This window comes from Halomonas sp. B23F22_20 (genome assembly GCF_043496985.1).
Classification (GTDB): Bacteria; Pseudomonadota; Gammaproteobacteria; order Pseudomonadales; family Halomonadaceae; genus Halomonas.
The window spans coordinates 1-56530 of the sequence record NZ_JBIEKH010000006.1 but is presented as its reverse complement, the minus strand read 5'-3'; the positions used below and the strand labels follow the sequence as shown (position 1 = coordinate 56530).

General features: G+C 67.5%; 46 protein-coding genes, 3 tRNA genes and 2 rRNA genes (1 of these 51 cut by a window edge). 21 read left to right on the top strand and 30 right to left on the bottom strand.

From position 1 onward, the window contains the following. Positions 1-267, top strand: partial view of a Fe(3+) ABC transporter substrate-binding protein gene (locus ACGTN6_RS06125; RefSeq protein WP_394590442.1) — the end only. The gene continues 762 nt to the left of window position 1, outside the view; only the last 267 of its 1029 coding nucleotides appear in the window; the start codon falls outside the window, past its left edge; its stop codon occupies positions 265-267. A 74-nt stretch (positions 268-341) separates the two neighbouring features. Here ACGTN6_RS06125 and ACGTN6_RS06120 read toward each other — a convergent pair whose 3' ends face one another. The 3 genes from ACGTN6_RS06120 to ACGTN6_RS06110 are packed head-to-tail and all read right to left on the bottom strand — an operon-like array spanning position 342 to position 3878. Continuing rightward, positions 342-1055 carry a sulfite exporter TauE/SafE family protein gene (locus tag ACGTN6_RS06120; RefSeq protein ID WP_394590441.1) on the bottom strand — a complete coding sequence of 238 codons (714 nt, stop codon included), beginning with the start codon at positions 1053-1055 and terminating at the stop codon, positions 342-344. Further along, positions 1048-2496, bottom strand: a complete 1449-nt coding sequence (locus ACGTN6_RS06115; RefSeq protein ID WP_394590439.1) for an amidohydrolase family protein — start codon at positions 2494-2496, stop codon at positions 1048-1050. Before ACGTN6_RS06115 ends, ACGTN6_RS06120 begins: the two co-directional genes overlap by 8 nt. A 2-nt stretch (positions 2497-2498) precedes the next feature. Then, on the bottom strand, positions 2499-3878 hold the full coding sequence (locus ACGTN6_RS06110; RefSeq protein WP_394590437.1) for a uracil-xanthine permease family protein: 1380 nt from the start codon (positions 3876-3878) through the stop codon (positions 2499-2501). Between the two features lie 127 nt (positions 3879-4005). On the opposite strand from ACGTN6_RS06110, the gene ACGTN6_RS06105 reads away from it, so the two are divergent. Beyond that, positions 4006-4917, top strand: coding sequence for a LysR family transcriptional regulator (locus ACGTN6_RS06105; protein WP_394590435.1), 912 nt, complete (start codon positions 4006-4008; stop codon positions 4915-4917). A gap of 76 nt (positions 4918-4993) precedes the next feature. On the opposite strand, the gene ACGTN6_RS06100 is transcribed toward ACGTN6_RS06105, so the two are convergent. Both ACGTN6_RS06100 and ACGTN6_RS06095 read right to left on the bottom strand, forming a co-directional pair. Further along, positions 4994-5506: a hypothetical protein gene (locus ACGTN6_RS06100; protein ID WP_394590434.1), complete on the bottom strand. Its 513-nt coding sequence runs from the start codon at positions 5504-5506 to the stop codon at positions 4994-4996. An 88-nt stretch (positions 5507-5594) separates the two neighbouring features. Beyond that, the gene (locus ACGTN6_RS06095; protein ID WP_394590432.1) at positions 5595-6296 is read right to left on the bottom strand and encodes an ArsR/SmtB family transcription factor; all 702 of its coding nucleotides are present in this window, start codon (positions 6294-6296) and stop codon (positions 5595-5597) included. On the opposite strand from ACGTN6_RS06095, the gene ACGTN6_RS06090 reads away from it, so the two are divergent. Continuing rightward, the gene (locus tag ACGTN6_RS06090) at positions 6277-7539 is read left to right on the top strand and encodes a cytochrome P450 (RefSeq protein WP_394590431.1); all 1263 of its coding nucleotides are present in this window, start codon (positions 6277-6279) and stop codon (positions 7537-7539) included. The two genes, ACGTN6_RS06095 and ACGTN6_RS06090, sit on opposite strands and share 20 nt — an antisense overlap. Continuing rightward, positions 7536-7880, top strand: a complete 345-nt coding sequence (locus ACGTN6_RS06085) for an antibiotic biosynthesis monooxygenase family protein (RefSeq protein ID WP_394590429.1) — start codon at positions 7536-7538, stop codon at positions 7878-7880. The genes ACGTN6_RS06090 and ACGTN6_RS06085 overlap by 4 nt, the downstream gene beginning before the upstream one ends. A gap of 29 nt (positions 7881-7909) precedes the next feature. Here the strand turns inward: ACGTN6_RS06085 and polA are convergent, their stop codons facing one another. Further along, entirely contained in the window at positions 7910-10675 is a 2766-nt protein-coding gene (polA, locus tag ACGTN6_RS06080) for a DNA polymerase I (RefSeq protein WP_394590427.1), read from the bottom strand. A 185-nt stretch (positions 10676-10860) separates the two neighbouring features. Here polA and ACGTN6_RS06075 point away from each other — a divergent pair, with 185 nt between their 5' ends. The 4 genes from ACGTN6_RS06075 (at position 10861) to ACGTN6_RS06060 (ending at position 16660) form a co-directional block, all read left to right on the top strand. Continuing rightward, positions 10861-11154, top strand: a complete 294-nt coding sequence (locus tag ACGTN6_RS06075) for a DUF2782 domain-containing protein (protein WP_394590425.1) — start codon at positions 10861-10863, stop codon at positions 11152-11154. 100 nt (positions 11155-11254) lie between these two features. Continuing rightward, a complete protein-coding gene (locus ACGTN6_RS06070; protein WP_394590424.1) occupies positions 11255-12214 on the top strand; it encodes a homoserine kinase in 960 nt (319 codons plus the stop codon). Next, complete coding sequence (gene speA, locus ACGTN6_RS06065; protein ID WP_394590422.1) at positions 12211-14133, top strand: biosynthetic arginine decarboxylase; 1923 nt, start codon at positions 12211-12213, stop codon at positions 14131-14133. Before ACGTN6_RS06070 ends, speA begins: the two co-directional genes overlap by 4 nt. 184 nt (positions 14134-14317) lie before the next feature. After that, the gene (locus ACGTN6_RS06060) at positions 14318-16660 is read left to right on the top strand and encodes a glucose/quinate/shikimate family membrane-bound PQQ-dependent dehydrogenase (RefSeq protein WP_394590421.1); all 2343 of its coding nucleotides are present in this window, start codon (positions 14318-14320) and stop codon (positions 16658-16660) included. 97 nt (positions 16661-16757) lie between these two features. On the opposite strand, the gene ACGTN6_RS06055 is transcribed toward ACGTN6_RS06060, so the two are convergent. The 6 genes from ACGTN6_RS06055 to lhpI form a co-directional block, all read right to left on the bottom strand. Beyond that, complete coding sequence (locus ACGTN6_RS06055) at positions 16758-17423, bottom strand: fumarylacetoacetate hydrolase family protein (protein WP_394590419.1); 666 nt, start codon at positions 17421-17423, stop codon at positions 16758-16760. A 124-nt stretch (positions 17424-17547) separates the two neighbouring features. Beyond that, positions 17548-18546: an ectoine hydroxylase gene (thpD, locus tag ACGTN6_RS06050; protein WP_394590416.1), complete on the bottom strand. Its 999-nt coding sequence runs from the start codon at positions 18544-18546 to the stop codon at positions 17548-17550. A 301-nt stretch (positions 18547-18847) separates the two neighbouring features. Then, positions 18848-22513, bottom strand: coding sequence for a bifunctional proline dehydrogenase/L-glutamate gamma-semialdehyde dehydrogenase PutA (putA, locus tag ACGTN6_RS06045; protein WP_394590414.1), 3666 nt, complete (start codon positions 22511-22513; stop codon positions 18848-18850). Positions 22514-22665: 152 nt separating this feature from the next. Further along, a complete protein-coding gene (locus tag ACGTN6_RS06040) occupies positions 22666-23949 on the bottom strand; it encodes an FAD-dependent oxidoreductase (RefSeq protein ID WP_394590413.1) in 1284 nt (427 codons plus the stop codon). Further along, a complete protein-coding gene (gene nhaC / locus ACGTN6_RS06035) occupies positions 23946-25394 on the bottom strand; it encodes a Na+/H+ antiporter NhaC (RefSeq protein ID WP_394590412.1) in 1449 nt (482 codons plus the stop codon). Before nhaC ends, ACGTN6_RS06040 begins: the two co-directional genes overlap by 4 nt. A 78-nt stretch (positions 25395-25472) precedes the next feature. Then, positions 25473-26429 carry a bifunctional Delta(1)-pyrroline-2-carboxylate/Delta(1)-piperideine-2-carboxylate reductase gene (lhpI, locus tag ACGTN6_RS06030; RefSeq protein WP_394590410.1) on the bottom strand — a complete coding sequence of 319 codons (957 nt, stop codon included), beginning with the start codon at positions 26427-26429 and terminating at the stop codon, positions 25473-25475. 119 nt (positions 26430-26548) lie between these two features. On the opposite strand from lhpI, the gene ACGTN6_RS06025 reads away from it, so the two are divergent. After that, positions 26549-27358, top strand: a complete 810-nt coding sequence (locus ACGTN6_RS06025; protein ID WP_394590408.1) for a helix-turn-helix transcriptional regulator — start codon at positions 26549-26551, stop codon at positions 27356-27358. 814 nt (positions 27359-28172) lie between these two features. On the opposite strand, the gene ACGTN6_RS06020 is transcribed toward ACGTN6_RS06025, so the two are convergent. The 8 genes from ACGTN6_RS06020 to ACGTN6_RS05985 all read right to left on the bottom strand — a co-directional run bounded on the left by ACGTN6_RS06020 (position 28173) and on the right by ACGTN6_RS05985 (position 34669). Beyond that, positions 28173-29345 carry a hypothetical protein gene (locus tag ACGTN6_RS06020; protein ID WP_394590407.1) on the bottom strand — a complete coding sequence of 391 codons (1173 nt, stop codon included), beginning with the start codon at positions 29343-29345 and terminating at the stop codon, positions 28173-28175. Between the two features lie 661 nt (positions 29346-30006). Continuing rightward, a tRNA-Thr gene (locus ACGTN6_RS06015) sits at positions 30007-30082 on the bottom strand. A gap of 96 nt (positions 30083-30178) precedes the next feature. Further along, positions 30179-30253, bottom strand: a tRNA-Gln gene (locus tag ACGTN6_RS06010). A 3-nt stretch (positions 30254-30256) separates the two neighbouring features. Next, a tRNA-Phe gene (locus ACGTN6_RS06005) sits at positions 30257-30332 on the bottom strand. 93 nt (positions 30333-30425) lie between these two features. Next, the gene (locus ACGTN6_RS06000; protein WP_183388741.1) at positions 30426-30698 is read right to left on the bottom strand and encodes an oxidative damage protection protein; all 273 of its coding nucleotides are present in this window, start codon (positions 30696-30698) and stop codon (positions 30426-30428) included. A 26-nt stretch (positions 30699-30724) separates the two neighbouring features. Next, positions 30725-31816, bottom strand: coding sequence for an A/G-specific adenine glycosylase (mutY, locus tag ACGTN6_RS05995; RefSeq protein ID WP_394590405.1), 1092 nt, complete (start codon positions 31814-31816; stop codon positions 30725-30727). A gap of 64 nt (positions 31817-31880) precedes the next feature. After that, positions 31881-34220: an AsmA family protein gene (locus tag ACGTN6_RS05990; RefSeq protein WP_394590403.1), complete on the bottom strand. Its 2340-nt coding sequence runs from the start codon at positions 34218-34220 to the stop codon at positions 31881-31883. Further along, the gene (locus tag ACGTN6_RS05985; RefSeq protein ID WP_394590402.1) at positions 34217-34669 is read right to left on the bottom strand and encodes an acetyl-CoA sensor PanZ family protein; all 453 of its coding nucleotides are present in this window, start codon (positions 34667-34669) and stop codon (positions 34217-34219) included. Before ACGTN6_RS05985 ends, ACGTN6_RS05990 begins: the two co-directional genes overlap by 4 nt. Before the next feature lie 172 nt (positions 34670-34841). Between ACGTN6_RS05985 and hisB the strand changes: the two genes are divergently transcribed. The 4 genes from hisB to hisF all read left to right on the top strand — a co-directional run bounded on the left by hisB (position 34842) and on the right by hisF (position 37778). Then, complete coding sequence (hisB, locus tag ACGTN6_RS05980) at positions 34842-35435, top strand: imidazoleglycerol-phosphate dehydratase HisB (protein ID WP_394590401.1); 594 nt, start codon at positions 34842-34844, stop codon at positions 35433-35435. Positions 35436-35463: 28 nt separating this feature from the next. Then, positions 35464-36105: an imidazole glycerol phosphate synthase subunit HisH gene (gene hisH, locus ACGTN6_RS05975; RefSeq protein WP_394590400.1), complete on the top strand. Its 642-nt coding sequence runs from the start codon at positions 35464-35466 to the stop codon at positions 36103-36105. 144 nt (positions 36106-36249) lie between these two features. Then, entirely contained in the window at positions 36250-37002 is a 753-nt protein-coding gene (gene hisA / locus ACGTN6_RS05970; RefSeq protein ID WP_394590399.1) for a 1-(5-phosphoribosyl)-5-[(5-phosphoribosylamino)methylideneamino]imidazole-4-carboxamide isomerase, read from the top strand. A 2-nt stretch (positions 37003-37004) separates the two neighbouring features. After that, positions 37005-37778 (top strand): imidazole glycerol phosphate synthase subunit HisF, encoded by a 774-nt coding sequence (gene hisF, locus ACGTN6_RS05965; RefSeq protein ID WP_394590398.1) that lies wholly within the window; start codon positions 37005-37007, stop codon positions 37776-37778. 225 nt (positions 37779-38003) lie between these two features. Here the strand turns inward: hisF and ACGTN6_RS05960 are convergent, their stop codons facing one another. Continuing rightward, positions 38004-38585, bottom strand: a complete 582-nt coding sequence (locus tag ACGTN6_RS05960; RefSeq protein ID WP_394590395.1) for a YjaG family protein — start codon at positions 38583-38585, stop codon at positions 38004-38006. A gap of 159 nt (positions 38586-38744) precedes the next feature. Further along, positions 38745-39038, bottom strand: coding sequence for an MGMT family protein (locus ACGTN6_RS05955; protein WP_394590394.1), 294 nt, complete (start codon positions 39036-39038; stop codon positions 38745-38747). Between the two features lie 48 nt (positions 39039-39086). Between ACGTN6_RS05955 and ACGTN6_RS05950 the strand changes: the two genes are divergently transcribed. Next, positions 39087-39773, top strand: coding sequence for a type 1 glutamine amidotransferase (locus ACGTN6_RS05950; RefSeq protein ID WP_394590393.1), 687 nt, complete (start codon positions 39087-39089; stop codon positions 39771-39773). 15 nt (positions 39774-39788) lie between these two features. Here the strand turns inward: ACGTN6_RS05950 and mnmH are convergent, their stop codons facing one another. From mnmH to ACGTN6_RS05925, 5 genes are all read right to left on the bottom strand, one after another. Continuing rightward, positions 39789-40913, bottom strand: coding sequence for a tRNA 2-selenouridine(34) synthase MnmH (mnmH, locus tag ACGTN6_RS05945; protein WP_394590392.1), 1125 nt, complete (start codon positions 40911-40913; stop codon positions 39789-39791). Beyond that, complete coding sequence (gene selD / locus ACGTN6_RS05940; RefSeq protein ID WP_394590391.1) at positions 40910-41950, bottom strand: selenide, water dikinase SelD; 1041 nt, start codon at positions 41948-41950, stop codon at positions 40910-40912. The genes mnmH and selD overlap by 4 nt, the downstream gene beginning before the upstream one ends. A gap of 88 nt (positions 41951-42038) precedes the next feature. After that, positions 42039-43421: a DNA repair protein RadA gene (radA, locus tag ACGTN6_RS05935; protein ID WP_394590389.1), complete on the bottom strand. Its 1383-nt coding sequence runs from the start codon at positions 43419-43421 to the stop codon at positions 42039-42041. A 97-nt stretch (positions 43422-43518) separates the two neighbouring features. Continuing rightward, entirely contained in the window at positions 43519-43968 is a 450-nt protein-coding gene (locus ACGTN6_RS05930) for a copper resistance protein NlpE N-terminal domain-containing protein (RefSeq protein WP_394590387.1), read from the bottom strand. Between the two features lie 108 nt (positions 43969-44076). Beyond that, the gene (locus tag ACGTN6_RS05925; RefSeq protein ID WP_394590386.1) at positions 44077-44973 is read right to left on the bottom strand and encodes an AEC family transporter; all 897 of its coding nucleotides are present in this window, start codon (positions 44971-44973) and stop codon (positions 44077-44079) included. 117 nt (positions 44974-45090) lie between these two features. Between ACGTN6_RS05925 and hisC the strand changes: the two genes are divergently transcribed. The 6 genes from hisC to ACGTN6_RS05895 all read left to right on the top strand — a co-directional run bounded on the left by hisC (position 45091) and on the right by ACGTN6_RS05895 (position 53267). Further along, positions 45091-46146 carry a histidinol-phosphate transaminase gene (hisC, locus tag ACGTN6_RS05920; RefSeq protein ID WP_394590385.1) on the top strand — a complete coding sequence of 352 codons (1056 nt, stop codon included), beginning with the start codon at positions 45091-45093 and terminating at the stop codon, positions 46144-46146. Between the two features lie 58 nt (positions 46147-46204). Further along, the gene (gene gloA2, locus ACGTN6_RS05915) at positions 46205-46612 is read left to right on the top strand and encodes an SMU1112c/YaeR family gloxylase I-like metalloprotein (protein ID WP_394590383.1); all 408 of its coding nucleotides are present in this window, start codon (positions 46205-46207) and stop codon (positions 46610-46612) included. Continuing rightward, a complete protein-coding gene (locus ACGTN6_RS05910) occupies positions 46609-48408 on the top strand; it encodes a sensor histidine kinase (protein ID WP_394590381.1) in 1800 nt (599 codons plus the stop codon). Before gloA2 ends, ACGTN6_RS05910 begins: the two co-directional genes overlap by 4 nt. Next, positions 48398-49780 carry a sigma-54-dependent transcriptional regulator gene (locus ACGTN6_RS05905; RefSeq protein WP_394590380.1) on the top strand — a complete coding sequence of 461 codons (1383 nt, stop codon included), beginning with the start codon at positions 48398-48400 and terminating at the stop codon, positions 49778-49780. Before ACGTN6_RS05910 ends, ACGTN6_RS05905 begins: the two co-directional genes overlap by 11 nt. Positions 49781-49974: 194 nt before the next feature. Continuing rightward, positions 49975-51000, top strand: a complete 1026-nt coding sequence (locus ACGTN6_RS05900) for a TAXI family TRAP transporter solute-binding subunit (protein ID WP_394590378.1) — start codon at positions 49975-49977, stop codon at positions 50998-51000. A gap of 119 nt (positions 51001-51119) precedes the next feature. Further along, positions 51120-53267 carry a TRAP transporter permease gene (locus tag ACGTN6_RS05895; protein ID WP_394590377.1) on the top strand — a complete coding sequence of 716 codons (2148 nt, stop codon included), beginning with the start codon at positions 51120-51122 and terminating at the stop codon, positions 53265-53267. A gap of 158 nt (positions 53268-53425) precedes the next feature. On the opposite strand, the gene soxR is transcribed toward ACGTN6_RS05895, so the two are convergent. Further along, complete coding sequence (soxR, locus tag ACGTN6_RS05890) at positions 53426-53881, bottom strand: redox-sensitive transcriptional activator SoxR (RefSeq protein WP_394590376.1); 456 nt, start codon at positions 53879-53881, stop codon at positions 53426-53428. A 202-nt stretch (positions 53882-54083) separates the two neighbouring features. On the opposite strand from soxR, the gene ACGTN6_RS05885 reads away from it, so the two are divergent. Then, positions 54084-55214 carry an arylamine N-acetyltransferase family protein gene (locus ACGTN6_RS05885; protein WP_394590375.1) on the top strand — a complete coding sequence of 377 codons (1131 nt, stop codon included), beginning with the start codon at positions 54084-54086 and terminating at the stop codon, positions 55212-55214. Between the two features lie 339 nt (positions 55215-55553). Here the strand turns inward: ACGTN6_RS05885 and rrf are convergent. Both rrf and ACGTN6_RS05875 read right to left on the bottom strand, forming a co-directional pair. Then, positions 55554-55668, bottom strand: a 5S ribosomal RNA gene (gene rrf, locus ACGTN6_RS05880). A 90-nt stretch (positions 55669-55758) separates the two neighbouring features. Beyond that, positions 55759-56530 (bottom strand): 23S ribosomal RNA (locus ACGTN6_RS05875); the annotation flags it as partial.

Below are 56530 nucleotides of genomic sequence, written 5' to 3'. Positions count from 1 at the left end.
GCTCACGTCAATATCGGCGGGGCCGGCGTCGTCCAGAACGCACCGCACCATGACAATGCCGTGCGCTTCCTGGAGTTCCTCGCCTCCGACGAAGCCCAGGCGATCTTCGCCTCCGGTAACCACGAGTTCCCGGTGGTCGACGGCGTGGACATCGACGAGGTGCTGGCCTCCTGGGGCGACTTCAAGCGCGACGAGCTGAACGTCAGCGTGCTCGGCGAGAACAACCCGGAAGCCATCAAGATCTTCGACCGGGTCGGCTGGCGGTAAGACGTCACCGGACGCCGACAGCAAGGGGCCCGCGGCAATGCCGCGGGCCCCTTGCGTTGGAAACCGGATACTCATCAATGGGGGATCATCAGCGCCACCCCTGACACCAGCGCGAACAGCAGCACCCCCTGGCGCAGTCGCCGGGCATCGAGGCGCTGGTGCATGACCCGGCTGGCCACGCTACCGACCAGCAGCGGCGGCAGCAGATAGAGCGCCCAGCGCAACTGCTCCGCGCCGACCTTGCCGGCCGAGGCCAGGATCACCAGCGACACCAGTTCGCCGATCAGGAAGCAGCAGGCAATGGTCGAACGCAGCTCCGGCCCGGGGCGATGCTGGTAGAGCAGCGCCAGCGGCGGGCCGCCGACGCCGGTAGCGGTCTCGGTCACCCCGGTGATCAGCCCCACCGAGACGCAGGCACCCGGCTTGGGCCGGAACACCGGCGCGAACAGCGCGGCCAGCACGGCCAGCACCGTCGAGGCGCCGATCAGCTGATTGAGCCCATTGGTGCTCATCACCACCAGGATCCACAGCCCCAGAAAGGTCCCCGGCAGGCGGCCCACGCCAATCCAGGCGCTGCCCCGCCAATCGATGGCCTCGCGCTCGCGCAGCGCCACGTAGAGGTTGAGCGGCAGCATCAGCACCAGCAGCGCCACCGGCAGCAGGTCCGGCCGCAGCAGCCCCATCACCGGGGCGACGATCAGCGCGAAGCCGATGCCGATCGCGCCCTGCATGAAGGCGGCGACGGCCGTGGCCGCGGCGAGAACGACATAGACGGCGGGATCACTCATGGGTCCCCCGCGCCTCAGCGCCCGACCGCGTCGCCATGACTCGCTCGCGATGGGCCGCCGAGGTCGGGTGCACCCGCTGGATCGGCGCGTTGGCCACCGCGGCACCGGCCGTCTCGCGCACTTCGGCGAGCAGCGCGCGCGCATCCCAGTCCACCGGCCAGCCCTGCCACAGCCGCAGCCGGCCGTTGGTGAACACCGCCTCGATCTGGTCGCGGTTGGCGTAGCGCACCAGCTCCCAGGGCCGATCCCAGGACGGCGTCATCTCGGGCACCTCGAGGTCCACCAGCAGGAAGTCGGCGGCCAGCCCCGGGGCGATCGCCCCAGTGACGCCGGCAAGCCCCGCCGCATCGGCGCCCGCGCGGGTGGCGTGGTCGAGCCACAGCCAGCCGCCGCCGCAGGAGGAGTCGCCGCTGGCCAGCCCGAAGGCCAGGCGCTGGCTGGTCTCGGCGGCGTCGAGCAGGCGGAAAGCATCGCTGCGCGTACCGTCGCTGCCCAGCCCGAATCGGATGCCTTGGGCGGCCATGTGCAGCGCCGGCGCCACGGCGTTGCCCTTCCAGGCGCTGGCCACCGGGTTGAAGGCCACCGCAGTGCCGGTATCGCGCAGCAGGTTGAGCTCCCCCGGTGTCACTAGGGTGGCGTGGGCGACCAGGGTCTGCGGCCCCAGGGCGCCGGCGGCATGGAGATGCTCCAGCGGGCGCTGGCGGCGCGCCACCAGCGAGCGCTCCACGGCCTGCAGGTGCTCGTTGACGTGGGTCTGGAAGATGGCCCCACCCTCGGCGCACAGCGCCGCGGCGTCGTGCAGCATGGCGTCGCTGGCCACCTCGGGGATCGACACCGCCAGCGAGGGATGCACCAAGCCATGGCCCGCCCAGCGCGCCAGGTGGCGCTCGGCGTCGCGGCGGATCGCCGTGCCGTCCCGCGAGCTCCCACCCAGGTCGTTGCAGATGTAGCCCAGCACGCAGCGCAGTCCGCTCTCCTCGGCAGCGTCGGCGATGCCGTCGAGCTCCGAGGCGGCACGTGTGCCGGCATCCACCGCGGTGGTGAAGCCGCCGCGCAGCGCCTCCAGGGCGGCGAGCCGGGCGGAGAGCCGCACCAGCCGCTCGTCCAGGCTGCCTTCCAGCGGCACCCAGATGCGCTTGAAGATCTCGGAAGGCTCGCCGAAAACCAGCGACTTGCCGAGCGACTGGGTCAAGTGATGATGAGTGTCGACGAAGCCGGGCATCAGCAGCTTGCCGGGCAGCTCGATGGGCGCGAGCTCGGGGTGACGGGCCAGCAGTTCCCGGCGCTCACCGATCTCGGCGAAGCGGCCATCGGCCACCAGCACCGCCTGGTCGCGCACGCAGCCCTCCTCCAGTAGCACCTCCTCGGGCAGCAGCAGCAGCGTCTCGGCGGCGAAGTCGGCTGGGGCCAGCGGGTCGTTGGAATATGGGGTCGGCGACATGGTTACTTTCCTTTGATTTCTTGACGGGGCAGCCCCGCGCCCGCGGGAGCATCGCGCCGGCGGCCGAGGTGATGGAACAGCAGGTTGACCAGCACGGCGGTCAGGGTGCCCATGGCCAGGCCGTTGCCGAGCAGGATCTGCAGGTGTTGGGGGAAAGCGCTGTAGAAGCCGGGCACCAGAATCGGCAGCAGTCCCATGGCCAGCGCCGAGGCCAGGGTGAACATGTTGCCGTGCTCGTCGAAGTCGACCCGGCGCAGGATGTTGATGCCCATCACGCCGATGATGGCGAAGACGATCACCGCGGTACCCGCCACCACGGCGGTAGGCAGCAGCGACGCCAGCCGGCCGAGCGGCGCAAACAGGCCGAGCAGCACCAGAATCAGCCCGGCGGCGACGGTGACGTAGCGCGAACGCACCCCGGTGGCACGCACGATGCCGATGTTCTCGCCGCTGGTGATGATCAGCGAAGTGCCAAAGCAACCGCCGAGCAACGAGCCCAGGGCATCGGCGCGGATATTGCGCGGCACCAGGGCGCGGGCATCGCCGCGCTTCTCGACGATCTCGGCGGTGGCCAGGGTCTGGCCGGTAGCCTCGGTCATCGAGACCACGCTGAAGATGATCAGCGGCAGCGAGGCGAAGAGGTCGAACTTGGGCCAGCCGAAGGGAAACAGCGACGGCAGGGCCACCACCGGGCCGGACAGCACGCCGTCGAACTCCATGACGCCGCATACCGCGGCCAGGGTGGCGCCGATCAGCAGCCCCAGCATCACCGCGATGCGCTGCAGCACGCCGCTGAACAGCCGGGCGCACAGCACGATGGCGGTCATGGTCGCGAGCGCCAGGGCGATGCTGGTCAGGTTGGCGAACTCCGGCGAGCCCTCGCGGCCGGTGATCAGTCCACCGAAGATGCGCACCAGGTTGATCGCCACCAGCAGCAGCATGGTGCCGATGACGATCGGCGGGAAGAACCGCAGCACCTTGGTGAAGAACGGCAGCGCCAGGAAGTAGAACACCCCGGTGAGGATCACCGCACCGGTGGCCGTCTGCAGGTCGGTGGCCTGGGCGATGGTCAGGAAGATCACCAGCGGCGCCCCGCCCGGCACCTGCACGAAGGGCAGGCGCGCACCGATGCCGAAGGGACCGAAGGACTGCAGCAGCGTGCCCAGCCCGCAGACCAGGAAGGTGGCGCTCATCAGCGCGACCATGACCTCGTCGCCGAAGCCCATCGCCTGGCCGACCAGGAAGACGGCGGTGATCGGCGCGGCGGCCATCACCAGCACGTGCTGGACGCCGAACAGCAGCATCTGGGGCAGCGGCAGCCGCCGGTCGACCGGCTCGGTACGGGACTCGCGCGAGCCGGTCGGCTCGGGAGAAATGCTCATGGGGGACATCCTCGGTTGTTGTTGTGGACGTGTCCCCAAGCTAGCGCCAGCCAACTGTACTGGTCCATAATAATGTTTCGCTCATATCGTTGCCAAAAAGGCAACGATCGACGCCAAGGGAGAGACCATGCAGCTGCTGCTGACCGGGTTGCGCTACTTCGAGGAGGTCGCCCGCCAGGGCTCGCTGCGAAAGGCGGCGGAGCGTCTTCACGTGGCCGCCTCGGCGGTGAACCGGCAGATTCTCAAGCTGGAGGACGAACTGGGGGTGCCGCTGTTCGAACGGCTGCCGCGGGGCCTGAGGCTGTCGCCGGCGGGAGAGCTGATGCTGGCCCAGATTCGCCAGTGGCAGCGCGACGAGCGTCAGCTGCTGGAAACCCTCGGCGACATTCGCGGCACCGGCTGTGCCGAGATCCGCATCGCCACCGTCGAGTCGCTCACCGACCAGGTGCTGCCGGAGCTGCTGGGCCAATTCAGCCAGCGCTTCCCGAGGGTTCGCTTCGCGCTGCACACGGGACTCACCGAGGAGATCCTCGAGCGTGTAGCCACCGGCGAGGCCGACATCGGCATCTGCATGAACCCTCCGCCGACCCGGCGTATCCGCTTCATCGAGTCGGTGGCGCTGCAGTTCGGCGTCGCCATGGCGCCGTCTCATCCGCTGGCGCAGGCCTCGGAGATCCGACTGGCGGAATGTGGTGCCTATCCGGCCATCCTGCCAGACGCCGAGATGTTCCGCGGCTCGACCCTGGAGCGGGCCCTGGCGCAGTCCGACGTGGAGCTGACCCCGCTGGCCGGCTGCAACCGGATCCTGGCGATCAAGTCGCTGGCCCGAGCGGGGCTCGGCCTGGCCTTCCTCAACGCCCTCGACGTGGCCCGGGAACTGGCCCACGGCGAGCTGGCGTTCCGCCCGCTGCGCGACCCGCGCGTCGACGGCGCGCGGCTGGTGCTGTGCAGCGCCGCCGGCCGTTCGCTGCCGATGGCCGCCGAGGTACTGGTGGAGTCGCTGAGCCAGGCGCTGCGCGACCTGGCCCCTCACGACTGAGTCGCCGAGGTCACCGAACCGACGAGGCCCGCGGCTATGCCGCGGGCCTCTCTCGAAGCGTTGGGGGGTGGGGCGCTCAGCCGTCGTCGGACAGGGGCGCGGCATCACTGGCGTTGCGGAATACGCCCAGGGTGCCCATGCGACGCCCGCGATCGTTGAGGAAGCTTTCGAGCACCACCACCGGCTCGCTGTCCTGGCGGGTGAACTCAAGCCGATCCGGCGCGGTGCGCGCCGACCGCCAGCCTTCGCCCAGGCACTGGCCGAGGGCCTCGCCGCCGGCCAAGAGCGCGCCGCGCGGGTCCTCGGTCGCCAGTGAACCGAAGCAAAGGTAGTGATCGGGGCGCCGGGACGCGGTGATCACGCAGGCGTCATGGAACGCCTGGGTGTCGGTCTGCCAGGTACGCGTCAGCGAGGTGGTCTCCAGGCGCCCCTTGATGTCCTCGAAGCCCGTCTCCGCACTCGTGATCGCCCGGTTCAGGGCGGCGCAGTCGAAGCGCTCCGCCGCCGTCTGCTCCGTGGCCTGGCTCGCGCAGCCGGCCAGCAGGGCCATTCCCGTCCCCAACAGCCATTTCCCTGCCATTGCTGCCATCCTCATCTCCTTTTTCCACATGGCACCGCGTGAACGGCTGCCTTCCAAGGCTCCATCAACACGATAGCATCGGCTCGCGCCGTCGTCCTCAATCCGGCAGCTGGATATCGAAGCGACGCTCCAGGGCGCGTCGACCCTTCGAGGTCAACCGGAGAGCTCTGCCATCGAGCTCACGCCTCACCCAGGCCCGGCCCATGGCATGGTCCAGCAAGGCCGCCCCCAGCGCGCCCGCCAGATGCGGACGACGCATGCTCCAGTCCATGCAGGGGCGGGCGAAGCGACGGCGGCGGGCGCGCACCGACCGCACGTCCACCCCCATGTCATGGAAGACTCTCTCCCCCTCTTCGCTCAGTCGGTAATCGCTCCCCGCCTCCGCGGCGGGTACCAGCCAGCCGGCCCCTAGGCAGGCATCGTGTAGCACCACCGCCAGCTCGCCGGCCATATGGTCGTAGCAGGTGCGCGCGAAGCACAGCCGGCGCGGCGTATTGGGGGCAAAGGAAGGGGCATCGCTCTGCCCGATCACCATCAGGCCCTCCAGCGCCTCGGCGACTCTCGGATCCTCCAGCGCATAGTAGCGATGACGCCCCTGAGGATATCGTCGCACCAATGCCAGCTCGGCGAGACGTGCCAGATGCGCGCTGGCCGTCGAAGGAGCGACTTCCGCGATCACCGCCAGCTCGGTGCTGGTCCGCGCATGGCCATCCATCAGTGCACACAGCATTCGGGCCCTGGCCGGTTCGGCGATCGCCGTCGCCACCCGGGAAAGTGCCATGCCCGACACGTCCGTCATAGTCTCCACATTTCGCTCCCGATCGAATCGTGGCCTGCGACAGGCACCGATACTGGGTCGGCATGCCATGCCAGGCCGCTGCCTGAACAACGCTATCGCCATCACGCCGAACACGCACAAGGAATATCCGATGCTTGCCCTCGAAGCCCCCAGCCATCCGGATCCCTATCCTTCCTACGCCCACCTGCGACGACGCGGCGGCCTTCTGTATCTCGCGGCACCGGACCTCTGGGTCGCCAGCGATGCGGCCACCGTCACCGAGGTCTTCGAGCAATCGGCCTGCCACGTGCGGCCACATCGGGAGCCGATCCCCAGCATGATCGCCGATGGCCCGGCCGGCGAACTCTTTGGCCGACTGATGAGGATGAATGAGGGTACCGCCCACCAGGCTCCTAGGCGGCGCCTGATGCCTCTTCTGCACGCCCTCGATGACGAAGAGATCGCCAGGCTGACCCGGCACCGCCTCGACGCAACGTCCGCTCCAGCTCCGTCTTACGCCATGTTCCGTGTGCCGCTCACGATCATTGCCGCCCTGCTAGGCTGCCCTCCGGAGCACGAAGCCTGGCTGGCCGAACGAACGTCGCGTTTCGTGGCTGGCTTGAATCCGCTCGGCCATACGGCCCAGCGAGACGCCGCCCACCAGGCCGCCGCAGACTTGATGGAGACAGTATCCGGCTTCGGGACACTGCCTTTAGGGTCGAACGATGCACTTGCCCCGGAGGTCCTGGTCGCCAACCTGATCGGCCTGCTGTCGCAGACTCATGACGCCACGGCTGGCTTGATCGGCAATGCCATGCTGGCCCTGAGGAAACGTCCAGCACTTCGCGAATCGCTAACCCACAGGCCCGAAGGGGTGGCCGACATGATCGAAGAGGTCGAGCGTCACGACCCGCCGGTGCACAGCACCAAGCGGTACGTCGAGGCGCCCTGCAGGTTGGGCGGCACGTGGCTGGAACCCGGCGAAACCGTACTGGTTCTGACCGCTTCCGCCAACCGCGATGCTGCCCTAGCCCAGGATGCCGATCGTTTTTGCCTCAACCGTCGCGAACGCGTCAGCTTCTCATTCGGGGCGGGACGCCATCGATGCCCGGGAAGACGACTGGCACTGACCATTGCTACCCATGTCGTCACCTGCCTGCTCGAGCGTCGCGACTACTTCAGCACCCTTCATCATCACGGCTATCTGCCATCGCAGCACAGCCGGATTCCCTGCCTCACCTCAACACAGGAGGAGCGCACATGATCGCCGTCATCTTCGAAGCCAGGCCCCATCCATCGCAGCGCCAGCACTACATGGACATCGCCGCCGAGCTCAAGCCGCAGCTGACCGACGTGGAGGGCTTCATCTCCATCGAACGCTTCCAGAGCCTGGCCGATCCCGATCGGCTGCTGTCACTGTCGTTCTGGCGCGACGAGGCGGCCGTGGCCGAGTGGCGCCGCCTGGAGGCCCACCGCGCGGCCCAACATGCAGGACGCCGCTCGGTGTTCGCCGACTACCGGCTGCGTATCGCCCGGGTCGAGCGCGACTACGGCCTGCACGACCGCGCCCAGGCCCCCGCGGACAGCCGCGAGGCTCACGAATAGCCGCGAGACACTCGCATGCTCCAGCGATCTCAGTGCGCCTCGTCCCAGTTGGCGCCGCTCTCGGCCTCGACGATCAGCGCCACGTCGAGCTCGGCGGCGGCCTGCATGCGCCGCTTCACCTCGGGGATGAAGGACTCGACGGCGTCCTCGGCAACCTCGAAAACCAGTTCGTCGTGGACCTGCATGACCATCATGGCGTCGATGTCGCCCTCGGCCAGCCAGCCGTCGACGTCGATCATGGCGCGCTTGATGACATCCGCCGCGGTGCCCTGCATGGGCGCGTTGATGGCCGTGCGCTCAGCGCCCTGGCGCCGAGCGCGGTTCTGGGAGTGGATCTCCGGCAGGTACAGGCGCCGGCCGAACACCGTCTCCACGAACCCATCCTCTGCCGCCTGTGAACGAATCCGCTCCATGTAGCGGGCCACGCCGGGGTAGCGGTCGAAGTAGCGGTCGATGTAGGTCTGCGCCTGGTTGCGCTCGATGTGCAACTGGCGCGAGAGCCCCCAGGCGCTCATGCCGTAGATCAGCCCGAAGTTGATCGCCTTGGCGCTGCGACGCTGCTCGCCGGAGACCTTGTCGAGGCCCACGCCGAACACCTCGGCGGCGGTGGCGGCGTGAATGTCGCGGCCCTCGGCGAAGGCCTCGAGCAGCCCCTTGTCACCCGAGAGGTGCGCCATGATACGCAGCTCGATCTGCGAGTAGTCGGCGGCGACGATACGATAGCCGGGCCGCGCCACGAAGGCCTGGCGGATCTTGCGTCCTTGCTCGGTGCGGATCGGAATGTTCTGCAGGTTGGGGTCGGAAGAGGACAGCCGCCCGGTGGCGGTGACCGCCTGATGGTAGCTGGTGTGCAGCCGGCCGGTGGCCTTGTTGACCAGCCGCGGCAGCTTGTCGGTGTAGGTGGAGCGCAGCTTGGAAAGGCCGCGATGCTCCATGATCACCTTGGGCAGCGGGTAGTCCAGCGCCAGCTCCTCGAGCACCGCCTCGGCGGTGGAGGGCGCACCCTTGGGCGTTTTCTTGATCACCGGAATCTTCTGTTCCTCGAACAGGATCTGGCCGAGCTGCTTGGGCGAGCCGAGGTTGAACTCGCGCCCGGCGAGCTCATAGGCCTTCTCCTCCAGCTCGCCGATGCGCTTGCCGAGCTCCTTGCTCTGGGTGTGCAGGCGTTCGGCGTCGAGCGCCACGCCGCCGCGTTCCATGCGCGACAGCACCCGGATCAGCGGCCGCTCGAGGGTATCGAGCACCTCGGCCAGGCGACCCTCGGCCTCGACCCGCGGGCGCAGCTCGCGGTGCAGGCGCAGGGTGATGTCGACGTCCTCGCAGGCATAGGGCGCTGCCTGCTCCAGGGCGACCTGGTTGAAGGTCAGCTGCTTGGCGCCCTTGCCGGCGATCTCCTCGAAGCTCACCGTCTTCTCGCCCAGGTACTTGAGCGCCAGCGAATCCATGTCGTGTCGGGTGGCGGTGGAGTCCAGCACGTAGGACTCGAGCATGGTGTCCTCGAGGGCGCCGGCCACCTCGATGCCGTGGCGCGCCAGCACCGAGATGTCGTACTTGAGGTTCTGGCCGATCTTGGCCTTGCCGGCGTCGATCCACAGCGGCGTCAGCGCCTCGAGCACAGACTTCCGGTCGAGCTGCGCAGGGGCGTCCAGGTAATCGTGGGCCAGCGGGATGTAGGCGGCCTCGCCCGGTTCGAGGGACAGCCCGACGCCGACGATCTCGGCCTCCATGTAGTCGAGGCTGGTGGTTTCCAGGTCGAAGCAGAACACTTCGGCGTCGTTCAGGCGCGCCAGCCAGGCGTCCAGCTCGGCCTGTTCGAGGATCACGCTGTCCTCGCGCTCGCCGCCGCGGCTGCTACCTTCATCCCCCTCGTCCACCGCCGCCTGACGGCCGCCGGACACATCATCGACGCCTTGATCCTTGCCCTCCAGCAGTTCGGACAGCCAGGCCTTGAACTCCAGGCGGCGATAGAGCTCGAGTAGCGCCTCACGGTCGGGATGGGCGATATCCAGGTCGTCGAGGCCCACCGGCAGCTCACAGTCGGTCTTGATGGTGGCCAGCTCGTAGGACAGGAAGGCCTGGTCGCGGTGCTCCTCGAGCTTCTTGGGCAGCGTCTTGGCACCGCGAAAGCCCAGCGTCTTGACCTTCTCAAGGTCCGCGTAGACGCTCTCGAGACCACCCTCCATGCCCTGCAGCAGCCCCAGGGCAGTCTTCTCGCCGACCCCGGCCACGCCGGGGATGTTGTCGACCTTGTCGCCCATCAGCGCCAGGAAGTCGATGATCAGCTCGGGCGGCAGGCCGAACTTCTCCTTCACGCCCGCCACGTCCAGGGTCTCGTCCTTCATAGTGTTGACCAGGGTGATGTGGGCGTTGACCAGTTGGGCCATGTCCTTGTCACCGGTGGAGATCACCGCGTCGCGGCCGGCCTCGGTGGCATGGCGCGCCAGGGTGCCGATGACGTCGTCGGCCTCCACGCCCTCGATGCACAGCAGCGGTAGCCCCAGCGCCCGCACGCAGTCGTGCAACGGCTGGACCTGGGCGCGCAGGTCATCCGGCATCGGCGGACGCTGCGCCTTGTATTCCTTGAACAGCTCGTCGCGAAAGGTCTTGCCCGGGGCATCGAACACCACCGCCATGGGGCTGTCGGGATAGTCCTTGATCAGCCGCTTGAGCATGTTGAGCACGCCCTTGATGGCGCCGGTGGGCTGCCCCTCCGAGGTAGTCAGTGGCGGCAGCGCGTGGAAGGCGCGGTACAGATAGGAAGAACCGTCGACGAGAACGATGGGGGTATCGGCCATGAATCGGCATCCCTTGCAGGCTGGGCGATGAAGTGTGTGACGAGGGCATCAGCGGTGGGCGAACCGCCGGTCCCTGATCCTGGCTGTTCATGATACGCATTGCCGGCACGATTTGCCGTGCAAAGCATGCATCAGCGGCCGCTCAAGGCATACACTGTGGGCAACCCCATGGTCAGGAGAACACCATGAACCTCATACGCTCCGCGCTGCTCGCGCCACTGGCCGGCCTGGCGCTGTTGACCGCCGGCCTGCCGGCCCTGGCCCAGTCCAGCACCGACGTCGAGCCGGACATCACCATCCGCCAGGAGGAGGATCGCACCATTCGCGAGTACCGGGTCAACGGCGCGCTCTACGCCATCGAGATCCAGCCCGCCGTGGGGCCCTCCTATTACCTGGTCGACCGCGACGGCGACGGCGACTTCGAGCGCCAGAACGGCCAGCGCATCGCCGTCCCCGAGTGGGTGCTCAAGCGCTTCTGACGACTGCCCCCGCTTCATGCGGGGCTACGGCCATCCGGTTCGTGCATCGCGCCGCCAAGCCGCTACAATAGGCGGCTTCGCATACCCGGGCGAGAGACACATGGCTGTATTCACACCGCTGACCGACTCTCAGGTCGAAGCGTTTCTGAGCCGCTTCGATGCCGGCTCCCTGGTCGCCTGCAAGGGCGTGCCCGCCGGCACCGAGAACAGCACCTTCTTCGTTACCACCGACCGTCGCGAGCTGGTGTTGACCCTGTTTGAGCAGGGCGAGCACGAGGAGCTGCCGTTCTTCGTCGAGCTGCTCGACTACCTGGACGAGCACCGCCTGCCGGTGCCCGGCCCGCTGCACGACCGTGACGGCATCGCCCTGCACAGCCTGGCCGGCAAGCCGGCGCTGCTGTTCCCGCGTCTGCCGGGCAAGCACCCCAAGGCCCCCAACCTGGCCCAGTGCCGGGCGCTGGGCGACGCCCTCGGGCGCATGCACAAGGTTTCGCGGCACTTCCCGGGCAACCGCCCCAACCCGCGTGACCTGCACTGGCTGCTGCCCATGCACCACAAGGTGATGGTCTACCTGTCGCCCGACGACCAGGCGCTGATGAAGGACGAGGTGGAGATCTACCAGGGCTTCTTCGAGGAATGCCCGGCGCTGCCCCAGGGGGCGATCCACGGCGACCTGTTCCGCGACAACACCCTGTTCGACGGCGACCGGCTCGGCGGGCTGATCGACTTCTACAACGGCTGCACCGGCGACCTGCTGTTCGACCTGGCCATCGTGATCAACGACTGGGCCAGCGACGACGACGGCCGGCTCGACCCGACGCGCTACGAGGCGATCCTCACCGCCTACCAGGCCCGCCGCCCGCTGGAGCGCGCCGAGCGCCAGGCCTGGCCGATGATGCTGCGCCTGACCGCGCTGCGCTACTGGCTGTCGCGGCTGCTGGTGGTCTACGTCGACCCACCGGCCCACGATCTCACGCCACATGACCCGGACGTTTTCCGCACCGTGCTCGAGCGGCGTATCGCCGACGGCGCCCTGCCCCTGCCCGAGGCCGGCCAATGAGCCTGGCGATGGGCAGCATGGTCGGGCCCGCCCATCGTGCCCGGCATACCTGGAACATCGACCAGTGGGGCAGCGGCTACTTCGACGTGGCCGACGACGGCCAGGCCCTGGTGCGCCCCCACGGCGGCGAGGACGATGGCCCCGCCCTCGCGCTCTCGCCGCTGGTCGCCAGGCTGCGCGAAGCCGGCCTGCGACTGCCGGTGCTGATCCGCTTCACCGATATCCTCCACGACCGTGTCGAGCAGCTTTGTGCCGCCTTCGACGGCGCCATGGGCGAGGAAGGCTTCGACGGCGGCTACACCGCGGTCTACCCGATCAAGGTCAACCAGCAGCGCCGGGTGGTCGAGGAGATCCTGGCCACCCAGGAGCGCGTCCGCGACCGGGTCGGCCTGGAGGCCGGCAGCAAGCCGGAACTGCTGGCGGTGCTGGCACTGTCCGGCGACGGCCCCTCGCTGATCGTCTGCAACGGTTACAAGGACCGCGAATACATCCGCCTGGCGCTGATGGGCGAGAAGCTCGGCCACCGCGTCTACCTGGTGGTGGAGAAGCTCTCCGAGCTGCCGCTGATCCTCGAGGAAGCCGACCGCCTCGGCGTCGCGCCGCGCATCGGCCTGCGCGCCCGGCTGGCCTCGGTGGGCAAGGGCAAGTGGCAGAACACCGGCGGCGAGAAGTCCAAGTTCGGCCTCACCGCCGGCCAGATCCAGGCGGTGGTCGAGCGCCTGCGCGAGGCCGACGCACTGGCCAGCCTGCAGCTGGTGCACTTCCACCTGGGCTCGCAGATCGCCAACATCAGCGACATCCAGCGCGGCCTGCGCGAGTGCGCCCGCTTCTACCAGAGCCTGGTGGCACTGGGCGCCCCGGTGGACACCGTGGACGTGGGCGGCGGGCTCGGCATCGACTACGAAGGCACCCGCTCGCGGAGCTTCTGCTCGATCAACTACTCGATGCGCGAGTACGCCCGCAACGTGGTGGCGGCCTTCGCCCAGGTGTGCGAGGCGGAGGGGCTGCCCCACCCGCACCTGATCAGCGAATCGGGCCGGGCGCTGACCGCCCACCACGCGGTGCTGGTCACCAACGTGATCGGCGAGGAGCGCCCCGACACCCAGGCGCCGCCGGCGCGGGTCCAGGGTGATCCCCAGGTCGCCGAGCTGTGGCGGGTCCACGACGCTCTGCAGGCCACCCAGGCCCCGCGCGGGCTGGTGGAGGCCTGGCACGACCTCGGCCAGGCCATCGTCGAGCTCCAGGATCGCTTCGTGATGGGCCTGGCCGGGCTCGAGGCCCGCGCCGAGGGCGAGGGCGTCTACACCGCCGCCTGCGCCCGGCTGCGCGAGCGCCTCGACCCACGCAACCGCGCCCATCGCGAGATCCACGACGAGCTCGCCGAGAAGCTCGCCGACAAGCTGTTCGTCAACTTCTCGCTGTTCCAGTCGGTGCCCGACGTCTGGGGCATCGACCAGATCTTCCCGGTGCTGCCGCTGTCGGGCCTCGACCGGCCGCCCTCGCGGCGCGCGGTGATCCAGGACATCACCTGCGACAGCGACGGGCGCATCGACGGCTACGTGGACGGCGAAGGCGTCGAGTCCACCCTACCGCTGCCCGAGTGGGACGACGATGAGGAGCGCCTGCTGGGCTTCTTCCTGGTCGGCGCCTATCAGGAGATCCTCGGCGACCTGCACAACCTGTTCGGCGACACCGACTCGGTGGACGCGGCCCTGGACGCCAACGGCGAGTGGTGCTTCGACCACGTGCGCCGCGGCGACCGGGTGGCCGACGTGCTGGGCTACGTGGACTTCGATGCCGAGGTGCTGCGCCGTCGGCTCGCCGACCAGCTCGCCGCCAGCGGCCTCGAGGCCGACGAGCAGGCGCGCTTCCTCGACGACCTGTCCGAGGGTCTCGAGGGCTACACCTACCTGGAGTGACACCATCGGCGCCACGGCGCCGATGGTCGACCGTCACTGACGGTTTTCCTGCATTAGGCCATAGTGAATAGCCGTGGCCTCCCGGGAAAGGGAGGCCACGCGGTGCCGGTCGCCGGCATTTTAATTTGCATCCTAATGATTTACCATGTAATAAACCCGAGATTCATGGCAAGGAGCTGGGATCATGATCATTCTCTCCCTCATTTTCTGGCTGGTAGGGCTGGCCCTACTGGGGGGTGGCCTATGGCTTATCACCCTCGACGGCAGCTGGTACTACGCCCTGTCCGGCATCGTGCTGATTGCGGTCGGGGCACTGACACGCTCGCGTCGCCCGGCCGCCCAGACGCTGTACGCCCTGTTCCTGGCGGCGACCGCCGCCTGGTCCCTGTGGGAGTCGGGCTATGACTGGTGGCCCCTGGCCACCCGACTCGGCCTGTTCCTGGTACTCGCCATTCCGCTGCTGTGGCCGGCCAAGCGCGGTGGCCGCACCGGCACCGCCGTGCTGCTGCCGGTGTGGGCGATCATCGGCGTGGGTCTGCTGGCCAGCCTGAGCGTCGACGCCCACCGCATCGACGGCGAGCTGAATCGCGAGGTGGTGGCCGAGAACGCCGACCTCGGCGCCAGCCCGCAGGACAGCTGGCACGCCTACGGGCGCAGCAACCTGGGACAGCGCTTCTCGCCGCTCGAGCAGATCACCCCCGAGAACGTTGGCGACCTGGAGCTGGCCTGGCAGTACCAGACCGGCGACGTCAAGGGTCCCGAGGACGTCGGCGAAACCACCTACGAGGCCACGCCGCTGAAGGTGGGCAAGTCGCTGTTCGTTTGCACCCCGCACAACTGGCTGATCGCGCTGGACGCCGACAGCGGCGAGGAGCAGTGGGTCTATGATGCCAAGGTACCGGCGGAGAGCTCGCGCCAGCACCAGACCTGCCGCGGCGTCTCCTACCTGCCGCCGGCCTCCGGCGACCCCGATGCCCTCGACGTGCTGGTGGCCGACGCCCCGGCCGAGAACCTGGACGCCATCCAGTGCGACGCCCAGCTGTTCCTGCCCACCTCCGATGCCCGCCTGCTGGCGCTGGATCCGGCGACCGGCGCGCGCTGCGCCAACTTCGCCGACAACGGCGAGCTGGACCTGATGCACAACATGCCGTTCAAGCAGGCCGGCTTCTACTACTCCACCTCGCCCCCCGTGGTCGCCGACGGCAAGGTCGTGGTCGCAGGCTCCGTCAACGACAACTACGCCGTCGAATCGCCCTCCGGCGTGATCCGCGCCTACGACGCCAAGACCGGCGAGCTGGTGTGGAACTGGGATGCCGGCAACCCGGACGACACGGCGCCGATTGCCGAGGGCGAGACCTATACCACCAGCTCCCCCAACAGCTGGTCGATCGCCAGCGCCGACGAGGAGTTGGGGCTGATCTACTTCCCGATGGGCAACCGCACCCCGGACCAGCTGGGCATGTACCGCAGCGAGGCCGAGGAGACGTATGCCAGCTCGGTGGTGGCGCTGAGCCTCGCGACCGGTCAGGTGGAATGGGTCCAGCAGTTCGTGCACCACGACCTGTGGGACATGGACACCCCGGCCCAGCCCAGCCTGCTCGACCTGGAGACCGACGAGGGCACCCAACCGGCGCTGGTCGTTCCCACCAAGCAGGGCGACGTCTACGTGCTGAACCGCGAGACCGGCGAGCCGATCCTGCCGATCTCCGAACAGCCGGCGCCCCAGGGCACCATCGAGGGCGACTACGCCGCCGAGACCCAGCCGATCTCGAGCCTGAGCTTCCGGCCGCCGACCCTGCGCGAGGCGGACATGTGGGGCGCCACGCCGTTCGACCAGCTGATGTGCCGCATCCAGTTCAAGTCGCTGCGCTACGAGGGTCAGTACACACCGCCCTCCGAGCAAGGCACCATCGTCTTCCCGGGCAACTTCGGGGTCTTCAACTGGGGCAGCATCGCCGTGGACCCGAGGCGCCAGGTGATGTTCGGCATGCCGCTGTACCTGGCCTTCACCTCTACCCTGGTGCCCAAGGAAGGCGCCGACCTGGGCGAAACCAACCAGGGCGAGCAGGGCCTCAACGAGAACGCCGGCGCTCCCTATGCGGTTGAAATGAAGCCCTTCCTGTCGCCGTTCGGCGTGCCCTGCCAGCAGCCGCCCTGGGGCTACGTGGCCGGCACCGACCTGCGCACCGGCGAGGTCGCCTGGCAGCACAAGAACGGCACCGTCGAGGACATGACCTCCCTGCCGCTGCCAATCAAGATGGGCGTGCCCGGCATCGGCGGCCCGGTGATCACCGAGAGCGGCGTGGCCTTCCTGGCCGCCAGCGTGGACGACTACCTGCGCGGCTACGACGTCAGCACCGGCGAGCAGCTGTGGGAAGCGCGCCTGCCGGCCGGCGGTCAGGCCACGCCAATGACCTACCTCAACAGCCAGGGCGAGCAGATGGTGGTCCTGGTGGCCGGCGGGCACGGCTCGATCGGCACCACCATCGGCGACTACGTGATGGCCTACAAGCTGCCCGGGCAGTAACGGCCAGGGGCGTTTCTTCGGAAGCGTCCTCACACGACAAGGCCCCCGCCGGCGCTGCCGGCGGGGGCCTTCGCGTATCTGGGCAAGGCGGGCCGCGTCAGTCGATCACTCGGGTGACGATCTCCAGCCCACCGGTCAGCGCCAGCTCGAGCTCGGCGCCGCGCGGCAGTTCGCCCACCCCAGCCGGGGTGCCGGTCAGCACCACGTCGCCGGGCTCGAGGGTGAAGTGGCGGCTCATCTCGGCCACCAACTCGGGCACCGGGAACAGCATGTCGGCACCGTGGCCGTGCTGACGCTCCTCGCCGTCCACCGCCAGGGTGAAGGCCAGGGCGCTCCAGTTAGGCACCTCGCTGAGCGGCAGGAAGGCCGACAGCGGGCAGGCGCCGTCGAAGCCCTTGGCCACCTCCCAAGGGTGTCCCTGCTCCTTGAGCCGGCCCTGGACGTCGCGCAGGGTCAGGTCCAGCGCCAGGCCGATGCCAACGATGCCACGCTCCGCCTCGGCGGCATCGGCGTCGGTCAGCGTCTCGCCCACCAGCAGCGCCAGCTCGGTCTCGAAATGCACCTCACCGCGAGCGAAGGGCGCGGCGATCGTCTCCTCCAGGCTCACGGCGCTGGTAGCCGGCTTGATGAACAGCAGCGGCTCGCTGGGCACCGGATTGTCGAGTTCCTTGGCATGGTCGGCATAGTTGCGGCCGACGCAGACGATCTTGCCCAGCGGCTGCGGGAAGGCCCGGCCATCGGTGAAGCGGGGTACGAAACGCATGACGACGTGACTCCTTTGCGGAACTGGCCCGGGCGCCTGTCGGGGCGAGGCTGGCAGCGTCGCCGACAGGCGTGGTCGGGGCACCTGGTGTCAGTCTACCCCCGGGTCGCGGTCGCGTCAGTCGTCAGACCTCCGGTGTCCACGCCTCGCCGGGCTCATGGGCCAGGAAGCGCGGGCGGCGCTTGGCGGCGGCGAAGGGCTCGACGCAGCGATTGTCGCGACGGTTGTAGACGAAGAAGACGTTGCTGCGCGGGTCCGGCGACATGTTGGCATTGGAGCCGTGCAGGGTGTTGCAGTCGAACAGCAGCAGGCCACCGGCGGCCCCGGTGGGCGCCTCGATGCCGTGGCGGTCGATCAGCCGCCGCAGCGCCTCGCGACTCGGCACGCCGAACTCTTGGGTCTTGAGCGACTGCTTGTGGTGATCCTCGGGGGTCTCGCCGAGGCAGGGCACGAACACCCGATGCGAGCCCGGCACCAGCATCAGCGGGCCGTTGAAGGTGTGGTTGTCGGTCAGCACGATGGAGGCGCTCACCGCGTGCATGGCCGGCATGCCGTCCTCGGCGTGCCAGGTCTCGAAGTCCGAGTGCCAGTTGAAGCCCTTGCCCTCGAAGCCGGGCTTGTAGTTGATGCGCGACTGATGGATGTAGGGCTCGCCGCCGAGGATCTGCCGGGCGCGCCCGGTCAGGCGCTCGTCTTCGGTCAGGCGGCCGAAGATGCGGGACAGGAAGTGCACGGCGAACAGCGAGCGAATCTCGTGGCCCCGGGGCTCGGTGATGCTGAAGTCGCGCTCGCGATAGGCGTCGTGCTCCAGCAGCCACCTGAGCTCCCGACGCAGCTCTTCGAGCTCGTCTCCCGCGAGGAAGTCGGGCTCGAAGAGAAAGCCCTGGCGCTCGAACGCATCGAGCTGCGCCGGGGAGAGTGGCCCCTCCCGGTCGCGCCCCTTGATCACCGGCTCCTGACGATTGAGCCAGGGCAGATCGAGAGGCTCGGCCAGGCGGGTGGGATAGGGATCCTCGCCGGGCAGCGGAGCGCTGCGCACTCGACTCTGGGGGTCCGGGGAATCGACGATGTCGAACCGGGTCGTCTGTTTCATCGGTCGGTCGGACGATGTCTGCACTGACATCCACTACCTCCTTTGCAGTCGGAAGGGTTTCAGATTCGAGCTCGTTACCGACGGCGATCGGCCGCACGGCGGGGCCACAGGGGGCCCGCGTCGGGAATGTGGCGATGCCCCTGCGGTCTTTCAAGGGCCGGATGTCCAGGCACGACGCTAGAGTGCCCGGCAAGCAGGGAGCGCGGCCATGGGGCCGGGCTGCTGCAGGTCCGAGTGGGAGCGCGGCGGTGCCGCGTCAGGCGGGATGGGGTGGCGACGCCCCGGGATCTTGCCGCGTCCCGGGGCGACCGTCGGAGAGCAGGCGAGGCGCCTACTCGGCGCTCGCCAGCAGGCTGGCGTTACCGCCCGCGGCGGTGGTGTCGATGCACAGGTGGCGCTCCACCACATAGCGCGTCGGGGCGATGACCTGAGTCTCCAGCTGGACGATGGGGCCGTCGCGCTCGGCGAGCGCGAGGCGCAGCTCCCGGGTCCAGTCGCCGGCCCCGGCGGCGGCCACGGCCACGATGCCCTTCAGGGCGGTGAGCGTCTCGGCGGCCACGGTGCCATCGAGGGCGGCGACCGGCGCCCCGGCCGCGCTCAGCGAGCGCACGTCGCCGTCCGCACCGGGGGCGACGATCAGCGCCGGACAGCCCGCGCCCAGCGCCTGCGCCGCCTGGGCGATGGCGATCTCGAGGGTCGGCCCCAGGCACAGCACCGGCCCCTTGGGATACTGCGCCAGCCGGTTGCTCTCCCCCGTCGGCCCCGGCAGCGTCTGCGGGGTCATGTCCAGGGCCGCGGTCTCGGCGAGCGCCTTGCGAATCACTCCGCGGCGCCCGGAGAGCGCCTTGCGCAGCACCTCGACCCGGTCGGGCCGCGCCGCCCAGTTGCGCGCGTCGAGGCCGTCGAGCGCCGCCTGGAGCGCGTCGAGGGACACGGCCTCGCCCTGGGGCGCGTCAAACTGCTCGACGGCGGCGGTGCGCCGGAAGCGCGGCACGTAGAGCGGGCCGCCGGCCTTGGGGCCGGTGCCCGACAGCCCCTCGCCGCCGAAGGGCTGCGAGCCGACGATGGCGCCGATCTGGTTGCGGTTGACGTAGATGTTGCCGACGTGGACCCGCTCGACGATCTGCTGCACGCGGTCGTCGATGCGGGTGTGCAGGCCGAAGGTCAGCCCGTAGCCCTTGGCGTTGATCGCATCGACCACCTTGTCGATGTCGCGCGCCTTGAAGGTGGCCACGTGCAGCACCGGACCGAAGATCTCGCGCTCCAGATCCTCGATGCCGCCGACCTCGACCACCGCCGGGGTGACGAAGGTGCCGCCGTCCGGGGCGGGCAGCGTCTTGAGCACCTTGCCGGCTTTTGCCTGCGCCGCCACGTAGCCGGCGATGTCGGCCTGGGCCTCGGCGTCGATCACCGGCGAGACGTCGGTGTCGGTGTTCCAGGGGTCGCCGATGGAGAGCGCGTCCATGGCGCCGTCGAGCATCGTCAGCAGCCGCTCCCGCGCCTCCTCCTGGACGTACAGCATGCGCAGCGCCGAGCAGCGCTGGCCGGCCGACTGGAAGGAAGAGATCAGGATGTCACGCACCGCCTGCTCGGTCAGCGCGCTCGAGTCCACGATCATGGCGTTGAGCCCGCCGGTCTCGGCGATCAGCGTCGCCTCCGGGCCGGCGTTCTTGGCCAGCGCCCGGTGGATGAGCTGTGCCACCTCGGTCGAGCCGGTGAAGCAGACCCCGGCGATGCGCGGGTCGCTGGTCAGCGGCCCGCCCACCGTGGGACCGTCGCCGGGCAGCAGCTGCAGCGCCGCCTCCGGCAGGCCGGCCTCGCGCATCAGCTCGACGGCGCGGGCGGCGATCAGCGGCGTCTGCTCGGCGGGCTTGGCGAGCACCGCGTTGCCCGCCGACAGCGCCGCGGCGATCTGGCCGGTGAAGATGGCCAGCGGGAAGTTCCAGGGGCTGATGCACACGAAGACGCCGCGCGCCTCGCCCGGCTCCTCGGCCTCCAGCCGCTCGCACTCGCAGGCGTAGTAGCGCAGGAAGTCCACCGCCTCGCGCACCTCGGCGATGCCGTCGAGGATCATCTTGCCGGCCTCGCGGGTGGCGATCACCGTCAGCTCGGCCATGTGTTCCTCATAAAGGTCAGCGGTGCGGCGCAGCACCTCTGCACGCTCGGCCGCCGGCCGGGCCGACCAGTCGCGGTAGCCGTCCTCGGCGGCGTCCAGCGCCGCCGCCACTTCCTCGGCAGTCGCCTCGAACACCTGGCCGACCACCCGCGAACCGTCGGCCGGCGACAGCGCATCCCGCGCCGTGCCCTGGGGCGCGGGACCGCCGACCAGCATCGGCGCCGCGGTCCAGGTGGCGTCGGCGAACGCCTCGCGCGCCGACAGCAGCGGCAGGATCGAGGCCGGCTCGTTGATCCGGTAGCCGCGAGAATTCTTGCGCTCGGGGGCGAACAGCTCGCCGGGACGGCGAATCGACGGATTGGCGATGGCGTCGCCCAGGCGCTCGAATCCGGCCACCGGGTCCTTCGCTACCTCGCTGGCGGGAATCGAGGTGTCCACCACCTGGTTGACGAAGGACGAGTTGGCGCCGTTCTCCAGCAGGCGGCGCACCAGGTAGGCCAGCAGGTCGCGGTGGGCGCCGACCGGAGCGTAGATGCGGCAGTGGGTGCCCTCCGACTGCTTGACGATATGATGCAGCGATTCGCCCATGCCATGCAGGCGCTGGAACTCATAGCTGTCCTTGTCGTCGCCGGCCATCGCGACCACCGCCGCGCAGGTGTGGGCGTTATGGGTGGCGAACTGCGGGTAGATGCGGTCGCGCCGCTCGAGCAGCATGCGCGCGCAGGCCATGTAGCTGACGTCGGTGTTGACCTTGCGGGTGAACACCGGGAAGGTCTCGACGCCCATCTCCTGGGCCAGCTTGATCTCGGTGTCCCAGTAGGCGCCCTTCACCAGCCGCACCATGATCTTGCGGTCGTGGCGCTCGGCCATGTCGTAGAGCGCCTCGATCACCGGGGCGGCGCGCCGCCCGTAGGCCTGCACCACGATGCCGAAGCCGTCCCAGCCGGCCAGCTCAGGGTCCGCCAGCAGTGCCTCGATGACGTCGAGGGACAGGTCCAGCCGGTCCTGCTCCTCGGCGTCGATGTTGAAGCCGATGTTGGCCTTGGCCGCCTGGCGGACCAGTTCCCGGGCCCGCGGCACCAGATCGCGCATCACCGTCTCGCGGTGGGTGGTCTCGTAGCGCGGGTGCAGCGCCGAGAGCTTCACCGAGATGCCGGGGCTGCCGCGCACGTCGCCCTTGGCCTGCTTGGCGATGGCGGCGATCGCCTGGGCATAGGCCTGGTGGTAGCGCAGCGCGTCGTCGTCGGTGCGCGCCGCCTCGCCCAGCATGTCGTAGGAGTAGGTGTAGCCCTGCTTCTCGAGCTCGCGGGCGTTCTTCATGCCCTCCTCGATGGTCTGGCCGAGCACGAACTGGCGGCCGAGAATCTTCATCGACCGGCCCACCGCAGTGCGCACCACCGGCTCGCCCATCCGGCGCACCAGCCCGCGCAGCGCGCGCACCGGGCCCTTAGGATCCTTTTCCAGCACGTTGCCGGTCAGCATCAGCGCCCAGGTCGAGGCGTTGACCATCGACGAGGACGACTTGCCCAGGTGGGCGCCCCAGTCGGACGGCTCGATCTTGTCGTGAATGAGATCGTCGATGGTCTCGGCATCGGGCACCCGCAGCAGCGCCTCGGCCAGGCACATCAGGCCGACGCCCTCGGCGGTGGAGAGGCCATATTCGGCCAGGAACGCCTCCATCATGCTGGGCGAGGTCTCCTTGCGCACCCGCGTCACGTAGTTGGCCCCGGCCTCGGCCACCTGGCGGCGCTGTTCCTGCGTGAGCTCGATGCGCTCGACCAGCCCGCGCAGCATCTCCGCCTCGTCGACGTTGTAGTGGGCGCGGATGCGCGAGCGCGTCTCGCTCACGGCATCGTGCGAATGAAGATTGGCTTCGTTCATGGTCGATCTCCTAGCGACGCACAGCGCATCGCCGATATTAAGGCTCGGATGGCGTCGTCGTTGTCGAAAGTCACTCATCTAGCGTAGGCGCCCGAGCGCGGGTTGTGCCCGGCGAGGTCGCCAACGCGCGACGGACGGTCGCGGCGGCGCCTTCAGGCTCCGCCGCGGCAGGCTTCGCGCGGCGCGCTCCTGCGCCCCGCGAAGCGAGTCACTCGGAAGGGCGCGAGGTCGAGGACCGGGGGCTCGCCGGCCAGGCGGGCGGCCAGCAGCTCGGCGGTGATCGCCGCCTGGGTCAGCCCCAGGTGCTGGTGGCCGAAGGCGAAGGCCACCGCCGGATGGTCCGGGTGGACGTCGATCACCGGCAGCGAATCCGGCAGCGTCGGGCGAAAGCCCATCCACTCCTCGGCGCCGTCGCCGAACCCGGTGGGATCGCGCAGCAGCGCCGCAGCATGCCGGCGAAGCGAAGCATAGCGACGCGCCCGGGGCGGTAGCGCCAGCCCGCCGAGCTCGGTGAAGCCGACGATGCGCAGCCCGCAGCTCATGGGGGTCAGCACGCAGCGGCGCTCCGCCGAGCCCACCGGCCGACTCAGCGCCCGGCCGTGCCCGGGCAGCGTCAGGTGGTAGCCGCGCTCCGTCTCCAGCGGGATCGACAGGCCGAGCCCGGCCGCCAGGCGATGGCTCCAGGCACCGGCGGCGACCACCGCGCGCTCGGCGTCCCGCACGCCGTCGTCGGTGTGCAGCCGCACGCCATCGCCCTGGGGCGCCAGTCGATTCACCCCGGTCCGATGCAGCTCGCCGCCGCGGGCCTCGAAGGCCTCGGCCAGCCGGCGCACCAGGGCATATGGATCGCGCACCTGATGAGCACCGGGAAAATACAGGCCGTGGCTGAGCATGCCGGAGAGCCCCGGCTCGAGGGCGCGAAGCTCGGCCGCCTCGAGCCATTCCACCTCATGCCCCCAGCGGCGAAGAGCGTCCATCCGCGCCCGGGCGTCGGCGCGCCCGCGCGCGGAGGCCCACACCTGCAGGTAGCCCGAGGCCACCAGCTCGTGCTCGGCGCCGATGTCGGCCAGGCAGCGACGCCAGGCATCCACCGCGGCGCCGTTCAGGGACGCCAGGGCCCGGCGCCCGCTTTCCACCTGACCCGGCCGGGCGGCGGCCAGGAAGCGTGCCAGCCAGGGAGCCAGCCGCGGCAGGTAGCGGGCCGGCAGCGCCAGGGCACCGTGGGGATCGAACCACAGCCGCGGCGCCTGGCGAAGGCTCACCGGGCTGGCCAGCGGATCAATCAGCTCGGTGGCCAGGAAGCCGGCGTTGCCGTAGGAGGCGCCCTCCCCCGGCCCCTTGGGATCGAACACGCTGACCGCATGCCCACGGCGTTGCAGGGCCAGGGCGGCGGTCATGCCGACCACCCCGGCACCGATCACCGCAATGCGGCTCATGCCCGCTCCCCTGCCGTCGGAGCGTCGCCCTCGGCGCGCCTGGAGAACCAGCCGAGCTGGGCGTAGAGAATGCCGAACAGCGGCGACAGCCAGCAGGCGAAAGCCAGGGGGATGTACAGCAAGGCGCTGAAGTCGCCGGCGCTCACGGTCAGCCCCAGGGCACCGATCACGAAGGCGCCGCCCGCGTTCCAGGGCACCAGCGGCGAGACCAGGGTGCCGCCCTCCTCGATGGCCCGGGACAGGTTGAGGCGCGAATAGCCCAGCTCATCGTAGGCCGGCTTGTACATGCGTCCCGGCAGGGCGATCGACAGGTAGACGTCGCCGGACACCACGTTGGTGGCGATGGAGGTCAGGATGGCGCTGGTCTGCAGCCCGCGAAAGCCCTTGAGGCGCTTCATGATGGCACCGACGATGGCCTCCAGGCAGCGGGTGCGCTCGAGCGCGCCGCCGTAGGCCAGGGCGAACATCATCAGCGTCACCACCCAGGTCATCGAGGTCACGCCGCCGCGGTTGAGCAGGCTGTCCAGGGTCTCGCTGCCGGTGGCGACGCTGAAACCGCTGTGGGCGAAGGTCAGGGCATCGTGCACGCTCGCCCCCTGGGTGAGGATGGCCACGCCGCCGCCCAGCATCACCCCGGTGAACAGCGCCGGAATCGGCGCCACCTTGAAGAACGCCAGGCCGATGACCACCACCAGCGGCAGCAGCTGCCAGGGGCCCATCACGAAGTTGTCGGCCAGGCCCTGCTTGATGGCGTCGATCCGCGTCAGGGTATCGGTCCCGCCGCCGCCGTCGGCCCCGCCGACCACGGCATACACCGCCAGCGCGATCAGCATCGCCGGCACGGTGGTGGGCATCATGTTGCGGATGTGGTCGAAGATGTTGGTCTCTGTGACCGCCGGCGACAGGTTGGTGGTGTCGGAGAGCGGCGAGATCTTGTCGCCGAAGAAGGCGCCGGAGACCACCGCCCCGGCGGTCCAGTAAAGCGGCACGCCGAAGGCGTCGCCGATGCCCATCAGCGCCAGGCCCACGGTGCCGACGGTGGTCCAGGAGGAGCCGATCGACAGCGATACCATCGAGCACATCAGCATGGCCGCGGCCAGGAACCAGCTCGGATCGATCATCTCCAGACCCAGGTAGATCAGCATCGGCACGGTGCCGCTGGCGATCCAGGTGCCCACCAGCATGCCGACGATGATCAGGGTGGCGATGGAGGGCATCGCCACGTGCAGCACCTGGAAGGCACCGGACTCGATGTCCTTCCAGCGATAGCCTTGCAGCCAACCAACCAGGGCGGTGATGCCGAAGCCGATGGCCAGCGGAATGTGCGGGGTGAAGTCGTCGTAATAGAAGATCTGCACGCCCAGCAGGGCGATGGTCAGCACCACCGGGATCAGCGCCAGCGGCAGGCGCGGCACCGGGATGACCGGGGTCGAATAGTCTTGCATCTTGAAGGCTCCCCGGGCGGGACGGGCCCGCCCTTCTTTGTCGTTGTCATCGTGTCGCAGGAGGCGAGGCTTGTCGGGTCAGTCGCGGCAGCGCTCGTAGGCCAGGATGGCGGCGGCCAGGTCTTCCACCGAGGCGCCCACCGACTTGAAGACGGTGATTGCACGCTCGGCATCGGCCAGCGCCACGCGGCCCGGGTGTCGCCCGCCGCACAGGTCGCGGAAGTCGGCGAGGATGTCGCCCTCGCCGATCACGCCGCTGGCGATCGGGTCGATCAGGTCGCCGGTCTCGCTCAGCGCGCCCTCGCGGGTGTCGACGAACACCGCGCCGCGGCGCATCACCTCGTCGTCGGCCTCGCGCATGAAGGGCGTGAAGCTGCCGACCAGGTCCAGGTGGGTGCCCGGCGTCAGCCACTCGCCGTGGATCAGCGGCTCGGGGCTCAGGGTGGCGCAGCTGATGATATCGGCCCGCCCGGCGGCCTCGGCCAGGCCATCCGCCGGCACCGCCTGGGCGTCCAGGCCCTCGTCGCGCAGCTCCGCGGCCAGGGCCTGGGCGCCGGCCTCGTGGATGTCCCATATTCGCACCCGCTCGATGGGGCGTACGGCGCGGTGCGCCGGGATCAGCCGGCGGCCCATGCGCCCGGCACCCACCATCAGCAGCTCGCGGCTGTCCTCGCGGGCCAGATAGCGGGCGGCCAGCGCCGACGCCGCAGCGGTGCGCCGGGCGGTCAGCTCGTTGGCCTCGAACTGGGCCAGGTGGTGGCCGGTGCGGGCGCAGCTCAGCAGGTAGTGGCCGGTCAGGCCCGGCTGGCCGCGACCGCTGTTGCCGGGGAAGACGTTGACCTGCTTGACGCCGAGATACTGGCCCTCGATCCAGGCCGGCATCAGCAGCAGGGTGGCGTCCGGATCGCCCGGCACGTGCAGGTGATGATGATGGCGCACCGGCGAATGCACGGTACGGGTGAAGATATCGTCCAGCGCTTCCACCAGCGCGCCCCAGGGCAGGCTGGTGGTAACTTGTTCGGCGTCGAGATACATGTCAGCCTCTTTTCAACGGTGCCCGGGCCAGTCTATGGGCCCCCGCCGACGGGCTCTTTGCCCTACCTCCGCAATCGTTGTTCCAGGCTCTGCACTACGCCGGTCCCGAGGAGGACGAAATGTCACAGACCCAGGCCCACTGCAACCGCATCGCCCGCAGCTCCGGCGAGCACTGCCACGACTACCCCCAGCTGATGCTGGGCTGGCGCGGCGCCATGGACTACGAGTTCAGCCGCGGCAGCGAACGCCTGGCGCTGGGCCGGGCGGCGATCCTGCCGGTGGGCGAGACGCACCGCTACCTGGGGCGCGGCGACGACAGCGAAGTGCTGGTGATCGACCTCGACCGCGACGATCCCTGCCTGGCCGCCCTGGAGCAGAGCTGTGAGCTGACGCTGCGCGAATCGCTGTTCGCCGAGCCGCGGGCGCTCACCCTGCCGCCGACGCTGATGCCGATGGTCGACTACGCCACCGCCCAGCTGCGCGGCCGGCACACGCCGCAGCAGGCGGCGCTGATCAACCACCAGCTGGCGCTGCTGTTCGTCAGCCAGTTCAGCCAGCTGCTCGGCGAGGAGGACCCGGGCGCCCGGCGGCGCGAACGCCTGCCCGCCGCGGCCCTCGACGCCTTCATCGACGAACGCTTGGACCTGCCGCCAGACAACCAGGCGCTGGCCGAGGCCATGCACCTCGGCCAGAGCCAGCTGCACCTGCTCTGCCAGCGCCAGTTCGGCGTGACCCCGCAGCAGTACGTGCTCACGCGCCGCCTGCAGTGGGCCCGCTACTGGCTATGCCAGACCGCGCGCCCGGTCGGCGAGATCGCCCTCGACCTGGGCTTCGCCGACGTCTCGACCTTTTCGCGGGCCTTCCGCCGCCGCACCGGCCGCTCGCCCAGCGAGGAACGCCGCCAGGGCGCCGTTACCGGCGCGCCCTGACGGTCCGCCAATCGAATCGCGGGGGATATCCCGGAGGGAAAGTGGGTGTGGATAAAGTAAGCCGCCTCGATGGGCGGCTTTTCAGAAAGCTGTGGTTGTCTACAAATAACACAGGCTGTCGAAGCCATAGCGAGTTACAAGATTCTCCCAAAGTAGGTCGCTGCTGCTCACTGCTCGAAATATCAATGGCTTAGCATCCCCTCCAGAGCCGCCAATGCACGTTGTGACATCCCTCCGTAGATACAATGTGGACACCGGGCGCCCAGGTCCTCCGGCGTGTGCTACGTTTTCTTAGATCTACGTAACCTACTCGGTGATCAGGGATGATCAAGCCTACCTTCCTCTTGCTCATTGTGGCTCTGCTGCCATCGTCTGCCAACGCTCAGGTCTATAAGTGCGAGATCGGCGACTCCACGGTTTATCAGGACGAGCCCTGCCCTGGTGCTGAGGTGACCATGACACTCGATAACGTCATGACTTATGAGGCGCCGGACCTTCACGAGCTGCGGCGTACTCTCCCTACTCCGCCCGACCGCTCCCAATCCTTAAACTCCAGCCAATCCAGTCTAGAGCGACGCAATGAAAGGGTCCAAGCCCAAGCTAGAGGTGAGATTGTCCCCGGAATGACAGAGGGACAGCTCTACGCGATGCTTGGCCAGCCCAGCTCTAGAAGAGATATCAGACTCTCTAATGGTGAGAGCTGTGAACGCTGGTCGTGGGTTAACCCTCGTTTCGCTGAAAGAAATTTCTATAGCGCTAGAATTTGTGACGGAGCGGTAGTTCGCCAGCCAACATTCGAAAACTTGGCAAAAGATCAATGAAACACGCCCTCGAGCTTATAATCCATACCCATAGCCAAAGAAAAGAATGCAATAAACGCCAATACGCAGTACACAAACCTCAGCTTGTCCCTATAAGAAAGAGAAGAATTTTCAAAGCTCTTCCTCTCCTCCACCAAGACTTTCTCCATTAAGTCTTGGAGTGCCACGATAGATATTTCAAGCATATCTTCTGGCCCAACCTTATCTTCTTTCAGGGCACGATCAACAACACCTTCCATTGCATCACTCATTTTCTCAGAAAGGCTATAAACACCGCCAACAATATTGGCCTCTTTAGTTAAAACCTGACTTTTCATAACATTGCAGCAATAATCAACCGTATTAAGCATTTTGATTGTATTATTATACTCTGCTTTCAAGCAAGCTCTTGCACTTATAAGTTCTTCTTTCGCACCCCTAAGAAGGCTTGAGGATCCTGACAACCTTTCCCTTGCGTTATCTAGAGCGTACCTTTTAATCTTTTCCTTGCCACCAAAACTTCTGCTCACCAAAGCTTCGGCATAAACATCTTCTTTAAGCTCATAGTCACTCATAGCCTCTTTATTTTCTAACTCCAAGCCCTCAAGCTTTTTCCAAGAGTTCTCATACTCAGCCAAACGTGACTCAAAATTACCAATTGAATCAATATACGCAAAAACACTCCTCTCTAAATCCTTTTTGTCTGAGGCCCTTTCTTCCCTAAGCCTTGACTCTTTTATGGTCTCTACAGACATATATGCAATAGATGCTGCAACCCCTGCCCCAAGCACAACCCCCACGCTTGATATATCTAAAACATCATACTTATTTAAAACATAACCAGTCACGAATGCGGCAACAGCAGCGCTCCCAGCGCAGCATATTTCCTTCCTGCTGCAGTGTTTAAAGAAGGCCCTGTACTTTATACTTTTGTGTGCAATCAGCCAAAATATAAACAGGCCATACACTAAAATATAGACAATAGAGACGCTGCTATACATTAAAAAACTCGCAATTGATTTATGCCTGCCGCCCTGGTACCACCTCGCCGCAGCCTTCCTGGCTAGTCGGTATCCGTCCCTGTCTGCTTGAGCGTCTTCCAGCGGCACGCCATCGCTCGGAGGAAAGGCGAGGCTTTCTTCGGAGCCTACCATATCGAAACGCCGAGGATAGAGAGCGTGGTCCATGGCATGGCCCGCCGCCTCGCTGGACGCCTTCTGCCGGTGTTGGGCGGCCAGCCCCCAGCGTAGGCCGCGGATCCGGTATCGGCCTTCACGTCGTCATATGCCTGCAACATGACGGGGCTAAGGTGGCTTCGTGACGAGGCGACTCGTGACGGGGGAATGGGAAGTCCATACAGATGCGAGGTTGGCCCGCCAATTGGCGGGCCTTTTTTATATTCGCCGTCGATGATCCGCCACATGAAGGGGATGGCTCAGCGAACGCAGCGCCTGGCGCTTTCTCCAGGATAGGGCCATGCCGCGCTACCCCTCTCCGGCCTTGAACCCGCGCGCTTGCGATTGCTTCCGGGAGCCTTTCGCTGTGATGGGCGCGGCGATACATCCTGTGGACTCGGCCGATAGGCTGATGACTTGAGCGCGAACAGCCGTCGCCGATTGCTGCATTTTCTGGACTCGCAGTGCCAGGGGGATGGGTAGGCTTTGGAGACTTACCTGGCTCCCCGCTTGCGTAAGTACTTGAAGGCCCGTCCGTCCCGTCGGGTCTTTTTTATGCCTGTGGATGGCGATAACAAGGGAGCGTGGACACTTTCTGGACACCCACAAAAAAACCGCCTCCACTGGGCGGTTTGATTGACGCTCTAACGTATTGATGGCAAAGCACTTTAAATGGTGCCGGCACCAGGAGTCGAACCCGGGACCTACTGATTACAAGTCAGTTGCTCTACCAACTGAGCTATGCCGGCAACGGCGCTTGCTATCAAACGAGGAGGCATTACAGCCTCCTGAGCGAGAAAAACCGTGAACCTTCGTTCACGGCTTCTCGAAAACTTATGTTGGCGTGGCTGGGGTAGCAGGATTCGAACCTGCGCATGCCGATACCAAAAACCGGTGCCTTACCGCTTGGCTATACCCCAACGTGGTGGCCAGAGACGGAATCGAACCGCCGACACGGGGATTTTCAATCCCCTGCTCTACCGACTGAGCTATCTGGCCCTCGCCAACGGTGCGTATTAAACCCTAATGGCCCGCTGGCGTCAACCCTTTTCGTTTCAGAACCTTGGGAGAGGCCGGCGGGTCTCGTGGCGACTATTGCCCGGGCGGCACATAGCCTTCTGCCTGGTCGGTCTGCTCGTTGTCGAGGAAGCGTTCGAGCTGCTGCATCAGGTACTCGCGAGCCTCGGGCTCCAGCATGTTGAGATGCTTCTCGTTGATCAGGCGAGTCTGCAGGGCCTGCCACTCCTCCCAGGCGCGCTTGGAGACGCTGGCCTGGATCTCCTGGCCTTTCTTGCCGGGAAGCGGCGGAAACGGCAAGGCCTCCAGCTCTTGCTGGTACTTGCGGCAGAAGACGGTCTGGCTCATCGGTGATGGCTCCTGGATGACGAAAGTTAAGGGGCGTCCTGGACGCTCAGGGTGAAGGGGCGCAGCGCTTCCAGCAAGCCTTTCACCGGAGCGGCCAGGCCAATGCTGTCCGGGTCGGCGGGATCAAACCAGCGCCGCGCCTCGCCCACGGCATCGAGGCGACCCACCCGCGCCGGCTGAGGCGTGATCTCGAGGCGGAAGTGGCTGAACACGTGAGTGAAGGCCTCCCACGGTGCCTCCAGGCTCGCCCCAGGGGCGTGCTGGTCGAGCCAGGCCTTCAGGTCGCCCGATGCCTCGAACTGCGGCAGGCTCCACAGGCCACCCCACAGGCCGCTGGAGGGGCGCTGCTCGAGCAGCACCCGCCCCGCCTCGTCCTGCAGCAGCAGCATGGTGGTGGTGCGGGTGGGAATGGCCTTCTTGGGTTTGGATTCCGGAAAGCGCTTCTGCTCGCCGCGCGCCCGGGCCACGCAGACGTCGCCGAAAGGGCAGCGCTCACAGTCGGGCTGGCCGCGACGGCACAGGGTGGCACCGAGGTCCATCATCGCCTGGGTGAAGTCGACCACCCGGCGTTCGGGCGTGTAGTGCTCGGCCAAGACCCACAGCTCGCGCTCCACCGCGGGGCGCCCCGGCCAGCCCTCCACGGCGTGCAGACGAGTGAGCACTCGCTTGACGTTGCCGTCGAGGATCACCGCTCGCTCGCCGGTGCTCTGGGCGATGATCGCCCCGGCGGTGGAACGGCCGATGCCGGGCAGCGCGGCCATGGCGTCGAGGCTGTGCACCGGGAAGTCGCCGTCGTGCTCGTCCACCACCGCCCGGGCGGCCTTGTGCAGGTTGCGCCCGCGGGCGTAGTAGCCGAGCCCGGTCCATAGGTGCAGCACTTCGTCCTGGGACGCCGCCGCCAGGTCATGGACGTTCGGAAACCGAGCCATGAAGCGTTCGAAATAGGGGATCACGGTGGCGACCTGGGTCTGCTGCAGCATGATCTCCGATACCCACACTCGGTAGGGGGTACGATCGTGCTGCCAGGGCAGGTCATGGCGACCGTGAACATCGAACCAGTCGAGCAGGCGATACTGGAAGGTTTCGGGGGGCAGGATGGCGGGGATCGTCTCCGTCATGGGCATTCTCGGCACGAAAAAAAGCGCCGACGCGAGGGTCGGCGCAGGACTGGCTATTGCTTGCTCACTTGAACAGACCTTCGAGGGTGTCACGAAGTTCCCGACGGGAATCCTCGCCGATGCGTTCATCGAGTTTTTTCACCGCGTCGCCGAGGCTGTCGCGCAGTTCCTCGTCGGCGCGTCGGGTGGCCTCGCGACGCAGCAAGTCGCCCAGGGTGGACTGGAAAGCCTCGCGGTCGAAGCGGCACCACTCGGCGCTGTCGCCGCCGAGCTGGCCTTCGCAGCGCACCGGGATAGGCACGTCGACCAGCCGCGGATTGACCTCGCAGGCGGCATCCACGTTCTCGCCGGTGAAGCGAGCGTTGGCACGCAGGTCGAAGCGTTCGCTGGTCAGGTCGAACTGGCCATTGCCGCCCAGGGCGATGCCCGGCAGCGTCAGGGCCAGGTCGTCGCTCTCGGCCACGCCGTCGCGTATGCGGAAGCCAGCCTCGGCGCGCTGGAAGCGGGTATCGGCGGCCCAGTCGCGGCTAGTGCTGTCGCCTTCCAGGCGCGCCGCGGTGGTGCACAGCTCTCGGGAAACGTTGACGCCGGTGAGCCGGCCTTCGGCCATCCGCGCGTCCAGATGACCGTTCAGGGCACGCTTGAGCTCGGCGACGCTGTTGCCACGGGTCGAGAGTTCACCGTCGGCATTCAGACGGCCCTCCACCGGGGCCGGTTCGTCGCTCAGCGAGGCCAGCAGCGAGCCCAGGCGCAGCCCCTCGACGTGGGGCGTCAGCTGCCATTGCAGCGGCATCTCGCGAGCATTCAGCTCGCCGGTGGCCGACAGCTGGCCGTCGTGGAAGCCGGACTCGAAGGCCTCGAGGCGGTGGCGGCCGCTCTCCCCGGCCAGCGTCAGTTGGACGTCGCTGAAGGTCTGGCGCATCAGGATCAGCTCGCCGAGGCTCAGCTTGGCATCGAGATCGAGCTCAGCCAGCCATTCGGCGGGCAGCAGCGCGCCCTGCCCATCCTGGGCGAGGGCCCGCCCGATGCCTGGCAGGCTGGGGCCGCCGACGGCAGAAGCTTCCTCGGCGTCGGTGGGTGGCAGGTAGCCGTCCATGTCGAGGCGATCGCCTTGGAGATCGGCCTCCAGACGAGTGCCATCGAAGCGACCGCCCAGGCGGCCATTGAAGGTACTGCCGTCCAGCGTCAGGGTCAGGCCATCCAGAGTGAAACGTTCCATGTCGCCCTGGATCGGGCTGGTCAGCCCCACTTCGCCCAACGCCGCCGTGGAGGCCATGCGCGGCATCACTCCGAGACGCACCAGCCAGGGGCGCAGCGACAGTTCGGTCAGCCTCAGCTGGCCCTCATAGGCTGGTGCCTCGGCCAGTTCGCTGAGCGACAGGTTGCCCTTGAGCTCCAGACCGTCGGGGCCGGTCAGCGCCAGCTCACGCAGTTGGGCGGTCTGGGCGGCCAGGTCGGCATCAAGGGCGAAGGCCAGCGACAGCGGCAGGCGCTTTTCGCCCAGGCGCGGGTCCTGCAGGCCGACGTCCAATTGGCTGCCGGTCAGCTGCAGGCGATCGCCGGCCAGGTCGAGCACCAGCTCGTCGGCGTCGAACTGAGCCTCCTGAGGCTTTTCTTCGCCATCGAGCCGAGTACTGGCATCCAGCGACAGGCCCTTGAGCAGGTGACGCCCCTCGGCAAGCCCCAGGCTGACCCGGGTCTCGAGGTTCAGCTGGCTGACCAGCCAAGGTGCCGAGCCCCCGAGATCGTCGCTCAGGGCGACCTCGAGACTGGCACTGAGCGGGAAGGGCTGGTCGGGATTGACGTTGCTGCCGGTGATGTTGACGCCCTCGAGGCTCAAGCTGCGCTCGGCCTGGGCGTCGCGGAAGTCGATGCTCCCCTCTCGCACCTGAACGCTGGCGATATTGAGCGCCACGTCCAGGCCGCTGGCATCGGGGTTGGGGCCGGCGCTGGCCGGTGCCAGCACGGCCTCCGCTTCCTCGCCGCGGTTGCGTAGCCGTTCGATCAGCGTCTGCCAATTACCGCGGCCCGCCGCGTCGCGCTCGAGATTCAGCGCCAGGCCATCGAGGGTCAGGCCATCGATGGCGATCTCGCCGCGCAGCAGCGGGGCGAAGGCCAGGCTGACTTCGGCGTGGTCGAAGGCGGCGAAGGGCGTGGCGTCGGCGGCCTGGCTGGGCAGTCGCGCCTCGGCCGCAGCCACGCCGACTCCCAGGCGCGGATAGAAGGACCAGGTCAGCGGTCCATCGAGTTCCAGCTCGAGCCCGCTGTGCTCGCGCACCACTTCCACCAGTCGCGGCTTGAGGTCTTCGGGGTCAAAGAAGGTGGTGATGAACACCACCACTCCGACCAGCACCAGGCCGAGTACCCCGACGGCGGCCAGCAGGGTCCGCAGGATTCGCTTCATTGCCCGGCTCCTTTGGGCGTGAGATCCAGTTCGAAAAAGTCACCGGTCTGGGTCAACCGGTAACCCATGCGGCTCAGCAGTACCTGGTCGGCCATCGGCAGTTGGGAAGCCAGCACCCTCAGACGCTGCCCCTCGGCATGGGCCGCCTCGCCGATGAGGGCCAGCAGCCGCGAGCCGACGCCGCGGCGTCGGGTGGTCTGGCGCACGCAGAGATGCGACAGCCACCAGGCACCGTCTTCCGGCGATACGGCCAGCGCCCCCAGCAGGCGATCATTGAAGCGCGCGCAGCAGAAAAAGCGCTCGGCCGCCAGGTGCTCGCCAACGAAGGCCTCGGGCGTGCTCGGCAGGCGCTCTGCGGGGGCATCGGCATAGATGCGAATCAGGTCGTGACGGACTTGGGCATCCGCGTCCCAGGTCGCTTGATCGACGCGCTGTAGCGTGACCGGCATGCAGGTATCTCCTGAGGCTTGGCAGGACGAGCCTGCCGCATAGTGGGGGCATTGTAGCGAATGGGGGTAGCGTTTCACTATAATGGCAGCCTTGCAACGGCGGGGCCGCCCCGTCTTTCCGCCCCGACGGCGGCCCCCATTTCGACACGCGCCCAGGCGCTGGAGACCCGACATGTCCGAGCGTATCGCCACGGTCACCCGCGACACCAAGGAAACCCAGATCACCGTTACCGTGAACCTCGATGGAGAGGGTAAGCTGATCTGCGAGACCGGTGTGCCCTTCCTCGACCACATGCTCGACCAGGTAGCCCGTCACGGGCTGATCGACCTGGAGATCAAGGCGGTGGGCGACCTGCACATCGACGATCACCACACCGTCGAGGATCTCGGCATCACCCTGGGTCAGGCCTTCGACCAGGCGATCGGCGACAAGCGCGGCATCTACCGCTACGGCCACGCCTACGTGCCGCTGGACGAGGCGCTGTCACGGGTCGTGGTAGACTTCTCCGGGCGCCCGGGGCTGTTCATGGACGTCGAGTTCACCCGCGCCAGCATCGGCCGCCTGGACACCCAGCTGTTCTGGGAGTTCTTCCAGGGCTTCGTGAACCACGCCAAGGTCACCCTGCACATCGACAACCTAAAGGGCTTCAACGCCCACCATCAGGCGGAAACCATCTTCAAGGCCTTCGGCCGCGCGCTGCGCATGGCCGCCGCCGAAGACCCGCGCATGGCCGGCCAGATGCCGTCCACCAAGGGCAGCCTGTGATCCCGCCGACCGACACGAGGAGCGTCCCATGACCATTGCCGTCATCGACTACGGAATGGGCAACCTGCATTCCGTCGCCAAGGCACTGGAGCACGTCACCCATGAGCACGTGGTGGTGACCCGCGACGCCCGTCGCATCCAGGGTGCCACGCGCCTGGTACTGCCCGGCCAGGGCGCTATCCGCGACTGCATGGGCGAGCTCGAGCGCACCGAACTGCGCGGCCTGGTCCAGGAGTTGCTGGACCAGCAGGCCAAACCGCTGCTGGGCATCTGTGTCGGCCAGCAGATGCTCCACGAGCGCAGCGAGGAGAACGGCGGCATCGACTGCCTGGGCTTCATGTCCGGCCAGGTCCGCCGCTTTCCCGCCGACATGCGCGACGACATGGAGCACCGCCAGAAAGTACCACACATGGGCTGGAACCTGGTGCGCCAACACCACGAGCATCCGCTGTGGCAAGGCATCGACGACCTGGAGCACTTCTACTTCGTGCACAGCTACTATGTAGAGGCCTCCGAGGATGCGCAGGTGTTCGGCACCACCGACTACGGTCGCGTCACCGCTCACGTGGCCACCGGCCGCGATGCCACCTTCGCCGTGCAGTTCCACCCGGAGAAGAGCTCCCGGGCCGGCCTGCGGCTGCTGGAAAACTTCGTACAGTGGATGCCCTGAGTGGGGCTCCTGCCTTGTGCGCCCGCCATCGCGCCATGGTGACGTTGCAGGGGCGCCCACGATCGCGCCAATGACAATTTTTCAGGGCGCCCGCCACCGCGCCCACGACAACAGGGCCCCACAAGCGCCCGTAGAGGACTGGACATGCTGGTAATCCCCGCCATCGATCTCAAGGACGGCAAGTGCGTCCGCCTCAAGCAGGGCCGGATGGACGATGCCACCACCTACGGCGACGACCCCGTGGCCATGGCCGCGCGCTGGGTCAACGCCGGCGCCCGCCGCCTGCACCTGGTCGATCTCAACGGCGCCTTCGAGGGCGCACCGGTCAACGGCGAGGCGGTCACCGCCATCGCCCGCGCCTATCCGCAGCTGCCGATCCAGATTGGTGGCGGCATCCGCGAGGCCGCCACCATCGAGCACTACCTGGAGGCCGGCGTCTCCCAGGTGATCATCGGCACCAAGGCGGTCAAGGAACCGGCCTTCGTCACCGAAATGTGCAAGGCATTCCCCGGCCACGTGATCGTCGGCCTCGACGCCCGGGACGGCTTCGTCGCCACCGACGGTTGGGCCGAGGTCTCGACCCAGAAAGCCACCGAGCTGGCCAAGCGCTTCGCCGACGACGGCGTATCCTCGATCGTCTACACCGACATCGCCCGCGACGGCATGATGGGCGGCGTCAACGTCGAGGCCACCGCCGAGCTGGCCCGCGAGGGCGGCCTGCCGGTCATCGCTTCCGGCGGGGTGACCAACCTCGACGACCTGCGAGCGCTGATCGCGGCCGGCGAGCCGGGCATCCTCGGCGCTATCACCGGCCGCGCCATCTACGAAGGCAGCCTGGACGTGGCCGAAGCCCAGGCGCTGTGTGACGAACTCACCAGCCAACGCGACGGGAGCTGATCATGGGACTCGCCAAGCGCATCATCCCCTGCCTGGACGTCGATGCCGGCCGGGTGGTCAAGGGGGTCAACTTCATCGGCATCCGCGATGCCGGTGACCCGGTGGAGATCGCCCAGCGCTATAACCAGCAGGGCGCCGACGAGATCACCTTTCTCGACATCACCGCCAGCCACGAAGATCGCGGCACCACGGTGGAGATGGTCGAGCGCATCGCCGGCGAGGTGTTCATTCCGCTGACCGTGGGCGGCGGCATCCGCACCTGCGACGACATCCGCACCATGCTCAACGCCGGCGCCGACAAGGTGTCGATCAACACCGCCGCCGTGCACAACCCCGAGTTCGTGCATGAAGCCGCCGAGCGCTTCGGCAGCCAGTGCATCGTGGTGGCGATCGACGCCAAGAAGGTCTCGAAGGAAGGCGAGACACCGCGCTGGGAGATCTTCACCCACGGCGGCCGCCGCCCCACCGGGCTCGACGCCGTGGAATGGGCCAAGAAGATGGTCGATATGGGCGCTGGCGAGCTGCTGCTGACCAGCATGGACCGCGACGGCACCAAGACCGGTTTCGACATCGGCGTGACCCATGCCATCTCGGAAGCGGTGAGCGTGCCGGTGATCGCCTCCGGCGGCGTCGGCAATCTCGACCACCTGGTGGAAGGCGTCAAGGACGGCGGCGCCGACGCGGTGCTGGCGGCCAGCATCTTCCACTTCGGCGAGTACACCATCCCCGAGGCCAAGCGGTATATGGCCGAGCGCGGTATAGAAATGAGGCTCTAACGGCGGTTTGTCGGCTTCGCTTTTCGCGGGAGCGCAATTCATTGCGCGAAGGGCGCCCTGCCGCCCCCTGCCACCGCCGCGATGCGGCGGATCGCGCAGCGAGCTGCGCTCCCACTAAAACCTGCCTGGTGGCTCCGACTCGCAGAGTGGGGCTCTGCGTGGGAGCGCAATTCATTGCGCGAAGGGCGCCGCCAGGCGCCTAGCCCATGCTAGGGCAACACACGATTACTCCTCGCCGCCGAGCCCCAGGTTGCTGACGCCCTCGTTGCGGCCCAATCGGCGCAGCGCCTTCAAGCCGTTGCGGTCGAGTTCGCCTTCCGCCGCCTCGAGTACCGCGTCCTGAAAGTCGTTCTCGTCCGCCATCAGCGGATGCTCGCGTACCAGGGCCGCGAGGCGTTCGCCGTCCTCCTCGCCCTCGGTCAGCTCGATGAAGGCCCGCACGCCGCCCCGGGACGTGCGGCTCACCTCCAGCACCGCCTCGGGCGACTCGCCGCGCAAGGTGTCGAGCAGCGACGAGATTGCCACCACCGCCTCCAGGGCGCGACGCGCGCCGAAGCTGTCGTCTTCGGCCGGCGGCTCCAGCTCGGCCAGCTTCTCGGCCTGGCGCTCGAAGTCGATGCGCGCGTCCTTGACCGCCAGACGCTCCCAGACCAGATCGAGCACGGCGCGCAGCGCCCTGGGGTCGCCCTGGCCGGTGGCTTCGGCATAGAAGGCGTAGTTGGGCAGCAGCCGCTCGCACAGCGCGGCCATGAAGGCCTGCTGACGGCGTGCCGGAAGCGCCTGCAGGCGCTGAAAGAAACCGCTCATGGATTCTCCTGGTGAATCGTCTATCCCGGCCACTGTCTCACGAAACGAGAGTGGCCGGGCATCTGCCCCCTGTCGAGGGAAGCGCAGATTGATGTCGCAAGCGACGAGAAGCGGTGCGCCCATGCGGGTCGTCGAGCGCAGCCCCGCAGCCGCGCTTGCTCAGGGCCACATGCGCTCCGGCGAGACCCTGCCCCGCACATCGAAGGCCACGCCCTCGTCGATCAGCCGGCGACGCTGCTCGTCCGCCCCGGGATGGTCCGCCAGCTTGCGCGAGGCGGTGATCACCCGAAACCATGGCAGTCCGTGACCGCCAGGCAGTTCACGAAGGGCCCGCGCCACCAGCCGCGGCGTGGCGCCCTCGGTCATGGCGGCGATGCGCCCGTAGGTGGTCACCCGCCCCGGTGGTATCTCGGCCAGCACGGTGAGTATCTGTTCCTTGAGCGCCGCCTTCATGTACCCTGCCTTTCCTCATTTATGGCTGATATCGGCGAGGTCGCCCGCATGCACGTTCATCTGCTCCAGCACAGCCCCCACCTGGGACCCGCCCGGATCGGCGACTGGCTCGACAGCATGGGCCACAGCCACACCGTCTTCCACCTCGACCAGGGCGAGCTGCCGCCGCGACCCGGCGAGGGCGACGCACTGATCGTGCTCGACGCCCCCGAGGGTTTACCCCCGGCCGACTGGGCGCGCGGTGAGCGCAAGCTGATCGAGCGCACCCTGGACGGCCGCACCCCGCTGCTCGGCATCGGCCATGGCGCCAAGCGGATCGCCGAGGCGCTGGGCGCCACGATATCTCGCGGCACCCTGGCCGAGACCGGCTGGCAGACGGTCGCCCTGGCCGAGGCGAGCCCCTTCGACCTGCCACCACGCTTCGAGGCGTTCACCTGGCACCGCGAGGTCTTCGCCCTGCCGGAAGACGCCCTGCCGCTGGGCGGCACGGCGGCGAGCCCGCAGCAGGGCTTCGCCTGGGACGCCGGCCGAGTGGTCGGTCTGCTGTGCCATCTGGAGGCCACCGCCGAGAGCGTCACCGCCATGCTCGACCACCTGCATCGCCCGGCAGGAGAGGCGGAAAGTCCCCATGGCCAGGACCGCGAAGCGATGCTCGACGACCCCAAGCGCTTCGATCGCCTGGCGCCGCTGCTCGACCGGCTGCTCACCCAGTGGCTGCGCACCGCCCCGGCTTGATCGCCGGCCGGACCCTCAGGCCGGGGTCACGGTGCGGGACACGCCCCGTCTCTCCGCCTCGGCGACCCAGTCTCGGGCAAAGGCCAGGCAGCTGTCCCAGTCGCCCACGTGGAGGAAGCGCTGGTCGTCGTGCTTCTCCAGCTGGTGGCGATACATGGGGTCGTAGTATTCGGTGAGCAGCGGCGCCAGCCAGGCCTCGTGGGCCTGGCGGTTACCGCGCTCGTGCTCGCGAAAGGCCAGCGTCTGCAAGCGCTGCAGGCGCGCCAGCCGCGCGCCGCCGAGGCGCTTCTTGAGCCGCGCCAGGGCGCCGGCCAGCTGTTTGCGCATCAGCGCCCAGCCCAGCCACTCGCCGAACTGCTGGCGGTAGATCTCCCACAGGTCGTCGATGTAGTCCTGGTGGATCTGCGCCAGCCGCCAGTCCAGCGGCATCTCGACGCGAATCCGCGGGGCGACCTCCATGGCGCGCCAGAAGCTCAGCGGCACATTGGCCGAGCCGATGTGACGCGACTCGTCCTCCAGTACCACCGGCCCTGGCAGTTCGAGCAGCCGCCGTCCCATGGCATGTTCGAAGTCGATCTGCGACGGCGCCGGCAGCGGATGACGGCCGAAGGCCGACCCCTTGTGACGGGCGCAGCCCTCCAGGTCCAGCCCCTGATCCAGCGCGGTGATCAACGAGGTCTTGGCGCAGCCGGTCAGCCCGCCGACGACCAGCAGCGGCTGCTCGGCGGCAGCGTCGATGCGCGCGCACAGCGCCTGGCGCATGGCCTTCCAACCGCCGCGAATACGCGGCCGGGTGATGCCAGCCTCGACCAGCCACTGCTGGGCGACCTGGGAGCGCAGCCCACCGCGGAAGCAGTAGACGACCGCATCGGGATGCGCCTCGAGCAGCCGGGTCCAGGCCGCCACTCGCCCGGTCTTGATACCGCCGCTGACCAGCCACTCGCCCAGCGCGATGGCGGCCTGCTGGCCACGGCGCTTGTACTCGATGCCAATCAGGTGGCGCTCTTCGTCGTCCATCAGCGGCAGGTTGATCGCACCGGGCAGTGCGCCATGGGCGAACTCCACCGGCGCCCGCACGTCGATCAGGGTCCGCCCCTCGCGCAGCAGCGCGAGGTCAGGCTCGATCAGCGGCAGGCTCACCCCTTCACCTCGAGACGCACCTCGCCTCGCGCGGCAACGATCTCGCCGAAGGGCTCGAGCTCGAGACCGTATTCGCGGCCGACACGTTCGACGTCGTCCTCCCAGGAGGGATGCACCGACAGCAGCAGGCCACCGGAGGTCTGAGGATCGCACAGCCACTGCCAGTGGGCGTCGTCCATCGGCGGCAGCGCCGCGCCCAGGGCATCCCGATTACGAGCGGTGCCGCCGGGCACCGCCCCCTGGCGACGATAGGCCTCGGCCTCGGCGAGGCGCGGCAGGCGGCGGAAGTCGATCCGCGCCGCCACGCCGCTGGCCTCGCAGACCTCGCTGAGATGGCCGGCCAGGCCAAAGCCGGTGACGTCGGTCATGGCATGCACGCCGTGAATCTTCGCCAGCTCGGCGCCGATACGATTGGACTCGAGCATGGTGCGACGCGCCAGCCCCTGGTGGCCGGCCTGGAGAAGGCCCTTCTTCTCGGCGGTGGTCAACAGGCCGACGCCCAGCGGCTTGGTGAGGTAGAGCAGGTCACCGACCTGGGCGCCCTTGTTGAGCTTGAGGTGCTCGAGGTCGACCAGTCCGTTGACCGCCAGGCCGAAGATCGGCTCCGGGGCGTCGATGGAGTGGCCGCCGGCCAGCGCCAGCCCCAGCTCGCGGCAGACGGCCTGGGCGCCGGCGACCACGTCGCCGGCGATATCGGCGCTGAGCTTGTCCAGCGGCCAGCCGAGGATGCCCAGCGCCATGATCGGCGAGCCGCCCATGGCGAAGACGTCGCTGATGGCATTGGTGGCGGCGATGCGGCCGAAGTCGAAGGGATCGTCGACGATCGGCATGAAGAAGTCAGTGGTAGCGATCATGCCGCGACCGTCACCCAGGTCGTAGACGGCGGCGTCCTCGCGGCCCTGGTTGCCGACGATCAGCCGCGAATGGGAGGCGCCCGGCCCGGCCTTGGCCAGGATGCCATCGAGAACATCGGGGGCGATCTTGCAGCCACAGCCGGCGCCGTGGCTGTACTGCGTCAGGCGGATGGCACTCATCACGGTCTCCTTGGCGTCTTTACCGGCATTCTACAACACAGCGCCCCCATCCCGTCGCTGGACGCCGTTTTCACGCTTCGCGGTCGGAAACCTACAGTGCCTCCAAGGCATCGGCCAGCTTATCGACGGCCACCACCTCCATGCCCTCGGGCGAATGCTTGGGGGCGTTGGCGCGGGGCACGATGGCGCGCCGGAAGCCGTGCTTGGCGGCCTCGACGATGCGCTCCTGGCCGCTCGGCACCGGCCGGATCTCGCCGGACAGCCCCACCTCACCAAACACCACCAGCTCGCGGGCCAGCGGCCGGTTCTGCAGGCTCGATACCACCGCGATCAGCACCGCCAGGTCGGCGCTGGTCTCCAGCACCTTGACCCCGCCCACCACGTTGAGGAAGACGTCCTGGTCACCGGTGAACAGCCCGCCGTGGCGATGCAGCACCGCCAGCAGCATGGCCAGCCGGTTCTGGTCGAGGCCCACCGCGACTCGGCGCGGGTTGCCCAGCGCCGAGTCGTCGAGCAGTGCCTGAACCTCGACCAGGATCGGCCGGGTGCCCTCCCAGACCACCATCACCAGGCTGCCCGGCGCCTGCTCCTCGGTGCGCGACAGGAAGATGGCGCTGGGGTTCTTCACCTCCTTGAGGCCATGCTCGAGCATCGCGAACACGCCCAGCTCGTTGACCGCCCCGAAGCGATTCTTCTGGCCACGCAGGGTCCGGAAGCGCGAGTCCGCGCCGCCCTCGAGCAGCAGCGAGGCATCGATCATGTGCTCGAGCACCTTGGGGCCGGCCAGGGTGCCGTCCTTGGTAACGTGCCCGACCAGCAGCAGCACGGTGCTGGACTGCTTGGCGAAGCGGGTCAGCGCCGCAGCAGACTCGCGCACCTGGGCCACCCCGCCCGGCGCCGAGGCGATGTCCTCGAGATGGGTGGTCTGGATGGAGTCGATGATCAGGATGTCGGGCCGCTCGCGCTCGGCCACACCGAGGATGGTCTCGATGCTGGTCTCGGCGAGCATCTTCAGGCCCTGGGTAGGCAGCTGCAGGCGGTGGGCGCGCATCGCCACCTGGGACAGCGACTCTTCGCCGGTCACGTACAGCACGCTGCGCTGCTGGGCCAGCTTGCAGGCGGTCTGCAGCAGCAGGGTCGACTTGCCGGCGCCGGGGTGGCCGCCGAGCAGCACCGCCGAGCCGGGCACCAGTCCACCGCCCAGCACTCGGTCGAACTCCTCGAAGGTCGACGACAGCCGAGGTACCTCACTGAGATCGACGTTGGCGAGGTCGACCACCTCCCGGGACACCGCGCCGGCATAGCCACCCCGAGCTGCCGCGCCGCCGCCCCCGCTACCGGCGCCGGGGCGGGCGGCCGACAGCCGCACCTCGCTCAGGGTGTTCCATTCCTGACAGCTGGAGCACTGCCCCTGCCACTTGCGGTATTCGGCACCGCATTCGGTGCAGACGAAGGCGCTTTTCGCTTTGGCCATGGGATGTCCGACGGCTGGATGTCTGATGGCGGGCCCGAGGGCCCAACGACGAGGGGCGACCGCCCGGCCGCCCCTCTCGACTACGCTATCGACCGCCTCAGAGACGCTTCAGGCGCAGCATCTCGTTGTTCTGGAAGCGGCGACGCTGGGGGTCGATCAGCTCCAGGGTCTGCGGGTCGAGACGCAGGAAATAGTAGGTCTGGCCCTCGCCATTGGGCGTCAGCTCGTAGACGGTAGCCTGGGGGTTGTCGGCGGTGCCGTTGAGCACCTGCCAGTTGCCCGCGTAGTTTTCGTCCGGCGGATTCTGCGGATGGCCGCGATAGGACGCCTGCAGATCGAAGGTCCGTTCCGCCGCGGTGCTCTGGGCATCGCCCAGCAGTGTCACGTCCAGATCGATTCCCTCGCAGTTGCGGCACGGCAGGGTGCCCTGATAGGTGCGTTCTGCGGTATCCATTCCGGGCTCGGTGGCTTGCCCGCTCGGGCCGCCCGCACAGCCTGCCAGCAGGGCAAGCATCGCGGAGCCGGCCAGCAACGTCCTGATTTGCATCTTCGTCCTCCTAACCAATGGGCATGACGCCGCCTTCGCGGCAGCCTGCCTCACAGCATAACCTCTCGTGGTAATGGCGGACAGTCCGATCCGCCGTCGGGTTCCCCCTCAGCCGGCCATCGGCCTGACGTGCTCGAACACCTGCCACAGCACCAGCGGCATCACCACCAGGCTACCGAGATTGCCGATCAGCACCAGCGAGGCCACTTGGTGAGGCTGCTGGCGATACTGCTCGGCCACCAGATAGTTGAGCACTGCCGGCGGCAGGGCGGCGAACACCCACAGCGAAGCCGCCGCGACGCCGGACAGATCCAGCCAGGCGATCAGAGGCCAGGCCAGCAGCAGGCCGGAGAGCGGGCACAGCACGGCGCCGAGCACCCCGCTGCGCCAGTCGTCGAAATCGATGTCGAGCATCCGCACGCCGAGGGCAAACAGCATCAGCGGAATGCAGACCCCACCGAGCATGTTCATCGCCTCCAACAGCCAGCCGGGCAGCGACACGTCGGCCAGGTTGATGCCCAGCCCGGCCAGGCTCGCCAGCACGATGGGCATGCGCAGCAGCCGCCACAGCGGCGTGCGCGGATCGAGCATGTAGAGCCCTACCGAGAAGTGCAGCAGCATCTCGACGATAAACAGCACCACCGCCGCCGGCAAGGCCTGCTCGCCGAAGGCCAGCACGATCAGCGGCACGCCCATGTTACCGGCATTGTTGAACATCATCGGCGGCAGGAAGGTCTTCGCCTCCAGGCCCAGCAGCCTTACCAGCGGCCACAGCAGCAGGCCCGAGCCGAGCACCACCACCAGGCCGGCCAGGGCCAGGCTGGCGTAGTCGGTCAGCGGCGCCTCGCGGTCGGCCAGCACCGCGAACACCAGCAGCGGTACGAACAGCTCCATGTTGAGAGTGTTGAGGCTGCGGATGTCAGGACGGCGATAGCGGCCATAGACAGTCCCGCAGCCGGCGATCAGGAACACCGGCAGCAGGGAGGCAAGAATCTGACCGATCATCGGGGGCTTCCATAGCAGGCGAATCGATGCGACACAGCCTACCACGAGGGCTGGCTTGCGCGGGGGGCCAGGGCGGGCGACCATGGCCGCATTGCCCCGCGACCCGAGAAGTGAAGAATGAGCAAGTTCTGGAGCCCCAAGGTCCGCGAGCTGACGCCCTACGTCCCCGGCGAGCAGCCCCGCGAGCGTCTGGTCAAGCTGAACACCAACGAGAACCCCTACCCGCCGGCGCCAGGCGTCGAGGCGGTGCTGCGAGAGTTCCCGGCCGACCATCTGCGCCGCTACCCCGACCCCGAGTCCCGCGCCCTGCGCGAGGCCCTGGCCCGGGATTTCGGCGTCGAGGTAGAGCAGGTGTTCGTCGGCAACGGCTCCGATGAAGTGCTGGCCCTGGCCTTCCAGGCCTTCTTCTGCCACGACCGGCCGCTGGAGATGCCGGCCATCACCTACAGCTTCTACCCGGTATACTGCCGACTCTACGACGTGGAGCGCCGCGCCCTGCCGCTGGACGCCGAGTGGCGGGTCGATCTCGCGGCCTTCTCGCCGGACGCCGGCGGCGCCATCTTCGCCAACCCCAATGCGCCGACCGGCCACGGCCACGGCCGCGAGGCGATCGCCGGCCTGCTGGAGCGGATCACCGAGTCGGTGGTACTGGTCGACGAGGCCTACGTGGACTTCGGCGGGGAGAGTGCCGTGCCGCTGATCGAGCGCTTCCCCAACCTGCTGGTCACCGGCACCTTCTCCAAGTCGCGCAGCCTCGCCGGCCTGCGTCTCGGCTATGCGGTGGGCTCACGGGAGCTGATCGAGGGGCTCGAGCGGGTCAAGGACTCCTTCAACTCCTACCCCATCGACAGCCTGGCAAGCGCCATCGGCATCGCCTCCCTCGAAGACCGTGAGCACTTCGATTCCTGCCGCGAAGCGGTGATCACCACCCGCGATCGCACCCGCACGCGCCTCGAGGGCCTGGGCTTCCGGGTGCTGCCGTCACAGAGCAACTTCCTGCTGGTGCACCATTCCGAGCAGGACGCCGCCCAGCTGTTCGTCGGCCTGCGCGAACGCGGCATCCTGGTACGCCATTTCAACACCGAGGCGCTGAGCGGCTGGCTGCGCATCTCCATCGGTACCGAAGACGAGATGGACAGCCTGGTCGAGGTCCTGGAAGGCCTCTGCCGCTGAGCCGAGTTTCCCCGGCGGGGCGCATCGCCCCGCCCGCTCCCCATCGACGAGTCATTCCATGAGCGAGCAACGATTGCCGCTGGGCGGCGTGCATCACGTGGCCCTGATCACCGCCGACTATCCGCGCGCCAGGCGCTTCTATCTCGAGGTACTGGACGCCGAGATCCTCAACGAGGTCTATCGCGAGCGGCGCGACAGCCACAAGCTCGACCTGCGCTTGCCCGGCGGCATCCACCTCGAGCTATTTTCTTTTCCCGCCCCGCCGCCACGCCCCAGCTATCCCGAGGCCTGCGGCCTTCGCCATCTGGCGCTCGCTACGCCGGAGCTGGATGCCTGCGTGGCCCTGCTCGAGGCTCGTGGCGTCTCCCCCGAGCCGATCCGCGTCGACGAATACACAGGCGCCCGCTTCACCTTCTTCAGCGACCCGGACGGAACGCCCATCGAGCTGTACGAAGCCGCCCCGTGAACGCCACGGCCACCGTGACACGCCCCTGGCGAATCGTCCTGCTGAGCGCCGCCGGCATGCTGGCGGTCACCCTGTGGTGGTGCGTCTGGCAGTGGCAGTTCCAGCAATCGCTCGAGATCGCCCGCCAGCATGCCGATAACCGGCTGTCGCTGTACTCCACTACCCTGGAGGGCGCGCTGGCCCGCTTCGCCTACTTGCCGAGGCTGCTGGCCGGCCAGTCGCCGGTCCGCTCGGCGGTGCTCGAGCCGTCTGGCCACACCATCGATCGTGTCAATCGCTATCTCGAACAAGTGGCCGAAGATGCCGGTGCCGAAGCCATCTTCCTGCTCGACCGACGCGGCGACACCGTGGCCAGCAGCAACCATGACACCCCGGACAGCTTCATCGGCCACCACTACGGTTTCCGCCCCTACTTCCAGGATGCCCTGGACGAGGGCGAGGGCGAGTTCTTCGCCATCGGCAGCACTACCGAGCGCGCGGGCTACTTCGTCTCGGCGCCGGTCGTCTCGCCCGCCGAGGGCCGGGCGGTGGGGGTGGTGGCCATCAAGGTGGCACTGGAATCGCTGCAGGCGAGCTGGCGCCGGGCCGGAGAAACCGTGCTGCTCTCCGACGCCAATGGCGTGGTGATACTGTCGAGCCGCCCCGGTTGGCGTTATCGAGCGCTTGCGCCGATCACCGCCGCGGCCATGGACGAGATCCGCCAGCAGCGCCAGTTCCTCGACCAGCCCCTCGAGCGTCTCGGCAGGGTGATGGCCGACGGCTCGCTGGCCATCGGCGACGGCTCCAGCAGCGAGCGCTACCTGAACCTCTCGCGGGAACAGCAACGGCTGGGCTGGACCATGCACTATCTGGTGCCAATGCGACCGCTGTATCTGGACGCACGCAACGCCTTCCTGGCGGCGGCGGGCGCGACCCTGGTGCTGTTGCTGCTCGCGCTGTGGCTGCGCGAGCGACAGAAGCGCCAGCGCCTGAGGGATCGCGAGGCCCGCATCATCCGCGAGGCCAACGAGCGGCTCGAGGAACGGGTCATCGAACGCACCCAGGCGCTGCAGGAGGCTCAGGAGGAACTGGTGCAAGCCGGCAAGCTGGCATCGCTCGGCACCATGGCGGCCGGCATCGCCCATGAGCTGAATCAACCGCTCTCGGGCATTCGCACCTATGCCGCCAACGGCGTTCGCCTGCTGACCAAGGGCCGCGAGGAGGCGGCGGCGAGCAATTTCACCCGCATCCAGTCGCTGTGCGATCGTCAGGATGCGCTGATCCGCCAGCTCAGACTGTTCGCCCGCCGCGGCGGCAGCCGCGAACCCATCGACCTCGAAGAGCGCCTGACCTTCGTGCTGGAGCTGCTTGACGAGCGCATTCGCCGCCAGGGCGTCGAGGTGGTGATCGAGCATGGCGAGGCGCCGCGCCTCCCGGTCCTCGGCGATGCACTGCGCATCGAGCAGCTGCTGACCAACCTGCTGCGCAACGCCCTGGATGTCTTGGTGCCGATCGAGCGGCCACGGCTCGCCATCCGCCTGGCGGCCGCCGGGGAGAGCATGACGCTGCGGATCGCCGACAACGGTCCGGGCATCGACGAGGCGATCCTGTCGCGCCTGTTCGATCCTTTCTTCACCACCAAGGCGGTGGGCGACGGCCTGGGGCTTGGCCTGTTCATCTGCTTCGGCATCGTCCAGGACCTTGAGGGACGCATCAGCGCCGCCAACCTGCCGCAGGGCGGCGCCTGTTTCGAGGTCACCCTGCCCCTCGCCGCAACGCAGCCCTCATCCGAAGGAGAACGCCTGGATGCCGACTGACGACACCCTTCCCGTGTGGCTGGTGGACGATGACCCCGACGTCCGGGAGTCGCTGAGCCAGTGGCTGGAGGTCTCGGACCTGGCGGTGCGCACCTTCGATGCCGCGACCCCGGCCCTCGAGGCCCTGCGCCACGACGCCCCTTGCGGCGTACTGGTCAGCGACGTCAAGATGCCGGGCATGGACGGCCTGGCACTGCTCGACGCCGTCCAGGCGCTCGAGATGCCGCCCCCGGTGGTGCTCATCACCGGCCATGGCGACGTGCCCATGGCGGTCGCGGCCATGCAGGCCGGCTGCTGGGACTTCGTGGAGAAGCCCTTCGCGCCGGAGCGCCTCGAGGAGTGCGTGCGCCGCGCCCTCGCACAGCGCCGACTGGCGCTGGAGAACGCCCACCTCAGGCAGACCCTGCGCCAGGGCGATCTGGCGAGCCGGCTGCTGGGCCAGGCGCCGGCCATGGTAGCCCTGCGCCGCCAACTCGAGACCCTGGCCCCGGTGCAGGCCAACGTGCTGGTCTACGGCGAGACCGGCAGCGGCAAGGAGGTCGTCGCCCGCTGCCTGCATGACTTCGGGCCCGGCGCCGAAGCCCCGTTCGTGGCCCTGAACTGCGGAGCCCTGGCGCCCGAACTGATCGAGTCGGAGCTGTTCGGCCACGAGAAGGGCGCCTTCACCGGGGCCAACCGTCGACGCATCGGCAAGCTGGAACATGCCAGCGGCGGCACCCTGTTCCTGGACGAGGTGGAATCCCTGCCATTGGACGCCCAGGTCAAGCTGCTGCGCGCCCTGCAGGAGGGCGAGGTCACGCCGTTGGGCAGCAACGAGGTGCGACCGGTGACGATGCGCGTGGTGGCAGCCGCCAAGGCCGACCTGCCGACCCTGGCGCGGGAGGGCCGGTTTCGCGAGGACCTCTACTATCGGCTGGCGATCACCGAGCTGCATCTGCCTCCCTTGCGGGAGCGCCGCGAGGACGTCGCGACGCTGTTCGGCCACTTCTGCCGACAGGCCGCCGCGGTCCACGAGCGCGACGCGCCAGAGGCGTCTCCCGCGCTGCTCCAGGCCCTAGAGCGACAGCCGTGGCCAGGCAACCTGCGCCAGCTGCGCAATGCCGCCACTCGCTTCGTGCTGGGGCTCGAGATTCCCGGTCTCGAAGAGAACGGAGAGAGCGAGCTCGGCTCGCTGAACGCCCAGATCGCCGCCTTCGAATGCGCCCTGCTGCGGGCCGCCCTGGGCCGGCACGGCGGCAATATCCAGGCGGTGATGGAAGAGCTGGAACTGCCCCGGCGAACCCTCAACCAGAAGATGCTCCGGCATGGGCTGCGCCGCGAGGCCTTCCTCGATCCCGAAGCCCCCGAGTCATCCGACCCGAGCGATGCTTGACGGATCGGCCATTTCTTGCCAACGGACCGCTCACCATCGGCAAGAAATGGCCGACAGCCTGTCGAACACTCCGGGACGACGCGCTCTTCAGCGCTCCAACTTATTGAAGAAAAAACAAAAGCCTCTTGTTGGCAAGCTTGTCGCTATATCAGCGAGCCAGCCATCAAAATAACTCGCTTGCGACGGAGGCTCGTATGCAAAAACGCCAGTTCCTGAAACTCGCCCTGACTCTTTCCACCGCCACCGCGCTCGGCCTGGGCGCATCCGTGGCCTCCGCCGAGTCCGGAGAAGGCGGCGGTCAGTACATCATGGGCACGGCTACCACCGGTGGCACCTTCTATCCCGTCGGCGTCGCCCTGTCGACCCTGGTGCGGGTCAAGCTCGAGCCCACCCATGGCCTGTCCGTCTCGGCCATCAGTTCGGCCGGCTCGGCCGAGAACCTGCGCCTGATGGATACCGACGAGGCACAGTTCGGCATCATCCAGGCACTCTACGGCGCCTGGGCCTGGAACGGCAGCGGCCCGGTGCCCAAGGCCTACAAGGACATCCGCTCGGTGTCCATGCTGTGGCAGAACGTCGAACACTTCGTGGTGCGCAATGAGCTGGTGGATACCGGCACCATCGACGACCTGACGAGCCTCTACGATCACGGCTTCTCCATCGGCGCACGCAACTCCGGCACCGAAGGCTCCGGTCGGCAAATTCTTGCCGGTCTCGACATCGACCCGGAGCAGATGGACCTGGCCTACCTGGGCTACAGTGCCAGCGCCGAAGCCATGCAGAACGGCAACATCGACGGCATGAACATCCCGGCCGGCGCCCCGGCCTCGGCGGTCACCAGCGCCTTCGCCAACATGGGCGACGACATCAGCGTGCTGGATGTCACCGAGGACCAGCTGGCACGCATCAACCAGGAATTTCCGGTCTGGAGCCCCTACCAGATCGACGCCGACACCTATCCGGGCCAGGACGAGGCCATCCATACCATCGCCCAGCCCAATATCCTGGTGGTCAATGCCGACGTGCCCGACGAGGACGTCTACCAGATCACCAAGGCGATGTACGAGAACCTGCCGTTCCTCAACAATATCCACCCCGCCACTCGTGCCATGGCACTGGAAAAGGCCCTCGACGGCCTGCCGATGCCGCTGCACCCCGGCGCGGCCCGCTTCTTCGAGGAGCAGGGGCTGGAGATTCCGGACGCCCTGATCGCCGACTGACGGCCCGTCCCGCGACCCGCCGTCGATCCTCGGGAACGGGGTTCGACGGCCACTCGAGGCATTGTCGACGGTAGCGACCTTCACAGCTGGCCGCCGCCGTCCGCTCCAGGAGAGCTTCCATGAACACCACACCCGCAAGCGAGGTGCGAGACGAGTCGGCCCGCGAGGCCCCGGAGCGTCTCGATCACCCCTGGCTGGGGCGACTGCTGTTCGGCCTGACCATCGTCATCGCCCTGGCCCATCTTTACTTCAACACCTTCAGCACCCTGTCCGAGGTCTGGACCAGCGCGCTGCACTTCGGCCTGTTCGGCCTGCTGTGCGCGCTCGCCGTGCCGATGCTCCACGCCGCCAAGCCGTCGCGACGTCGGCTGGTACTGGTGATCGATATCCTGCTGGGCCTGGCGGCGGTGGGCTGCGCACTCTACCTGATCGCCTTCGAGGATGCGCTCTACGACCGCGGCGTGCGCTTCTCGACCGCCGACTGGATCGTGTCTATCGTCGCCCTGGGCCTGATACTGGAATTCGCCCGCCGCACCACCGGTTGGTTCATCCCGGTGCTGTGCCTGGTCGCCCTGACCTACGTGGCCTGGTGGGGCCAGTACGTCGGCGGGGTGTTCAACTTCCCGGGGCTGAGCTGGGAAACCGTACTGTTCAGGAGCTACATGGGCGGCGAGGGCATGCTGGGCTCCATCGCCCGCATCTCCTGGTCGTACGTGTTCATGTTCATCCTGTTCGGCGCCTTCCTGGTGCGCTCGGGTGCCGGCGACTTCATCATCGAGCTGGCACGCTGCGCCGCCGGACGCTTCGTGGGCGGACCGGGATTCGTGGCCGTCTTCGCCTCCGGCCTGATGGGCTCGGTCTCCGGCTCCAGCGTCGCCAACACCGTCTCCACCGGCGTCATCACCATCCCGATGATGCGCAAGGCCGGCTTTCCGGCGCGCTTCGCCGCCGGCGTGGAGGCCGCCGCCTCCACCGGTGGCCAGCTGATGCCCCCGGTGATGGGCGCCGGTGCCTTTATCATGGCGTCCTACACCCAGGTCTCCTATCTCTCCATCATCGGCATCGCGGCCCTGCCGGCGTTGCTGTACTTCATCTCCGTCGCCATGTTCGTGCGCATCGAAGCCAAGCGCAGCCATGCCCACCAGCTGGCCGACGAGGACGCTCCGAGCTTCCTGACAGTGCTCAAGGGCGGCTGGCACTACCTGCTGCCGCTGGTAGTGCTGGTGGCCGCCCTGATCTACGGCTTCACGCCCACCTATGCCGCGGGTATCGCCATTCTCTCGGTAGTGGCCGCCTCCTGGCTGTCGAAGACGCCGATGACCGTCAGCGCCATCCTCGAGGCGCTCTCGCTCGGCGCTCGCAACATGATCACCACCGCCATCCTGCTGATGACGGTCGGGCTGATCGTCAATGTGGTCTCCACCACCGGCATCGGCAACGTCTTCTCGCTGATGATCACCGACTGGGCGGGCGGCAGTCTGCTGATCACCCTGATACTGATCGCCATGGCCTCCCTGGTGCTAGGCATGGGCCTGCCGGTCACCGCGGCCTACATCGTGCTGGGCACCCTATCGGCACCGGCGCTCTACGGCCTGATGGCCCAGGACCAGCTGATCGACCTGCTGATGGGCGGCCAGCTCCCCGAGCAGGCCAAGGCCATCTTCATGCTGGCCGCGCCCGACCAGCTGGCCGCCCTGAACGCGCCGATGGATGCCGCCTCGGCCAAGGAGCTGCTGTCGGTGGTGCCGGACAACTTCCGCAGCCAGCTCTACGAGCAGGCGCTGTCGCCGCACACCCTGACCATGCTGCTGGTCGCGGCCCACATGGTGATCTTCTGGCTGTCCCAGGACTCCAACGTCACCCCGCCGGTGTGCCTGACCGCCTTTGCCGCGGCGGCCATCGCCGAGACGCCGCAGATGCGCACCGGCTTCACCGCCTGGAAGATCGCCAAGGGCCTGTATATCATCCCCCTGCTGTTCGTGTGGTCGCCGCTGATCACCGGCTCGGCGCTCGACATGGTGACGGTGTTCGTGTTCGCCGCGTTCGGGATCTACGCCATCATCGCCGGGCTCGAGGGCTACCTGGAACACGAGCTGCCCTGGTGGCTAAGACTCTGCATGTTCCCGATCGGCGCACTGATGCTGTGGCCCCACGGCTACCTGGCCCTGGACCTGCTCGGCCTGGTCATCTTCGTCGCGGTGCTGCTATGGAGCTATCGCCTGGGCCGGCACTCCGCCCCCTTCGTCACCGGTGCCCAGCCCGGATAAACGCCGCCCCGTCGGCCGACGCTCGACCGATGAAATGCCAGGCCACCGGCTCTCGCCGGTGGCCTGGCTGGTGGCGTCTCGCCCATCCCCGCGCCCTCGCGCCACCCCTTCCCGGCGCCTGACCGGTCAAGGCCTTGCGGGCCGGACGCCGACACCGGCTAGTCCAGAAGCTGGGGCCCCGCCCCCCGCTCCGACAGCTCATCCCAGGGATTGCGCAGCGGACAGTCCTCCATGGACAGGCATCCACAGCCGATGCATCCCCCGAGCTGGTCCCTGAGCTCGGTGAGCTTGGTGATACGGGTATCGAGCTCCGCCTTCCACCGGCTCGAGAGCCTCTTCCAATCCTCGGCGGTGGGGGTTCGCTGGTCCGGTAGCTCCGCCAACGCCTCGCGAATGGTGGCCAGGGGAATCCCGGCGCGCTGGGCGACCTTGATCACCGCGATCCGGCGCAGCACATCCCGGTAGTAGCGGCGATGGTTGGCCTGATTGCGCCAACTTCGAATCAGCCCCTTGCCCTCGTAGAAGTGCAGGGTGGAGATGGCGACGCCGCTGCGGCTAGCCACCTCACCCACGCTGAACTCCTGGCGAATCCTGTGCTTGCCCTGGGAAGCCATGCCTGCCCCCTGCCCGAATAGGTGTTGCGATGAATGTGCCTCGGCGGCCCTTGACCTCAATAATGCTTGAGGTCTTAAAACGATTCCTGCACACCCATGCAAAGGAGTCAAACACCATGCAGGAGACGCTCAGGATCGCCGTCAGCTACGGAAGCGTACGTGACGGTCGCATGGCCGATACGGTGGTGAAGGAGGTGGTGACATGACGAGGATCGAGAACGGCGAAGCCCGGGTGTTGATCCTCGGACGCGCCCAGGAAGTCATGGACACGGTCTGCGCCGAGCTCGTCAAGGCCGGGCACCGAGTCATCGGTACGGTGGAGCCGGAACATGCCGACGCCCGCTATCATGCCGGCGAGTTCGATCTGATCGCCTTTGGAAAGGGGATCCCCTTGGAGCTCAGGAACCGCTTGAAGGACACCTTCTCGGCACAGAATCCTCGGGTCCATCTGCTGGATACGTTCGCGCCCAGGGCAGCGTGGCAGATTCATTCCGCCATCGAGGGCATATCATCCGAATCGTCGGTTGAGCTGGAAGCGTATTGCCACCGCATCGGCTACCAGGGGCCGCGCACGCCAACGCTGGAAACGTTGCGCACGCTGGTGGAGCGGCACTTGGCCGCCATCGTGTTCGAGGCCCTCGATGTATGGCTTGGGCACGGCGTGGACCTCGCGCCGAACGCAGTCGACGCGAAGCTGATCACCGCCGGACGAGGCGGCTACTGTTTCGAGCAGAATAGCCTGATGAAACGCATGCTGATGGCAATGGGCTTCGAGGTCGAGGGCCTCATTGGCCGTGTCCGCTGGGGGCAGCCTGCGGTGGCCGCCCCGATGCCGAGATCCCACATGGCCCTGAGAGTTACCCTCGACGGGGTGCCATGGCTGGTCGACGTGGGATTCGGCGGATCAGGGCCGCCTGCCCCTCTGCGCATGGATACCGTGGCCCCCCAGGCCACACGGCATGAGACGTTCCGAATCTTTCCCTTCGGGGACAGCCTGATGCTCCAGGCCCAGTCCGATGGTCGATGGTGGTCGATGTACGAGCTCTCCAGCGAGCCGCAGCTGGATACCGACTTCGAGCCGTTCAACTGGTATACGTCCACCCATCCGGACTCACCGTTCACGCGCTCACTGATCGTGGCAAGAACGACGCCTGAGGGACGATTCACCTTGTTGAATGGTCGCTTCACCACTCGCCGACCGGACGGCGACGTCGATCGGCAGATGCTGGATGCCGATGGCATCGAAACGGCGCTACGAGAGACCTTCTCCCTGCCGTTCCAGCCCCAGTGGCGACCTGCCATTCAACGACTCATCGAAGCCGGTGCGGCATAGGCCATGAGCCCGGCACATATGAAAAAACCCCGAACCTTTCGGTCCGGGGTTTTCTCGGTATAGATGCCTGACGATGACCCGGTCGGCGCCCCGATGCTCTCCAGGGGAACTCCCCCGCTCGCCATGCTGCCTGTCACGATGCCTGTCATTCGGGCATGAAAAAACCCCGAACCTTTCGGTCCGGGGTTTTCTCGGTATAGATGCCTGACGATGACCCGGTCGGCGCCCCGATGCTCTCCAGGGGAACTCCCCCGCTCGCCATGCTGCCTGTCACGATGCCTGTCATTCGGGCATGAAAAAACCCCGAACCTTTCGGTCCGGGGTTTTCTCGGTATAGATGCCTGACGATGACCTACTCTCGCATGGGAACTCCCACACTACCATCGGCGCTGAGCGGTTTCACTGCTGAGTTCGGCATGGGATCAGGTGGTTCCCGCACGCTATGGTCGTCAGGCGAAAAAGGGCAATGTAAATCATGCTGACGAGATGCGTCTCATCGTATCCGGCGTCGTCTGTTGTCATCGACAGACCACTTGGGTGTTATATGGTCAAGCCTCACGGACAATTAGTATCGGTTAGCTCAACGCCTTGCAGCGCTTCCACATCCGACCTATCAACCAGCTGGTCTTGCTGGGTCCTTCAGGAGGCTCGAGGCCTCGGGGAGATCTCATCTTGAAGGAGGCTTCCCGCTTAGATGCTTTCAGCGGTTATCCCGTCCGTACATAGCTACCCGGCAATGCCACTGGCGTGACAACCGGAACACCAGAGGTACGTCCACTCCGGTCCTCTCGTACTAGGAGCAGCGCTTCTCAAATCTCCAACGCCCACGGCAGATAGGGACCGAACTGTCTCACGACGTTCTAAACCCAGCTCGCGTACCACTTTAAATGGCGAACAGCCATACCCTTGGGACCGACTTCAGCCCCAGGATGTGATGAGCCGACATCGAGGTGCCAAACACCGCCGTCGATGTGAACTCTTGGGCGGTATCAGCCTGTTATCCCCGGAGTACCTTTTATCCGTTGAGCGATGGCCCTTCCATACAGAACCACCGGATCACTAGAACCTACTTTCGTACCTGCTCGACGTGTCTGTCTCGCAGTTAAGCACCCTTATGCTCTTGCACTCATTGCACGATTTCCAACCGTGCTGAGGGTACCTTCGTGCTCCTCCGTTACGCTTTGGGAGGAGACCGCCCCAGTCAAACTACCCACCACACACGGTCCTCGATCCGGATCACGGACCTGAGTTAGAACGCCAATGATGCCAGGCTGGTATTTCAAGGTTGGCTCCACTCGATCTGGCGACCGAGTTTC

Excerpts from the sequence above, each read along its gene's own strand:
- ACGTN6_RS06120 (WP_394590441.1), bottom strand. The coding sequence starts at position 1,055 with ATGAGTGATCCCGCCGTCTATGTCGTTCTCGCCGCGGCCACGGCCGTC.
- ACGTN6_RS06115 (WP_394590439.1), bottom strand. The coding sequence starts at position 2,496 with ATGTCGCCGACCCCATATTCCAACGACCCGCTGGCCCCAGCCGACTTC.
- ACGTN6_RS06110 (WP_394590437.1), bottom strand. The coding sequence starts at position 3,878 with ATGAGCATTTCTCCCGAGCCGACCGGCTCGCGCGAGTCCCGTACCGAG.
- ACGTN6_RS06105 (WP_394590435.1), top strand. The coding sequence starts at position 4,006 with ATGCAGCTGCTGCTGACCGGGTTGCGCTACTTCGAGGAGGTCGCCCGC.
- ACGTN6_RS06100 (WP_394590434.1), bottom strand. The coding sequence starts at position 5,506 with ATGGCAGCAATGGCAGGGAAATGGCTGTTGGGGACGGGAATGGCCCTG.
- ACGTN6_RS06090 (WP_394590431.1), top strand. The coding sequence starts at position 6,277 with ATGCCCGACACGTCCGTCATAGTCTCCACATTTCGCTCCCGATCGAAT.
- ACGTN6_RS06095 (WP_394590432.1), bottom strand. The coding sequence starts at position 6,296 with ATGACGGACGTGTCGGGCATGGCACTTTCCCGGGTGGCGACGGCGATC.
- ACGTN6_RS06085 (WP_394590429.1), top strand. The coding sequence starts at position 7,536 with ATGATCGCCGTCATCTTCGAAGCCAGGCCCCATCCATCGCAGCGCCAG.
- polA (WP_394590427.1), bottom strand. The coding sequence starts at position 10,675 with ATGGCCGATACCCCCATCGTTCTCGTCGACGGTTCTTCCTATCTGTAC.
- ACGTN6_RS06075 (WP_394590425.1), top strand. The coding sequence starts at position 10,861 with ATGAACCTCATACGCTCCGCGCTGCTCGCGCCACTGGCCGGCCTGGCG.
- ACGTN6_RS06070 (WP_394590424.1), top strand. The coding sequence starts at position 11,255 with ATGGCTGTATTCACACCGCTGACCGACTCTCAGGTCGAAGCGTTTCTG.
- speA (WP_394590422.1), top strand. The coding sequence starts at position 12,211 with ATGAGCCTGGCGATGGGCAGCATGGTCGGGCCCGCCCATCGTGCCCGG.
- ACGTN6_RS06060 (WP_394590421.1), top strand. The coding sequence starts at position 14,318 with ATGATCATTCTCTCCCTCATTTTCTGGCTGGTAGGGCTGGCCCTACTG.
- ACGTN6_RS06055 (WP_394590419.1), bottom strand. The coding sequence starts at position 17,423 with ATGCGTTTCGTACCCCGCTTCACCGATGGCCGGGCCTTCCCGCAGCCG.
- thpD (WP_394590416.1), bottom strand. The coding sequence starts at position 18,546 with ATGTCAGTGCAGACATCGTCCGACCGACCGATGAAACAGACGACCCGG.
- putA (WP_394590414.1), bottom strand. The coding sequence starts at position 22,513 with ATGAACGAAGCCAATCTTCATTCGCACGATGCCGTGAGCGAGACGCGC.
- ACGTN6_RS06040 (WP_394590413.1), bottom strand. The coding sequence starts at position 23,949 with ATGAGCCGCATTGCGGTGATCGGTGCCGGGGTGGTCGGCATGACCGCC.
- nhaC (WP_394590412.1), bottom strand. The coding sequence starts at position 25,394 with ATGCAAGACTATTCGACCCCGGTCATCCCGGTGCCGCGCCTGCCGCTG.
- lhpI (WP_394590410.1), bottom strand. The coding sequence starts at position 26,429 with ATGTATCTCGACGCCGAACAAGTTACCACCAGCCTGCCCTGGGGCGCG.
- ACGTN6_RS06025 (WP_394590408.1), top strand. The coding sequence starts at position 26,549 with ATGTCACAGACCCAGGCCCACTGCAACCGCATCGCCCGCAGCTCCGGC.
- ACGTN6_RS06020 (WP_394590407.1), bottom strand. The coding sequence starts at position 29,345 with ATGGACCACGCTCTCTATCCTCGGCGTTTCGATATGGTAGGCTCCGAA.
- ACGTN6_RS06000 (WP_183388741.1), bottom strand. The coding sequence starts at position 30,698 with ATGAGCCAGACCGTCTTCTGCCGCAAGTACCAGCAAGAGCTGGAGGCC.
- mutY (WP_394590405.1), bottom strand. The coding sequence starts at position 31,816 with ATGACGGAGACGATCCCCGCCATCCTGCCCCCCGAAACCTTCCAGTAT.
- ACGTN6_RS05990 (WP_394590403.1), bottom strand. The coding sequence starts at position 34,220 with ATGAAGCGAATCCTGCGGACCCTGCTGGCCGCCGTCGGGGTACTCGGC.
- ACGTN6_RS05985 (WP_394590402.1), bottom strand. The coding sequence starts at position 34,669 with ATGCCGGTCACGCTACAGCGCGTCGATCAAGCGACCTGGGACGCGGAT.
- hisB (WP_394590401.1), top strand. The coding sequence starts at position 34,842 with ATGTCCGAGCGTATCGCCACGGTCACCCGCGACACCAAGGAAACCCAG.
- hisH (WP_394590400.1), top strand. The coding sequence starts at position 35,464 with ATGACCATTGCCGTCATCGACTACGGAATGGGCAACCTGCATTCCGTC.
- hisA (WP_394590399.1), top strand. The coding sequence starts at position 36,250 with ATGCTGGTAATCCCCGCCATCGATCTCAAGGACGGCAAGTGCGTCCGC.
- hisF (WP_394590398.1), top strand. The coding sequence starts at position 37,005 with ATGGGACTCGCCAAGCGCATCATCCCCTGCCTGGACGTCGATGCCGGC.
- ACGTN6_RS05960 (WP_394590395.1), bottom strand. The coding sequence starts at position 38,585 with ATGAGCGGTTTCTTTCAGCGCCTGCAGGCGCTTCCGGCACGCCGTCAG.
- ACGTN6_RS05955 (WP_394590394.1), bottom strand. The coding sequence starts at position 39,038 with ATGAAGGCGGCGCTCAAGGAACAGATACTCACCGTGCTGGCCGAGATA.
- ACGTN6_RS05950 (WP_394590393.1), top strand. The coding sequence starts at position 39,087 with ATGCACGTTCATCTGCTCCAGCACAGCCCCCACCTGGGACCCGCCCGG.
- radA (WP_394590389.1), bottom strand. The coding sequence starts at position 43,421 with ATGGCCAAAGCGAAAAGCGCCTTCGTCTGCACCGAATGCGGTGCCGAA.
- ACGTN6_RS05930 (WP_394590387.1), bottom strand. The coding sequence starts at position 43,968 with ATGCAAATCAGGACGTTGCTGGCCGGCTCCGCGATGCTTGCCCTGCTG.
- ACGTN6_RS05925 (WP_394590386.1), bottom strand. The coding sequence starts at position 44,973 with ATGATCGGTCAGATTCTTGCCTCCCTGCTGCCGGTGTTCCTGATCGCC.
- hisC (WP_394590385.1), top strand. The coding sequence starts at position 45,091 with ATGAGCAAGTTCTGGAGCCCCAAGGTCCGCGAGCTGACGCCCTACGTC.
- gloA2 (WP_394590383.1), top strand. The coding sequence starts at position 46,205 with ATGAGCGAGCAACGATTGCCGCTGGGCGGCGTGCATCACGTGGCCCTG.
- ACGTN6_RS05905 (WP_394590380.1), top strand. The coding sequence starts at position 48,398 with ATGCCGACTGACGACACCCTTCCCGTGTGGCTGGTGGACGATGACCCC.
- ACGTN6_RS05900 (WP_394590378.1), top strand. The coding sequence starts at position 49,975 with ATGCAAAAACGCCAGTTCCTGAAACTCGCCCTGACTCTTTCCACCGCC.
- ACGTN6_RS05895 (WP_394590377.1), top strand. The coding sequence starts at position 51,120 with ATGAACACCACACCCGCAAGCGAGGTGCGAGACGAGTCGGCCCGCGAG.
- soxR (WP_394590376.1), bottom strand. The coding sequence starts at position 53,881 with ATGGCTTCCCAGGGCAAGCACAGGATTCGCCAGGAGTTCAGCGTGGGT.
- ACGTN6_RS05885 (WP_394590375.1), top strand. The coding sequence starts at position 54,084 with ATGACGAGGATCGAGAACGGCGAAGCCCGGGTGTTGATCCTCGGACGC.